General features: G+C 61.0%; 53 protein-coding genes and 1 pseudogene (2 of these 54 cut by a window edge). 16 read left to right on the plus strand and 38 right to left on the minus strand.

The window, feature by feature from the left end; all coding sequences use genetic code 11:
• The 15 genes and pseudogenes from paaZ to paaF form a co-directional block, all read right to left on the minus strand.
• A protein-coding gene (gene paaZ / locus ACNFBR_RS22845) for a phenylacetic acid degradation bifunctional protein PaaZ (RefSeq protein ID WP_416736909.1) crosses the window boundary here: on the minus strand, nt 1–661 show its 5' end (the start). It extends 1394 nt beyond the left edge of the window; 661 of the gene's 2055 nt are visible here — the first part of the coding sequence; the start codon lies at nt 659–661; its stop codon lies off the left edge, out of view.
• A 38-nt stretch (nt 662–699) separates the two neighbouring features.
• The gene (locus ACNFBR_RS22850) at nt 700–1932 is read right to left on the minus strand and encodes an OprD family porin (RefSeq protein WP_416736910.1); all 1233 of its coding nucleotides are present in this window, start codon (nt 1930–1932) and stop codon (nt 700–702) included.
• Between the two features lie 39 nt (nt 1933–1971).
• Nucleotides 1972–3540, minus strand: a pseudogene (locus tag ACNFBR_RS22855) (cation acetate symporter); the annotation flags it as partial.
• On the minus strand, nt 3531–3839 hold the full coding sequence (locus ACNFBR_RS22860) for a DUF485 domain-containing protein (RefSeq protein ID WP_416736911.1): 309 nt from the start codon (nt 3837–3839) through the stop codon (nt 3531–3533). The pseudogene ACNFBR_RS22855 and the gene ACNFBR_RS22860, both read right to left, overlap by 10 nt.
• Before the next feature lie 169 nt (nt 3840–4008).
• Nucleotides 4009–5085, minus strand: a complete 1077-nt coding sequence (gene paaE, locus ACNFBR_RS22865; RefSeq protein ID WP_416736912.1) for a 1,2-phenylacetyl-CoA epoxidase subunit PaaE — start codon at nt 5083–5085, stop codon at nt 4009–4011.
• Nucleotides 5086–5100: 15 nt separating this feature from the next.
• Complete coding sequence (gene paaD / locus ACNFBR_RS22870; protein ID WP_416736913.1) at nt 5101–5634, minus strand: 1,2-phenylacetyl-CoA epoxidase subunit PaaD; 534 nt, start codon at nt 5632–5634, stop codon at nt 5101–5103.
• On the minus strand, nt 5621–6379 hold the full coding sequence (gene paaC / locus ACNFBR_RS22875; protein ID WP_416736914.1) for a 1,2-phenylacetyl-CoA epoxidase subunit PaaC: 759 nt from the start codon (nt 6377–6379) through the stop codon (nt 5621–5623). The genes paaD and paaC overlap by 14 nt, the downstream gene beginning before the upstream one ends.
• Nucleotides 6380–6387: 8 nt before the next feature.
• Nucleotides 6388–6669 carry a 1,2-phenylacetyl-CoA epoxidase subunit PaaB gene (paaB, locus tag ACNFBR_RS22880; protein WP_004374528.1) on the minus strand — a complete coding sequence of 94 codons (282 nt, stop codon included), beginning with the start codon at nt 6667–6669 and terminating at the stop codon, nt 6388–6390.
• Between the two features lie 25 nt (nt 6670–6694).
• Nucleotides 6695–7684, minus strand: a complete 990-nt coding sequence (gene paaA / locus ACNFBR_RS22885) for a 1,2-phenylacetyl-CoA epoxidase subunit PaaA (RefSeq protein WP_416736915.1) — start codon at nt 7682–7684, stop codon at nt 6695–6697.
• Nucleotides 7685–7940: 256 nt separating this feature from the next.
• A complete protein-coding gene (paaK, locus tag ACNFBR_RS22890; protein WP_416736916.1) occupies nt 7941–9260 on the minus strand; it encodes a phenylacetate--CoA ligase PaaK in 1320 nt (439 codons plus the stop codon).
• Nucleotides 9261–9382: 122 nt separating this feature from the next.
• The gene (pcaF, locus tag ACNFBR_RS22895) at nt 9383–10603 is read right to left on the minus strand and encodes a 3-oxoadipyl-CoA thiolase (protein ID WP_416736917.1); all 1221 of its coding nucleotides are present in this window, start codon (nt 10601–10603) and stop codon (nt 9383–9385) included.
• A complete protein-coding gene (paaI, locus tag ACNFBR_RS22900; protein WP_416736918.1) occupies nt 10596–11036 on the minus strand; it encodes a hydroxyphenylacetyl-CoA thioesterase PaaI in 441 nt (146 codons plus the stop codon). Before paaI ends, pcaF begins: the two co-directional genes overlap by 8 nt.
• A complete protein-coding gene (paaH, locus tag ACNFBR_RS22905; RefSeq protein WP_416736919.1) occupies nt 11029–12546 on the minus strand; it encodes a 3-hydroxyacyl-CoA dehydrogenase PaaH in 1518 nt (505 codons plus the stop codon). The genes paaI and paaH overlap by 8 nt, the downstream gene beginning before the upstream one ends.
• Nucleotides 12547–12548: 2 nt before the next feature.
• On the minus strand, nt 12549–13340 hold the full coding sequence (gene paaG, locus ACNFBR_RS22910) for a 2-(1,2-epoxy-1,2-dihydrophenyl)acetyl-CoA isomerase PaaG (protein WP_416736920.1): 792 nt from the start codon (nt 13338–13340) through the stop codon (nt 12549–12551).
• Nucleotides 13341–13374: 34 nt separating this feature from the next.
• Nucleotides 13375–14148: a 2,3-dehydroadipyl-CoA hydratase PaaF gene (gene paaF, locus ACNFBR_RS22915; protein WP_416736921.1), complete on the minus strand. Its 774-nt coding sequence runs from the start codon at nt 14146–14148 to the stop codon at nt 13375–13377.
• 355 nt (nt 14149–14503) lie between these two features.
• Here paaF and paaY point away from each other — a divergent pair, with 355 nt between their 5' ends.
• Entirely contained in the window at nt 14504–15103 is a 600-nt protein-coding gene (paaY, locus tag ACNFBR_RS22920; RefSeq protein ID WP_416736922.1) for a phenylacetic acid degradation protein PaaY, read from the plus strand.
• A gap of 77 nt (nt 15104–15180) precedes the next feature.
• Nucleotides 15181–16104 (plus strand): phenylacetic acid degradation operon negative regulatory protein PaaX, encoded by a 924-nt coding sequence (paaX, locus tag ACNFBR_RS22925; protein WP_416736923.1) that lies wholly within the window; start codon nt 15181–15183, stop codon nt 16102–16104.
• Nucleotides 16105–16144: 40 nt separating this feature from the next.
• On the opposite strand, the gene rfaD is transcribed toward paaX, so the two are convergent.
• Entirely contained in the window at nt 16145–17176 is a 1032-nt protein-coding gene (rfaD, locus tag ACNFBR_RS22930; RefSeq protein ID WP_416736992.1) for an ADP-glyceromanno-heptose 6-epimerase, read from the minus strand.
• Nucleotides 17177–17305: 129 nt separating this feature from the next.
• Here rfaD and ACNFBR_RS22935 point away from each other — a divergent pair, with 129 nt between their 5' ends.
• Together ACNFBR_RS22935 and arfB are read left to right on the plus strand one after the other, a co-directional pair.
• Entirely contained in the window at nt 17306–18070 is a 765-nt protein-coding gene (locus ACNFBR_RS22935) for a hypothetical protein (protein ID WP_416736924.1), read from the plus strand.
• 48 nt (nt 18071–18118) lie between these two features.
• Nucleotides 18119–18532: an alternative ribosome rescue aminoacyl-tRNA hydrolase ArfB gene (gene arfB / locus ACNFBR_RS22940; RefSeq protein ID WP_416736925.1), complete on the plus strand. Its 414-nt coding sequence runs from the start codon at nt 18119–18121 to the stop codon at nt 18530–18532.
• Nucleotides 18533–18609: 77 nt separating this feature from the next.
• On the opposite strand, the gene ACNFBR_RS22945 is transcribed toward arfB, so the two are convergent.
• Nucleotides 18610–19029 (minus strand): hypothetical protein, encoded by a 420-nt coding sequence (locus tag ACNFBR_RS22945; protein WP_416736993.1) that lies wholly within the window; start codon nt 19027–19029, stop codon nt 18610–18612.
• 480 nt (nt 19030–19509) lie between these two features.
• Here ACNFBR_RS22945 and ACNFBR_RS22950 point away from each other — a divergent pair, with 480 nt between their 5' ends.
• Nucleotides 19510–19845, plus strand: coding sequence for a hypothetical protein (locus ACNFBR_RS22950; RefSeq protein ID WP_416736926.1), 336 nt, complete (start codon nt 19510–19512; stop codon nt 19843–19845).
• 320 nt (nt 19846–20165) lie between these two features.
• Here the strand turns inward: ACNFBR_RS22950 and ACNFBR_RS22955 are convergent, their stop codons facing one another.
• Nucleotides 20166–20615, minus strand: a complete 450-nt coding sequence (locus ACNFBR_RS22955) for a hypothetical protein (protein ID WP_416736927.1) — start codon at nt 20613–20615, stop codon at nt 20166–20168.
• Between the two features lie 483 nt (nt 20616–21098).
• Entirely contained in the window at nt 21099–22490 is a 1392-nt protein-coding gene (locus ACNFBR_RS22960) for an MFS transporter (RefSeq protein ID WP_416736928.1), read from the minus strand.
• A gap of 313 nt (nt 22491–22803) precedes the next feature.
• Between ACNFBR_RS22960 and ACNFBR_RS22965 the strand changes: the two genes are divergently transcribed.
• From ACNFBR_RS22965 to ACNFBR_RS22990, 6 genes are all read left to right on the plus strand, one after another.
• The gene (locus ACNFBR_RS22965) at nt 22804–24153 is read left to right on the plus strand and encodes an ImmA/IrrE family metallo-endopeptidase (RefSeq protein ID WP_416736929.1); all 1350 of its coding nucleotides are present in this window, start codon (nt 22804–22806) and stop codon (nt 24151–24153) included.
• Nucleotides 24154–24296: 143 nt separating this feature from the next.
• Nucleotides 24297–24926 carry a hypothetical protein gene (locus ACNFBR_RS22970; protein WP_416736930.1) on the plus strand — a complete coding sequence of 210 codons (630 nt, stop codon included), beginning with the start codon at nt 24297–24299 and terminating at the stop codon, nt 24924–24926.
• A 590-nt stretch (nt 24927–25516) separates the two neighbouring features.
• Nucleotides 25517–26350 (plus strand): ABC transporter substrate-binding protein, encoded by an 834-nt coding sequence (locus ACNFBR_RS22975; protein ID WP_416736931.1) that lies wholly within the window; start codon nt 25517–25519, stop codon nt 26348–26350.
• A 15-nt stretch (nt 26351–26365) separates the two neighbouring features.
• Entirely contained in the window at nt 26366–27865 is a 1500-nt protein-coding gene (locus ACNFBR_RS22980) for an amino acid ABC transporter permease/ATP-binding protein (protein WP_416736932.1), read from the plus strand.
• A complete protein-coding gene (locus ACNFBR_RS22985; RefSeq protein WP_416736933.1) occupies nt 27862–28533 on the plus strand; it encodes a GntR family transcriptional regulator in 672 nt (223 codons plus the stop codon). Before ACNFBR_RS22980 ends, ACNFBR_RS22985 begins: the two co-directional genes overlap by 4 nt.
• A 16-nt stretch (nt 28534–28549) precedes the next feature.
• Nucleotides 28550–29398, plus strand: a complete 849-nt coding sequence (locus tag ACNFBR_RS22990) for an urea carboxylase-associated family protein (protein ID WP_416736934.1) — start codon at nt 28550–28552, stop codon at nt 29396–29398.
• 191 nt (nt 29399–29589) lie between these two features.
• Here the strand turns inward: ACNFBR_RS22990 and ACNFBR_RS22995 are convergent, their stop codons facing one another.
• The 7 genes from ACNFBR_RS22995 to ACNFBR_RS23025 form a co-directional block, all read right to left on the minus strand.
• Nucleotides 29590–30843 (minus strand): Zn-dependent hydrolase, encoded by a 1254-nt coding sequence (locus ACNFBR_RS22995; protein WP_416736935.1) that lies wholly within the window; start codon nt 30841–30843, stop codon nt 29590–29592.
• Nucleotides 30840–31325, minus strand: coding sequence for an L-2-amino-thiazoline-4-carboxylic acid hydrolase (locus tag ACNFBR_RS23000; protein ID WP_416736936.1), 486 nt, complete (start codon nt 31323–31325; stop codon nt 30840–30842). The genes ACNFBR_RS22995 and ACNFBR_RS23000 overlap by 4 nt, the downstream gene beginning before the upstream one ends.
• Before the next feature lie 61 nt (nt 31326–31386).
• Complete coding sequence (locus ACNFBR_RS23005) at nt 31387–32517, minus strand: branched-chain amino acid ABC transporter substrate-binding protein (RefSeq protein WP_416736994.1); 1131 nt, start codon at nt 32515–32517, stop codon at nt 31387–31389.
• Nucleotides 32518–32600: 83 nt separating this feature from the next.
• Nucleotides 32601–33317, minus strand: a complete 717-nt coding sequence (locus tag ACNFBR_RS23010; protein ID WP_416736937.1) for an ABC transporter ATP-binding protein — start codon at nt 33315–33317, stop codon at nt 32601–32603.
• Nucleotides 33310–34083 carry an ABC transporter ATP-binding protein gene (locus ACNFBR_RS23015; RefSeq protein ID WP_416736938.1) on the minus strand — a complete coding sequence of 258 codons (774 nt, stop codon included), beginning with the start codon at nt 34081–34083 and terminating at the stop codon, nt 33310–33312. Before ACNFBR_RS23015 ends, ACNFBR_RS23010 begins: the two co-directional genes overlap by 8 nt.
• A complete protein-coding gene (locus ACNFBR_RS23020) occupies nt 34080–35180 on the minus strand; it encodes an ABC transporter permease subunit (protein WP_416736939.1) in 1101 nt (366 codons plus the stop codon). The genes ACNFBR_RS23015 and ACNFBR_RS23020 overlap by 4 nt, the downstream gene beginning before the upstream one ends.
• The gene (locus ACNFBR_RS23025; protein ID WP_416736940.1) at nt 35177–36127 is read right to left on the minus strand and encodes a branched-chain amino acid ABC transporter permease; all 951 of its coding nucleotides are present in this window, start codon (nt 36125–36127) and stop codon (nt 35177–35179) included. Before ACNFBR_RS23025 ends, ACNFBR_RS23020 begins: the two co-directional genes overlap by 4 nt.
• Before the next feature lie 169 nt (nt 36128–36296).
• Between ACNFBR_RS23025 and ACNFBR_RS23030 the strand changes: the two genes are divergently transcribed.
• Both ACNFBR_RS23030 and ACNFBR_RS23035 read left to right on the plus strand, forming a co-directional pair.
• On the plus strand, nt 36297–37187 hold the full coding sequence (locus tag ACNFBR_RS23030; RefSeq protein ID WP_416736941.1) for a LysR substrate-binding domain-containing protein: 891 nt from the start codon (nt 36297–36299) through the stop codon (nt 37185–37187).
• Between the two features lie 135 nt (nt 37188–37322).
• Nucleotides 37323–38456 carry an aminotransferase class V-fold PLP-dependent enzyme gene (locus tag ACNFBR_RS23035; RefSeq protein WP_416736942.1) on the plus strand — a complete coding sequence of 378 codons (1134 nt, stop codon included), beginning with the start codon at nt 37323–37325 and terminating at the stop codon, nt 38454–38456.
• Between the two features lie 268 nt (nt 38457–38724).
• On the opposite strand, the gene ACNFBR_RS23040 is transcribed toward ACNFBR_RS23035, so the two are convergent.
• From ACNFBR_RS23040 to ACNFBR_RS23095, 12 genes are all read right to left on the minus strand, one after another.
• The gene (locus ACNFBR_RS23040) at nt 38725–39234 is read right to left on the minus strand and encodes a GrpB family protein (RefSeq protein WP_416736943.1); all 510 of its coding nucleotides are present in this window, start codon (nt 39232–39234) and stop codon (nt 38725–38727) included.
• Between the two features lie 350 nt (nt 39235–39584).
• A complete protein-coding gene (locus tag ACNFBR_RS23045) occupies nt 39585–40934 on the minus strand; it encodes a DUF1329 domain-containing protein (RefSeq protein ID WP_416736944.1) in 1350 nt (449 codons plus the stop codon).
• Nucleotides 40934–42766, minus strand: coding sequence for a DUF1302 domain-containing protein (locus ACNFBR_RS23050; protein ID WP_416736945.1), 1833 nt, complete (start codon nt 42764–42766; stop codon nt 40934–40936). Before ACNFBR_RS23050 ends, ACNFBR_RS23045 begins: the two co-directional genes overlap by 1 nt.
• An 86-nt stretch (nt 42767–42852) precedes the next feature.
• Nucleotides 42853–44193, minus strand: coding sequence for an MFS transporter (locus ACNFBR_RS23055; protein WP_416736946.1), 1341 nt, complete (start codon nt 44191–44193; stop codon nt 42853–42855).
• A 55-nt stretch (nt 44194–44248) separates the two neighbouring features.
• Nucleotides 44249–44989, minus strand: coding sequence for a carboxymuconolactone decarboxylase family protein (locus ACNFBR_RS23060; protein ID WP_416736947.1), 741 nt, complete (start codon nt 44987–44989; stop codon nt 44249–44251).
• Nucleotides 44990–45012: 23 nt separating this feature from the next.
• Entirely contained in the window at nt 45013–45834 is an 822-nt protein-coding gene (locus ACNFBR_RS23065; protein ID WP_416736948.1) for an SDR family NAD(P)-dependent oxidoreductase, read from the minus strand.
• Nucleotides 45835–45904: 70 nt separating this feature from the next.
• Nucleotides 45905–46960 carry a 3-keto-5-aminohexanoate cleavage protein gene (locus ACNFBR_RS23070; protein WP_416736949.1) on the minus strand — a complete coding sequence of 352 codons (1056 nt, stop codon included), beginning with the start codon at nt 46958–46960 and terminating at the stop codon, nt 45905–45907.
• A gap of 117 nt (nt 46961–47077) precedes the next feature.
• The gene (locus ACNFBR_RS23075; RefSeq protein ID WP_416736950.1) at nt 47078–48109 is read right to left on the minus strand and encodes an AraC family transcriptional regulator ligand-binding domain-containing protein; all 1032 of its coding nucleotides are present in this window, start codon (nt 48107–48109) and stop codon (nt 47078–47080) included.
• A gap of 22 nt (nt 48110–48131) precedes the next feature.
• Nucleotides 48132–49904, minus strand: coding sequence for an acyl-CoA dehydrogenase C-terminal domain-containing protein (locus tag ACNFBR_RS23080; protein ID WP_416736951.1), 1773 nt, complete (start codon nt 49902–49904; stop codon nt 48132–48134).
• A 9-nt stretch (nt 49905–49913) separates the two neighbouring features.
• A complete protein-coding gene (locus ACNFBR_RS23085; protein WP_416736952.1) occupies nt 49914–51113 on the minus strand; it encodes a 3-oxoadipyl-CoA thiolase in 1200 nt (399 codons plus the stop codon).
• A 15-nt stretch (nt 51114–51128) separates the two neighbouring features.
• Nucleotides 51129–52652, minus strand: a complete 1524-nt coding sequence (locus tag ACNFBR_RS23090) for a 3-hydroxyacyl-CoA dehydrogenase (RefSeq protein WP_416736953.1) — start codon at nt 52650–52652, stop codon at nt 51129–51131.
• 2 nt (nt 52653–52654) lie between these two features.
• A complete protein-coding gene (locus tag ACNFBR_RS23095; RefSeq protein ID WP_416736954.1) occupies nt 52655–53425 on the minus strand; it encodes an enoyl-CoA hydratase in 771 nt (256 codons plus the stop codon).
• A gap of 244 nt (nt 53426–53669) precedes the next feature.
• Between ACNFBR_RS23095 and ACNFBR_RS23100 the strand changes: the two genes are divergently transcribed.
• The 3 genes in view from ACNFBR_RS23100 to ACNFBR_RS23110 are tightly spaced (at most 22 nt apart) and all read left to right on the plus strand, a layout consistent with a single transcriptional unit that may run on beyond the window.
• Complete coding sequence (locus ACNFBR_RS23100; RefSeq protein ID WP_416736955.1) at nt 53670–54476, plus strand: IclR family transcriptional regulator; 807 nt, start codon at nt 53670–53672, stop codon at nt 54474–54476.
• A 22-nt stretch (nt 54477–54498) separates the two neighbouring features.
• Complete coding sequence (locus tag ACNFBR_RS23105; protein WP_416736956.1) at nt 54499–55656, plus strand: acyl-CoA dehydrogenase family protein; 1158 nt, start codon at nt 54499–54501, stop codon at nt 55654–55656.
• A 1-nt stretch (nt 55657) separates the two neighbouring features.
• A protein-coding gene (locus ACNFBR_RS23110; protein WP_416736957.1) for a class I adenylate-forming enzyme family protein crosses the window boundary here: on the plus strand, nt 55658–56627 show its 5' portion. The gene runs 575 nt beyond the window's last position; the window shows 970 of its 1545 coding nt (coding positions 1–970); its start codon is at nt 55658–55660; the stop codon falls past the right edge of the window.

Raw genomic sequence — 56627 nt, forward strand, 5'->3', positions numbered from 1 at the left:
GCAGGTCGCCGGTGCTGCCGATCACCAGCTGCAGGCTGCCCTCGGGCAGCAGGCCGGAGGCGTTCATCAGGCGCACCACGGCCTCGGTCAGGTAGCTGGTGGAGGTCGCCGGTTTGACGATGCAGGGCATGCCGGCCAGGAAGGTCGGGGCGAATTTCTCCAACATGCCCCAGATGGGGAAGTTGAACGCGTTGATGTGCACCGCAACGCCTGCGCGCGGCACCAGGATATGGCTGCCGGCGAAATGGCCTTGCTTGCCCAACGGAATGGCTGGGCCCTCGTGCACCAGATTACCCGAGGGCAGCTCACGGCTGCCGATGCCGGCATAGGAAAACAGCGTGGCGTTGCCGCCTTCGATGTCGATCCAGCTGTCGGCACGGGTTGCGCCGCTGTGGTGGGACAGGGCGTAGAGCTGCTCTTTGCGTTCGGCGAGGTACAGGGCCAGGGCTTTGAGGCGTTGGGCGCGCTGTTGAAAATCCATGCTCATCAGCGAGGCCAGGCCCCGGGCTCGGGCATAGTCCACAGCTTCGGCGAAGTCCGGGCGCTCTTCATGGCTGTAGGCCAGCACGTGGCCGTCGAGGGCGCTGCGCAGGGCCTGGGCGCCATGCTGGCCGAGCCAGCGGCCGGCGATGAAACTTTGCAGAGTAGGGGCGGCAGACATGCTGTTCTCCATGCTGTTCAAATGTGAAGGGGGCGCTGTTACCACAGCGCCAGGGTGTAACCGATGATCAGGCGGTTCTCGTCCACGGCGTTGGTCACGCCATTGCCGGAACGGAAGGTGACGTTGCGCCAGCGCAGGCTGACGTCCTTGAACGGTCCGCTCTGGATGACATAGGTGATGTCGGTGTCGCGTTCACGCTCGCGGCCATTGCTGACGGTGGCAGTTTCCGCGTGGCGGCCGTCGGTGTAGCGGGTCATGAAGCTCAGGCCAGGGATACCCATGGCAACGAAGTCGTAGTCGTAGCGCACTTGCCACGAGTCCAGCCCGGCTCGGGTGAAGGTGTTGTAGGTGACCAGGTTGACGGTGAACGGGTCGCCGCCGTTGACGAACGGGAAGGCGCTGTCGCCGGACATCTGCTGCCAGGTGGCGGTGAATTTGTGCGCCCGCACGCCCAGGGTGAACATGGCGTTGAAGTTGCGGTTGTCGATGTTGCCGGCACGCTCGGCGCCGTCGTTGCGGCTATCGAAATAGCGCAGGTCGCTGCGCAGGCTTACACCTTCTGCCAGCGCACGGGTGTCGATCAGGCCGACAAACTGCTGACGGTAGATGTCCTGGAGCTTGGCGTAGTAGTAGCTGACGCTGGTTTGCGGGGTGATGGCGTAGCTGCCACCACCGAAGTCCAGATGGTCGCTGGTGGCGGCGCCGTAGCCGATGTCGTCACGCCCCGAGGAATCGCGCAGGTTGGCCTTGGTCAGGCGACCGGCGTTGAAGGTAAGGCCGTCGAGGTCCTGGCTGGTAAGCAGGCCGCCCTGGAAGGTGGACGCCAACAGGCGGGTGTCGTTGTACACCACCACCGGCAGGATCGGCTGCAAGGTGCCCAGGCGCAGGGTGCTCTTGGACACGCGTACCTTGCCGGTCAAGCCCAATTCGCTGTAGTCGTCGACCGGTTCGTGACTGTTCGGGCCAAACGGCAGCAGGCCTGTGTTGCGGCGGTCGCGACTTGAGTCGAGCTTGATACCCAGCTGGCCCATGGCATCGACGCCAACGCCAACGGGGCCCTCGGTGAAGCCTGATTCCAGCTTGGCGGTAAAGCCTTGGCCCCACTCTTCGGCTTTTGCCTGCGGGGCATTGCTTTGGCGGAAGTCGCGGTTGATGTAGTGGTTGCGCAGCTCCAGGCGCGCGTGGCTGTCGCCGATGAAGTCCGCCAGCGCCGGCATTGGCAAGGCGAGGGTAGCCAGCCAGGCGGCTGACATGAAGTGTGTGCGGTTCATTGTTGTTGTTTTACCCGACATGGTTGTTCGTCCTTGAAGTCAGTGCTTGCTGGCGCCGGCGGCGCCGATACCGGTCATGGAGCGGATGAACTGGCCCAGGTAGCGGCCACGCTCCTCAACGGCACGTTCGGAGCCGTCGGTCACCGAGAACCCCCAGGCACTGAGGAAGGCCAGGCCCATGGAGAACAGTGCCGGGTTGCTGTAGGGGAACAGCGCCGTCTCGTTATGCAGCACGTTGACCCACACTGCCGGGCCCAGCACTACCAACAGCACCGCCGAGATCAACCCGGCCATGCTGCCGCACACCGCACCGCGGGTGGTCAGGCCTTTCCAGAACATCGAAAGCAGCAACACCGGGAAATTGACCGAGGCAGCCACCGCCAGCACCAGGCCGGAAAGGAAGGCGATGTTCTGCGATTCGAACATCAGGCCCAGGATCACCGCCAGCAGGCCGATGACCAGTGTGGCAACACGCGACACGCGCATTTCCTCTTGTTCGGTCGCCTTGCCTTTGCGCATTACGCAGGCGTACAGGTCGTGGGATACCGCCGATGCCCCGGACAGCGCCAAGCCGGCGACCACCGCCAGGATCGTGGCGAAGGCCACGGCGGAAATGAAGCCGAGGAACAGGTTGCCACCCACGGCCTGGGCCAGGTGCACGGCGACCATGTTGCCGCCGCCGATGATGGCGCCGGTGGCATCGCGGTAGGACGGCTCGGTGCCGACCATGACGATGGCGCCAAAGCCGACGATGATCAGCAGCAGGTAGAAGTAGCCGATGAAACCGGTGGCGTAGAACACGCTCTTGCGTGCTTCCTTGGCATCACTGACGGTGAAGAAGCGCATCAGGATATGCGGCAGGCCGGCGGTGCCGAACATCATGCCCAGGCCCAGGGATATGGCGTCCACCGGGTTGGACAGCAAGCCGCCTGGGGCCATGATCGCCTGGCCTTTGGCATGCACGGCCACGGCGCTGGCAAACATTGCCTCGGTGCTGAAGCCAAAGTGCTTGAGTACCATGAAGGCCATGAAGCTGGTGCCCGACAGCAGCATGACCGCCTTGATGATCTGCACCCAGGTAGTGGCGAGCATGCCGCCGAAGGTGACGTAGGCGACCATCAACACCCCTACCAGCATCACGGCATACAGGTAGCTGATGCCGAACAGCAGCTCGATCAGCTTGCCGGCGCCGACCATCTGCGCCACCAGGTACATCAATGCCACCACCAGGGTGCCGAACGCCGAAGTCAGGCGCACCGGGGTTTGCGCCAGGCGGTAGCTGACCACGTCGGCGAAGGTGTACTTGCCCAGGTTGCGCAGGCGTTCTGCAATCAGGAACAGGATGATCGGCCAGCCGGCCAGTACACCCAGGGCGTACAGCAGCCCGTCATAGCCGTTCATGAACATCATCGCGGAGATACCCAGGAACGACGCGGCACTGATCATGTCGCCGGCGATGGCCAGGCCGTTCTGCATGCCGCTCAGCCCCCCGCCGGCGGTATAGAAGTCGCTGGCCGAACGGGTGCGCAGGGCCGCCCAGCGGGTGACCAACAGGGTGAAGCAGACGAACACCATGAACATCGAGATGGCGGTCCAGTTCATTGCGCGCACTCCTGCTTGACCTTGTCGTTGAGCGGATCGAGCACGTTGTTGGCGCGGTGCACATAGATACCGGTAAGGGCGAAGGACAGCAGCACCATCAACACGCCCACCAGCATGCCGACGGTGGTCACGCCGCCGCTCAGAGACTGGCCGAGGGTGCTGGGCGAGAACGCGACCAGCAGGACGAAGCCGTAGTAGATCACCAGCATGGTCAGGGTCAGGCTGCCATTGAGACGGCGCTTGCGCCGCACCAGGTGCTGGAAGTCGGGGTGGTTGGCGATGCTTTCTATGCGTTCGGGTGTCATGGCAAGCGATCTCTTGGTTTTGTAATTGTTTTGTTGAGGTCACGCGGGTGTTGCGGTGTTGCTGATGGCCTCTTCGCGGGCTTGCCCGCTCCCACAGGTAAGGCGTTGCTCTTCGCCTTTGTGCGATCCCTGTGGGAGCGGGCGCGCCCGCGAAACAGGCGACGCGGTGTCAGAGCTGGTCGAAATCGAGCACCACCTTGTCGCTCACCGGGTAGGTCTGGCACGACAGCACATACCCGGCCGCCACTTCGTAGTCTTCAAGGGCATGGTTGCTGTCCATTTCCACTTCGCCCTCGATCACCCGGCACTTGCAGGTGGAACACACGCCGGCCTTGCACGAGTAGGGCAGCTCGGCACCGATGGCGTTACCGGCGTCCAGCACGTTCTGGGTGTTGCGCGGCAGGTCGAAGGTCAGGGCGCGGCCGTCGCTGATCACGGTGATGTGGCTGAGTGCCGAGTCCACCTGACGCGCCGCTTCGCGGGCCTCGCGGCGGGTTTCGTTGCCAGCGGCGGCGAACAGCTCGAAATGAATGCGCGCCTTTTCCAGGCCATTGGCCTGCAGGCTGTCACGCACCGTCTCGGTCATCGCCTGCGGGCCACAGATGAATGCTGCGTCCAGGCCGGGCACGTCCAGCCAACGCGAGAACAGTTGGCCGCACTTGTCGGCGTCGATGCGGCCGTTGTACAGGTCGACATCCTGTTGTTCGCGGCTGAACACGAAAATCAGGTTCAGGCGGTCGAGATAGCGGTTTTTCAGGTCTTCGAGTTTGTCGCGAAACAGCGCACCTGAACTTGAGCGGTTGCCGTACAGCAAGGTGAAGCGGCTGTGCGGCTCGCTGGCCAAGGTAGTGGCGATGATCGACAGGATCGGGGTAATGCCGCTGCCGGCGGCGACCCCCAGGTAGTTACCCTGGCGAGCCGGGTCCAACGGCACATAGAAGCTGCCTGATGGCGGCATCACTTCCAACTGCTGGCCGGCCTTGAGCACTTCATTGGCAAACGCCGAAAAACGCCCGCCTGGCACACGTTTGACTGCCACACGCAGCTCGCCGTCCTGCACGGCGCTGCAGATGGAGTAGGAGCGGCGGACTTCTTCGTTGTCCAGCTGGGTACGCATGACCAGGTATTGGCCCTGGGTGAAGCGGAACTGGTCCTGCAGGTGATCGGGCACATCGAAGGCAATCGACACCGCATCACGGGTCTCGTTGCGCACTTGCTTGATGGTCAGGCTGTGAAACTGGCTCATGGCGTTCTCCACGGCTCAAATGCATTTGAAATAGTCGAACGGTTCCAGACACTCGCGGCAGCGGTACAGCGCCTTGCAGGCCGTGGAACCGAACTGGCTGAGCAATTCGGTATGGGCGCTGCCGCATTGCGGGCAGCACACCTGGGGCGTTTCGCCGAGCAGGCTGCGCTTGCTGGCGCTGCCTTGCGGCGGCGCGATGCCATAAGCGCGCAAGCGCTCGCGGCCCAGTTCGCTGATCCAGTCGGTGCTCCAGGCTGGGGTCAGCCGGCGCTCCAGGTCCGGTGCGGCGAAGCCTGCCTGCTCCAGCGCTTGGCGAATATCACCCTCGATCACTTCGGTGGCCGGGCAGCCGGAGTAGGTCGGGGTGACCACCAGGTGCAGGTGGCCAGCGCGCCAACCGAGGTCGCGCACGATCCCCAGGTCGACCACGCTGACCACCGGCACTTCCGGGTCCATGACCTGGCCAAGCACCGCCCAGGCTCGGGCCAGGTCGTCGCCTTGCTGCGCCCGCGCACCGCGGTCGCCGGCAATCAGCTCACCAGGTTGCATCGGGGTAGGCCCTTGGCAGGAACTGCATTTCGGCCAGCAGCAGGCCCAGGTGCTCGGTGTGCAGCCCTTTGCGGCCATTCAGGTAGAAATGGCTGGCAGCCTTGGGCAGCGGCAGCTCGACCGAAGCGAAGATCGCGCTGACCTGTTCGAGCCAGGCGGCACCGACAGCGGCGGGATTGGCGCCGATACCGGCTTCAGCCAGGCGCACTTCATCATCGCTGCCGGCCGTGAGTTCGACGCTGAAGCGCCACAGTGCCGGGATCGCGGCGAGCATGCGCTGGCGGCTCTCCTCGGTACCACCGCCCAGGCGTTGTACCCACTCGCTGGAGCGGCGCAGGTGGTAGGTGACCTCTTTCAGGGCCTTGGCGGCGATGCCGGCGATACGTGCGTCGCTGGACTCGACCAGCCCCTGCAGCACGGCGAGGTGCCAGGCGTCATACAGGAACTGCTTGGCCATGGTCACGGCAAAGTCACCGTTGGGTTGTTCGACCAGCAGCAGGTTGCGGTAGGCGCGCTCATCACGGCGAAAAGCCAGGGCATCGGCATCACGGCCGTCGTCGAGCAGATCGGCGGCATACTCCAGCCAGTTGCGCGCCTGCCCGACCAGGTCGAGGCCAACGTTCATCAGGGCCAGCTCTTCCTCGATGGCAGGGGCGCGGCCACACCATTCGCAGAGGCGCTGGCCCTGCACCAGGGCACTGTCGCCGAGCAGCAGCAGGTAGGGGATAAGGGCTTCTTTATGCATGGCCAACCTCACATGTGTCCGACTTCGTCGGGCAGCTCGTAAAAGCTGGCATGGCGATAGACCTTGTCGTCCGAGGGAGCGAACAGCGGGTCTTTCTCGTCGGGGGAGGAGGCGGTGATCAGCGCCGAAGGCACCACCCACAGGCTCACGCCTTCGCTGCGGCGGGTGTACAGCTCGCGGGCGTTTTCGATGGCCATGGCGGCATCGGCGGCGTGCACGCTGCCGACATGCTTGTGGTTAAGGCCGTGCTTGCTGCGCACGAACACTTCGTAGAGGGTCCAGACAGACATTTTCGATCTCCGCATCAATCGCCGCTCAAGCGGCGTTCTTGTTCTGTTGCTTGCGCGCGTAGGCCACGGCGGCCTCGCGTACCCAGGCGCCGTCTTCGATGGCCTTGCGCCGGGTAGCGACACGTTCCAGGTTGCAAGGGCCATTGCCCTTGATCACTTCGTAGAATTCGTCCCACTGGATTTCGCCGAAGTCGTAGTGGCCGCGTTCGGCGTTCCACTTCAATTCAGGGTCGGGGGCGCTGCAGCCGAGCAGTTCGAGCTGTGGCACGGTCTGGTCGATGAAGCGCTGACGCAGCTCGTCGTTGGTCTGGCGCTTGATTTTCCAGGCCATCGACTGGGCGCTGTTGGGCGAATGTTCGTCGCTGGGGCCGAACATCATCAGCGCTGGCCACCAGAGGCGGTTGATGGCGTCCTGGACCATGTCCTTCTGGGCCTGGGTGCCGTGGCGCATCATGGTCAGGAGCATTTCGTAGCCCTGGCGCTGGTGGAAGCTCTCTTCCTTGCAGATGCGGATCATGGCCCGGGAGTAGGGGCCGTAGGAGGTGCGCTGCAACACCACCTGGTTGACGATGGCGGCGCCATCGACCAGCCAGCCCACCGCGCCCATGTCGGCCCAGCTGAGGGTGGGGTAGTTGAAGATGCTCGAGTATTTGGCCTTGCCGCTGTGCAGTTTGGCCACTTCTTCGTCGCGGTCGGCACCCAGGGTTTCCATGGCGCTGTACAGGTACAGGCCATGGCCGGCTTCGTCCTGGATCTTGGCCATCAGCTGCAGCTTGCGCTTGAGGCTGGGGGCACGGGTGACCCAGTTGCCTTCGGGCAGCATGCCGACAATTTCCGAATGGGCGTGCTGGGAGATCTGCCGGATCAGGGTTTGGCGGTAGGCCTCGGGCATCCAGTTCTTGGCTTCGATCTTGATTTCGGCGTCGATCTTTTCCTGGAAGTTGCGTTCCTCGGGGGACATTTCTTCCAGCGACTTGACGCGCTTGACTCCGGTTTCCACTAGCTGTGCGTACATGGGTTCAGACTCCTGCTGAGGCATGAGTCATTTGTAAGCGATACAAAACGCAACGTCAAACAGTTTTATGTGTATCGAATAAGAATTCTGTATCACATTGCGGGCCCCTTCGCGGGCACGCCCGCTCCCACAGAGACCGGGCGGCCTTGGTTCCACCGCATTCCTGTGGGTGCGGGCGCAACGGCGAAGGGGTCGGCAGAAAAAAAGCAAAAAAAAGCCCCGGACAATGCCGGGGCCGAAAAGGCAGCCGAATGACTCAGCTGGCCAACCGTTTGTCGAACACGTGGCACGCCTTGCCCTCTGAGCGCTTGAGCGTGCCGCAGGGCTGCAGGCGCACCTGGGTGCTGATGCCGATGTAGGTCTTGATCTGCTTGCTCAACTCCCCGATGACCAGCTTGCGCTGGCCTTCGTCGAGATGCTGGCACTCCGCACGCAATTCCACGTGCACCTCGACACTGTCCAGGTTGCCATTGCGATACAGATGGATCTCATAAAGCTCTGAAAGTTGTTTTATTTTTAGTACCTGCTCCTCGATCTGCGTCGGGAACACGTTGACCCCACGAATGATCAGCATGTCGTCACTGCGGCCGGTGATCTTGCCGATCCTGCGCATGGGCCGGGCGGTACCGGGCAGCAGGCGGGTGAGGTCACGGGTGCGGTAGCGCACCATCGGCAGCGCTTCCTTGCTCAGCGAGGTAAACACCAGTTCGCCCAGCTGGCCGTCCGGCAACACTTCGCCGGTGACCGGGTCGATGATTTCGGGGTAGAAGTGGTCTTCCCAGATGGTTGGCCCGTCCTTGGTCTCGATGCACTCCATCGCCACACCAGGGCCCATGATCTCCGACAGTCCATAGATATCGAGGGCATCGATACCCAGGCGCTGCTCGATCGAGCGGCGCAGTTCATCGGTCCAGGGCTCGGCACCAAAAATGCCCAGGCGCAGTTTGAGGTCATGCGGGTCGATCCCCTGGCGCTCGATCTCGTCGGCCAGGTTGAGCATGTAGGACGGGGTGACCATGATGATGTCGGGCTGGAAGTCGCGAATCAGTTGCACCTGCTTCTCGGTCTGACCACCGGACATCGGGATCACGGTGCAGCCGAGGCGCTCAGCGCCGTAATGCGCGCCGAGCCCGCCGGTGAACAGGCCGTAGCCGTAGGAAACATGCACCTTGTCGCCTTTACGCCCGCCGGCTGCGCGAATCGAGCGTGCGACCACATTGGCCCAGGTATCAATGTCGTTCTGCGTGTAACCGACCACTGTCGGCTTGCCAGTGGTGCCGCTGGAAGCATGCAGGCGCACCACGTCTTCCTGAGGCACGGCGAACATGCCGTAGGGGTAGTTGTCGCGCAGGTCGTTCTTGCCCGTGAAGGGGAACTTCGCCAGGTCTTCAAGGCACTTGAGGTCATCGGGGTGAGCGCCGCATTCGGCGAAGCGCTGGCGGTACAGCGGCACATTGTCGTAGGCGTGCTTCAGGCTCCAGCGCAGACGCTCCAGCTGGTGCTGGCGCAGGGCGTCGACGCTGGCGGTTTCCATCGGGTCCAGCAGGGCACGATCGGCATCATGGTACATGTTCATGGCTTCACTCGAATTGTTCTTGTACGCCGCGCGCCAGCGGGTTGCAGGCCGCGCGGTGAGTGTCATGAAGGCAGCATATACGGCTGCGTTCAGTTCGGTAACAAGCGGATGGTCTGAACCGCTCAGAGGCGCTCGATGACCATGGCAATACCCTGGCCAACGCCGATGCACATGGTGCACAGGGCGTAGCGGCCAGCGCTTTCTTCCAGCTCGTGCAGCGCGGTGGTCACCAGCCGTGCACCGCTCATGCCCAACGGGTGGCCCAGGGCAATGGCGCCGCCGTTGCGGTTGACCCGTGGGTCGTCGTCGGCCAGGCCCAGTTCGCGCAACACCGCCAGGCCTTGTGCGGCGAAGGCCTCATTGAGCTCGATGACGTCCATGTCGGCCAGCGACAAGCCCGTGAGTTGCAGTACCTTGCGGGTTGCCGGCACCGGGCCGATGCCCATCAGTCGCGGTTCAACCCCGGCCACGGCCATGCCGACGATGCGGCCCCGGGCTTTCAGGCCATGCTGGCGCGCTGCGGTGCTGCTGGCCAGCAGCAGGGCACAGGCACCGTCATTGACCCCGGAGGCATTGCCGGCCGTAACGCTGCCGCCTTCACGGAACGGCGTCCCGAGTCGCGCCAGTTGCTCCAGCGTGGTGTCGCCGCGAGGATGCTCATCGTGCTCGACCACTTTGGCCGGGCCTTTGCGCTGCGGGATCTCGACCGGCACGATTTCCCGGGCCAGGCGGCCTCGGGCCTGTGCTGCGGCGGCCTTGTGCTGGCTGCGCAGGGCGAAAGCATCCTGATCGGCGCGGGAAATACCAAACTGTTCAGCCACGTTCTCGGCGGTTTCCGGCATCGAATCGGTGCCGTAGGCAGCCTTCATCAGTGGGTTGACGAAACGCCAGCCGATGGTGGTGTCGAACAGCTCGGCCGCGCGACCGAAGGCCTGCTCCGCCTTGCCCATTACAAACGGTGCACGGGACATCGACTCCACGCCACCCGCCAGCATCAGCCCGGCCTCACCACAGCGCAGGGCGCGGGCCGCATTGCCGATGGCATCCAGACCGGAACCGCACAGGCGGTTGATCGTGGTCCCCGGGACTTCGAGTGGTAGCCCGGCCAGCAGGCTGGCCATGTGTGCCACGTTACGGTTGTCCTCGCCGGCCTGGTTGGCACAGCCAAGGATCACGTCATCGACGGCTTTCCAGTCCAGTTCGGGGTGGCGTTGGATCAGAGCCTTGAGCGGGATGGCCGCCAGGTCATCGGCACGTACGCCGCTCAGGGCCCCGGCATAGCGGCCAATGGGCGTGCGCACGGCGTCGATGATCAAGGCATCGGCGAAGGTCGGTTCAGTCATCTTGCGTCTCCTGCGCCAGCACGGTGCCGCGCACTTTGTAGGATTTGCCATGGAACATCGCCACCAGCTCACCACGCTGGTTGTCGATGCGCACGTCGTAAAGGCCAGTGCGGCCTTTGCGGCTGACTTCGCTGGCGTGGGCGGTGAGCACGTCATCGCACAACGCCGGGGCGAGGTAGTCAATGCTGCAACCCAGTGCCACGGTGGCCTGGTCATAGCTGTTACAGGCGAAGGCAAACGCCGAATCGGCCAGGGCGAACAGGAAGCCGCCATGACAGGTGCCATGGCCCTGGATCATGTCGGCACGTACCGGCATGCGCAGGCTGGCGCGGCCGGGGCCGGCATCCAGCAGGCTGATGCCCAGGCCCTGGGTGGCCTGATCGCGGGCGTACATGGCCTCGGCACAGGCTTGTGCCAGTTCCACTTCAGTCATGCAGGTTGCCTCCTTTGGCTTCGCAGCGGCGTAACAGCAGGGAAGGGCGGTAGCGGCTCTCGCCATAGCTGCGCTGCAGGTTGTCGAGCACCCGCAGGGTATGGGCAATACCGATGTTCGCAGCCCAGGCCAGCGGGCCGCAGGGGTAATTGACGCCGGCGCGCATGGCCAGGTCGATGTCGGCAGCGCTGCCCACCCCCTGCAACACGGCATCGGCGGCTTCATTGGCGAGCATTGCCACGGTGCGCAGTACCACCAGGCCAGGCAGGTCGGCGATGCCGGTCACTTTCAGACCAGCGCGCTGCAGCAGTGCGACAGCCTGGTCGCGGGCGCTATCGCTGGTATCGGCCGACCAGCTAATGGCCAGACGTGTGGCGCTGCTGTAGTCCAGCGCAAGGTCGAGCAGCACCAGGTTGCGCAGGCCGTCTTCACGGGCGCGCTGGCTGGCCAGGCGACCGTCGGACAGGGCCAGGGTGGCATCGCCCACCTGGATCAAGCCACTGCCGGCGCGCTGAGTCACGGCAACACCGCTTTGGCGCAGGCGCTCGACCAACGGTTGCATCACGCCCAGGCAGCCCTCGACAACGCAGGCCTCTGCAGTGGCGAGGCTGTGCAGTTCAGCCGGCTGCGGGCGTTCGGCACCTTCGGCATAGTTATAGAAGCCCTGGCCGGTCTTGCGCCCAAGGCGACCGGCGTCCACCAGCTCTTTCTGCACAAGCGAAGGCTGGAAGCGGAAATCACCATAGAACGCATCGAAAACCGAGCAAGTGACAGCGTAATTGACGTCGTGGCCGATCAGGTCGGTGAGTTCGAACGCGCCCATGCGAAAGCCCCCGGCTTCACGCAGCAGCGCATCGAGGCTGGCGCAATCGGCGGCACCTTCTTGCAACAGCCGTAGGCTTTCGGCATAAAACGGCCGCGCCACGCGGTTGACGATAAACCCTGGTGTAGAGCGCGTGTGCACCGGCTGTTTGCCCCAGGCCTGGGCAGTTGCATAAATGCAGGCGGCAACTGTCGGGTCGGTTGCCAGGCCAGACACCACTTCGACCAGCGCCATCAACGGAGCAGGGTTGAAAAAGTGCATGCCAACCACGTACTGCGGGCGCTCAAGGCCGGCAGCGAGGCTGGTGATGGACAGCGACGACGTGTTGCTGGCGAGAATGCAGTCAGCGCCGCACAGGGATTCGAGCTGACTGAACAGCGCCTGTTTCACCTGCAGGTTTTCGACGATGGCTTCAATCACCAGGCCGGCATCAGCCAATGCTTCGAGTGTATCGACCGGGCACAGGCGGGCGCTGATCGCTTCGCGCTCAACGGCCTGCAGCTTGCCCTTTTCCACTTGCCGGGCCAGCTGCCGATCAATGCCCGCCACTGCCTGGGCGGCAGCCCCGGGGCGGTTGTCGTAAAGCTTCACGGGGTGGCCGGCCTGGGCCGCTACCTGAGCGATACCGGCGCCCATGGCACCGGCACCGATCACCGCCACCTGCACATTGCTTGCGAGTGCGCCCATGTTCAGCGCCCCTTGAAGGCTGGCGTGCGTTTGTTCATGAAGGCGCTCACGCCTTCGCGGTAGTCCTCGCTGCGCCCGGCCAGGCGCTGCAGGTCGCGCTCCAGTTCCAGCTGCTCATCGAACCCGTTGTCGAAACTGGCATTGAGGCTGCGCTTGATCAGGGCCAGGCCGTAGGTGGGCTGGGTGGCGAGCTGGCGGGCAAGGGCGAGGGCTTCGTCTCGCAGTGCGGCATCATCCACCACACGGTGGATCAGCCCCCATTGCTGGGCCTGCTCGGCGCCAAGGCGCTCACCCAGCATGGCCAGGGCCTTGGCCCGCGCCATGCCGACCAGGCGCGGCAGCAACCAGGTGCCGCCGGAATCCGGCACCAGGCCGATCTTGCAGAAGGCCTGGATGAAGCTTGCGGAGCGAGCGGCCAGTACCAGGTCGCAGGCCAGCGGGATATTGGCACCGGCACCGGCGGCCACGCCATTGACCGCGCAGACCACCGGCAGCGGCAGGTCGCGCAGGGTGCGCACCAGCGGGTTGTAGAACTTGTCGATCGACTCGCCCAGGTCTGGCATTTCGGCGCCTGGCGCGACGTTACGGTCGGACAGGTCCTGGCCTGCGCAGAAGCCGCGGCCTTCAGCCGTCAGCAGCAGCACGCGCGCTTCACTGCTCTGGCGCACCTGCTTGAGTGCTTCGCGCACTTCCTGGTGCATGGCAGTGTTGAAGCTGTTCAACTGCTCGGGGCGGTTCAATGAAAGGAGGGCAACGCCGTCCTCGATGGAAAACAGGATGTGCTGGAAAGTCATGACAGACATGCTCCGTCAGTCGAGGGAATGATGATCAACGGCCTTGGAAGCGGGCCTGGCGCTTTTCCTGGAAGGCACGGATGCCTTCGTCGCGGTCAGCGGTACCGGCCAACAAGGTGAACGCATGGCGCTCAAAGCGCAGGCCGCTGGCCAGGTCGGTATCACCGGCTTTCAGTAGCGCCTCCTTGGCCAGGCGCACGGCCAGCGGCGCCTTGGCAGCGATGCTGCGGGCAACCTGCATGGCGCGTTCCACGGTCAGTTCGGGCTGGGTGATTTCGCTGACCAGGCCGGCCTGCTGGGCGTGGCGGGCGGTGATCGCTTCACCGGTCAGTACCATTTGCATGGCCAATGGTTTGCCGACGGCACGCAACAGCCGCTGGGTGCCGCCGGCGCCGGGAATGATGCCGAGGTTGATCTCCGGCTGGCCGAAACGAGCATCTGTACCCGCGATAACGATGTCGGCGCACATCATCAGTTCGCAACCGCCACCCAGGGCGTAACCGTTGACTGCGGCGATCAGCGGTTTGGTGAATGCGGCGATGCTTTGCCAATGGGCAACGCGCGGGTCATTGAGGATACCGACCAGATCGCGTTCGGCCATTTCGCGGATGTCCGCGCCTGCAGCGAATGCCTTGGCGCTGCCGGTAATCACTACGGCGCGAATCTGTACATCGTCCCCGGCAACCTGGAGCGCCGCAGCCAGTTCTGCCAGTAGCTCGGTACACAGGGCATTCAAGGCCTCAGGCCGTTGCAGGGTAATGAGCTGAACGCCGTGTTCGGGCGCCTGCACATCGAGATATCGCGGCATGTCGGGTTCCTCTGGCTGCACGCTCGGCACGTCGTGGGGCCGGCATTTCTTGGAATTGTTTGCAGGGGCGTGAAAGGCGATCACGACCAGGTGCAGCCAGTATATGCATCATGCGATACACAAAATCAATATCGTAAAATGCTTAATGTATCTCTTATTGCCGTTTTGGTCGGCTTTATCAGAATAGCTTTTTGACTGAAGAATCGTTTCATCAGTCCAAACTCATACCTGATAAGCCGATTTACGCTGATGTTTATCCATCCATCAGAAGTGATACACGATTTGTGCGATTGACGAAGAAACTACTTGTGATACAAGATCGAATCGCTTTTCAAATCATTTCAGGAGCTTTGCCATGCCTTGCTATCGACTGGACGGCCTGACGCCCGTGGTTCATCCGACAGCCTACGTGCACCCCAGCGCGGTACTGATCGGTGACGTCATTGTTGGCCCCCGTTGCTACATTGGGCCACTGGCATCGCTTAGGGGCGATTTCGGCCGCATCGTGCTGGAGGAGGGCGCCAACTTGCAGGACACCTGCGTGATGCATGGCTTCCCGGGTGGTGACACCGTAGTGGAACGTAACGGGCACGTTGGCCATGGCGCCGTGCTGCACGGCTGTCGCGTGGGCGAGGATGCCTTGATCGGCATGAACGCCGTGGTGATGGATGGCGCTCACGTAGCGCCACGCTGCATCGTCGCGGCCACAGCCTTCGTCAAGGCCGGTTTCGAATGCGTGGCGCAAAGCCTGGTAATGGGCTCGCCGGCTCAGGTCAAACGGCCGTTGAGCAATGAGGAGCTGGCCTGGAAGCAGCGCGGCACCGCGCAGTACCAACAGCTTGCGCAGCGCTGCATGACCAGCATGGTCGAATGCCCTCCGCTGGCCGAGGCGGAACCTGGGCGCCCACGCATGGAAGACACCGGGGTCAGGCCTAAGGGCCAGGCAAGCGCATGACCCTGGCAGCGACACGCAATGGCCAGGCGGCACGCCGCACAGGTATAGTCGGTGCTTTATCCGCGCACAGTTCGCCCATGAGCAATCTTGCCCCACTGAACAATTTGATTACCCGCTTTCAGGAGCAGACGCCGATTCGCGCCAGCTCCCTGATCATCACGTTGTACGGCGATGCCATCGAGCCCCACGGCGGAACAGTCTGGCTAGGCAGCTTGATCAACCTGCTCGAGCCGATTGGCATCAATGAACGGTTGATCCGCACGTCGATCTTTCGCCTGACCAAAGAAGGTTGGCTTACCGCTGAAAAAGTTGGCCGGCGCAGTTACTACAGCCTGACGGGCACTGGCCGCCGACGTTTCGAAAAAGCCTTCAAGCGTGTCTATAGTCAGAGCCAACCAGCTTGGGACGGGGCCTGGACGCTGGTGCTGCTGTCGCAACTCGAGGCCGGAAAACGCAAGGCCTTGCGTGAAGAGCTGGAATGGCAAGGGTTTGGCGTCATGGCGCCGAACCTGCTGGGCTGCCCAAGGGCAGACCGTGCCGACCTGGCCGCCACGCTGCGCGACCTTGAGGCCAGCGACGACAGTATCGTCTTCGAAACCCACACCCAGGAGGTGCTCGCTTCGAAGGCCATGCGCGCCCAGGTGCGGGAAAGCTGGCGTATCGAAGAGCTGGGGGAGCAGTACAGCGAGTTCATCCAGCTGTTCAGGCCACTGTGGCAAGGTTTGAAAGAGCAGCAGCAGCTCGATGCGCAGGATTGCTTCTTGGCGCGCACACTGCTTATTCACGAGTACCGCCGCCTGCTGCTGCGCGACCCGCAACTGCCCGATGAGTTGTTGCCAGGGGATTGGGAGGGAAGGGCCGCGCGACAACTGTGCCGTAATCTTTATCGGCTAGTGTTTGCCAAGGCGGAAGAATGGTTGAACGCTGCGCTGGAGACAGCAGATGGACCGTTGCCGGATGTGAACGAGAGCTTCTACAAGCGTTTTGGTGGGTTGGCGTAAGGCAGGTAAAAGTACCTGCCTTACCCACGAACAGGCCTTATCAAGCTGCCGCCGCTTGCTTGAATGGAGCAGGCGGCGGGCTTTGGATACCCTGCAACCAGTCGCAGTAGCGGGCCACGCCTTGCTGGACGGTCAATGTAGGTGCCTTGTAACCGGCAGCGCGCAAGCGAGCCAGGTCGGCACAGGTGTAGCACTGGTATTTGCCACGCAAATGATCAGGAAATTCGCTGTACTCCAGTACACCCTCAAGCAAGGCCATCTCGAGAGATAACGAGGGTTGGCCTTGCTGCTCGCGCAGTCGATTGATCACGGCCAAAGCAACGTCGTTGAACGGCTGGGCGCGACCACTGCCCACATTGAAGAGGCCACTCAACTGAGGGCGATCAAGGAAGAACATGTTGACCTTGACCACATCCTCGACAGCGACGAAGTCACGCAGATGGCCACCGCTGGGATAGTCGCCATAGCTACCGAACAGGCTGACTTTACCATTGGCCTGAAACTGGTTGAAGCAATGCAGGGCCACTGACGCCATCGTACCTTTATGCTGCTCATGGGGGCCGTAGACGTTGAAATAACGTAAGCCGACGATCTGGCTGCGTGCTGCCGTCAATTGCCGGCGAACTTGCTGGTCGAACAGGAATTTTGAATAGCCATAGACGTTCAGCGGGCGCTCACATTCGCGTTGTTCGCGAAAATCGCGTCCTGCGCCGTATACTGCTGCCGATGATGCATATAAGAGCGGGACTTCTTGCTGCTGCGCAGACGCCAACAAGTCACGGCTGAATCGGTAGTTGTTATCCATCATGAAGCGACCGTCAGCTTCGACTGTGCTCGAACACGCACCCTGGTGCAGCACGGCGCGCACCTTGCCAAACTGGCCACGGTTGAACCGGTCGAGGAAATCGTCCTTGTCCAGGTAATCGGCAATTTCACTGTCGGCCAGGTTGCGAAACTTGTCGCCATCGGTCAGATCGTCGACGGCAATGATGTTGGTTTCGTTGCGTTGATTGAGCGCCTGAACGAGATTGCTGCCGATGAATCCTGCGGCGCCGGTTACGATGATCGTCATGCCAGATTCCCCGTGAGGGTGCGGAGCCCGCATTTTACTCAAGGCATTTTGAGGCAACCTTAACCTGGATCAACGAATCTGTCGGTATGGCATAATGCTGCCACCGACAAGGACGACTCAGGCCCTCCCATGATTCCCGTACTCAATCCCGCTAAAGTCGCTCTTTTCCAGCGTCTGAACATCACGCCTCCAACGCCCTGGACTGGCGCCTCACCGCACGACTGGGCGGAGTCGGTGCAACCTGGGTTGGGACGCTTGTACAGCCTGTCCAAGGCGCCAATGTCCCGATCAGCGTTGAGAGCGCTCTGGGCAGACCCCTCAGTTTCGGTCGAAAGCTGCTTTTTGAGCACGATGGCGTGGGGAGGTATGCAGCGGGGTAACGGACGGCGGATCTGGGCTGCCCGTGCAAACTGTCTAGCAGTGTGCGCCGATGTGCGGGCAGGGAAGCATACACCTGCGTCAGGATTTCAGGCGTTCTCCACGCTCAGGGACACGAAAAGCTTGCCAGGCATGGGGCCCGCCTATTTCACCAAGATTCTGTTTTTTGCTGCACCATCGCAAAACGCTTACATTTTGGATCAATGGACAGCGCGCAGCATGCATCTCTTGAGTGGCCAAGGTGCTTACCCAGCGGTACGTAAGGATTACACGTCAGCAGCGAAAGCTCAGAAACTCAAAGCCCCTCAAGCGCTTCGGGTGATCGTCGACGATAAAGTGACAGCGGTCGATTACGTTGATTACTGCAACAACGTAAATGGGCTCGCGGCAACCCTTGGATGGCCAGCCCACCAGGTCGAAGAGCGGCTGTTCAGCAGCGGAGGGAGGGCGCCTCACCCATGGCGCAATGAGGTGATGCTTGGCTGGGCTGGGCCAACCTGGAATTTTTACGCCTGAGCAATGGCTAAGGCTGTGATAATGGAGGGCAATCACAAGGGCCATGCCATGCTGACCATCTCCAACAACGTGCATCTGCCAGATGCCGACATCGAGCTGACATACATCCGCGCACAAGGCGCAGGTGGGCAGAATGTCAACAAGGTGTCCAGCGCCGTGCACCTGCGCTTCGACATTCCCGCCTCGTCGCTGCCCGAGTTTTACAAGGAGCGGCTCCTGGCGCTGCGTGACAGTCGCATCACCGCCGACGGCGTCTTGATCATCAAGGCCCAACAGTACCGTACCCAGGAGCAGAACCGTTCTGACGCACTGACGCGCCTTGCCGAGTTGATCATCACTGCCGGCAAGACCGAGAAGAAACGCCGTCCCACCAAGCCGACCCTAGGCTCGAAGACCCGCCGCCTCGAAGCAAAAGCCAGGCGCGGCGGTGTCAAGGCGGGGCGGGGTAGGGTGGAGTTCTAGGCGCACGGGCAACCAACAGTAATCGCCGTGACGCGCTACCAGTACAAAGCTCAGCGCTCGCGCGCCGACAGCGATAATCACAGGCAATAGAATTCGCTGACCTCTGCCACCACCTCGCGCTTGGCATCGTACAACCGTGCCTCCGGTGTCAGCGCCATCGAGCGAGCCTCCAGCAGATAACGTTCGCCCGCTTTGAAATGAGCGTACGGAATGGTCAGATAGCATTCGCGAACAGTGGTGCCACCCATCAAACTCATGCCACCGCCACCGCCCACTTCATAGTCGAACCGGACGAGCAACACATGGCTACCTGGGCTCACCTGGAAAAAGCGCCCGTCGCGCAAACGCTCATTATCCAGCCGTTCGGCCATCAATACCTTGTCATTGGGAAAGGGCACCGAGAGATCGACCCAGGCCATCTGTGTGTTGGCGGTTGGCATGGGCGCCTGACAACCTGCAACTGCCGTGATTGCGAGCAACAGCATCGACCTGAGCATGATCTGTGTCCCGAGTGAGAGTCGCTTCAGCATACCGCCAACTCGCACCGTTGGCGTCACTCATAGAGGCTCGTGCTGCCATTACCGGATGTGTAGGAGGGTATGATCGCGTGTTTCGCGGTGACATTCGCGAGCGCCGTATCAATAACTACACTAAATACTCATTTAGTGTAGTTATTCTTTTATTGCATATTGTAATGGCAGGGTAGCTCATCTGCCTGGCTAGGAATAGTCCAATTCCTGTGTGCCATTTCGCGCTAGAGCAACACTGACTTTCGTTTTTGACGACCTGGCTGACCCCACGTTCTGCATGTGTTTTCTATTGAGTGAGGCCGATGACCTTTCGGCCCAGATCTGCAAGGAACGTTGAGCTTTCGCTAGTGTGGCGTCGGCATCACCTGATCGCTTCTTTACCTGAGGCATAATGATGCTGGCTTCTGGCTATCCCCGGAAGCTCAACGACCATTCATGGAGAGAGTTATGGAGTTAACGCAGGTTAGAGATTTCAACCTGGTGGTAGGCAAAGTCTTTGCTCATTTGGCCAATAGATTCCCAAATGCTGCCGATATTGATGCTTCGTCAGTAGGCTTCGAGGTCGTCGGCGGCTGGACAACATTGCCAACTGGTATTTCGAAAACGGTTGATCCTAGTGCAGAGGAAATCTTTTTCGGCCAGTGCGTTCACTGGTTGATCGCTGAAGGCTACGTCCGGGTCGCTAAAAGCTGGGATGTCTCGTTCCGCGAAGCTGTCCTGACGCAGAAGGCACTGGTCCTGACAAAGCTTGAGCCTCACGTGCTCAGGCCTGACTCATACTGAGAACTCAGAAATAGCCAGAGCCTTGCCGCAGGGCTTTGGCTTCAAATCTGTCCACCCTTGGCCCCGGTAGCTCCATACGATATTACTCATAATGCATATTATGTTAAATTTATGTTGTGACTTCAATTCAGTGCCAGGCGATGGTCTCTCAGTCCTGTAAACCTCGAATGCTCCATTGGCCTCACGCGACCGGCAGCCTTTGACAGAAGACTGCCGGTCGCGACCGCCTTTAGCTCGCCTTTGCAACTTCAAGCAAAAGAAAAGCTGATGCTATTCAATTATCAATAGTTAAAGAATTGCCACAGCGACCTTGAACAATATTATTTATATTCCCTGAGCCATCTAGTCGCTGAGCCAGTAGCAATTTGCCCGCTCACTGCGGCGTAACTGGCATCCGTTCCTTGCTGGGTCTTGTTGTCGACAGAGCCTTTGTAGTGAAGAGAGGCTAGATTATAGGTTCGCGCGTAGATAACCGCTCCCTGGGCATTTTTGAACTGAACATCAACCTCAAATTTGCAGCCCCAACCGAGATCCAAACCCACATTGTTGTTGCGTCGCATCTGGGCCAAGTGCGTTGCAAATGCAAACCAGCTTCCGTCGTTATAGATAATTAGATTTGAGGGTGCATCCCAATGCCGATGATCGTCGACCCATGTCGAAAACTGGAAATCAAAATTTATCCACCTTGTATCAAGCGTGGCTATCTCCGGCTTGGATATATCAACCACCTGGGGGCGTTCAAAACTTACTTCTACCGGTTTACTTTCCATATCCTTCACTCTTAGTGATTGCATTGAAAATACTGGCGCACCGTAAGTAGCTTGGCGAAAAATGGCACCCTTGCACACTCAATACCACCAATTTCCAATGTAAAAATCCTGAATGTTATAAAATCCCACCCGTTCTCTACATTGGCGTATCTTCGCTCAGCTAGGAACGAGATTAGCCTATGCGAAGACATTTGCTTGACCTATTCAACACCAGAACTCCACTGATGAGTGCGCAAACCGTTGTCAGTGAGACGCAGGGATAGCGTCCAGGTTGGACAGGAGTGATATGGCACTGATTAGGGGTCATGTACTGGGGTAACGTAGAGATCGCGAGACACGAATCACCCTGCAGTCGATCTCTATCTATGTGCGTGCCGTGATGCGTATTAGCTTCAAGTCCACCGAAGACGTTCCGGTTGAGACCCATATTCGTAACAACGGCACGCCACCATGACTTGGACTACAGCACCAGTGCCCGCACACTCAATGCGCAGAAACGAGCTGTTTAGGCGCTTGTGCATCATCGCGCGAAACTCGGATGATCGTGACAGTGGCTATTGCCAAGATCAGGGGTAACGCCAGGCTGGCAAAGTAGCCCGAAGGCCCGACGCTCTCCAGCACTACACCACCGATCGCTGACCCGATGATGGCGCCGACTCGACCCACGCCGATCGCCCAGCCCGTGGCGGTAGCGCGCAGCGCCGTCGGGTAGGCTGTGACGATCAGATAGTTCAGCACCAATTGCTGCCCGCCTATGCCGAAACCCGCCAACCCGATCAACACAAAGACCAGCGGCCATTGCTGTCCGGCTAGTCCAAGGCCAAACGCAACCACGATCCCTGTGGCCAACATCACCAGCAGAATGCTGCGCGTATTCACTTTGGGCAGCAGAATAGACAATGGGATTGCACAGGCGATGAACACGGCATTGACAGTCACAGTGCCGTAAGGCGCTAAATCGGCATCCAGACCACCCGACTTCAGAACGGTAGGCAACCACGACAAGAGCATGAACCAGGCGATCCAGTTGAACAGGTAGGTCAACCACACCGCGACGGTATTTCGAGCAAGCCCGCCTGCGAACAGCGCGCTCACACTGGCCTTGCTTACGGTTTGTTCATGAATCGTCAGGCGTGCGTGTTCAGGTACCGGTTGCCTCGTGATGCGCTGCAGTGTCCGACGTGCCCGGTTGACATGAATGCCTTTGGCCACTTGCAACTGCATAGATTCGGGCAGCAGCACTGCCAGCACAATCAGCAGCGCGAGAGGCGCAATGCCTCCGATGACGTAGATACCTTGCCAACCTATATGCGGCATCAGTTTGGCAGCAAGTAGCCCGCCGAGTATCGCGCCACCTGGTAGCCCAAGCAGAACGCCCGTGGTAATCGCACCACGGTGACGTGCGGGCCCATACTCTGCCGCCAAGGCGAGCAGCAAGGGTGTAGCCCCACCCATCCCAAGCCCTGCAAGAAAGCGCAGCATCACAATATGAGTCACATTTTGAGCGAATGCCGTGGCCAGCGTAGCGCATGCAAACAGAAAAACGGCACCCAGGATCGCTGGCCGCCGCCCTACTCTGTCACCCAACAGTCCCAGAGTCATCGCACCGATTGCCATACCAATGACACCCGAAGTCATCACTGGAGCAAGTTCGCCTGGCGCCAAGTTGAAAGCCGTCATTAGCGCCGGGCCGGTGTAGGCAATTGCTTGGGTGTCGAAACCATCCAGCATGGCCACCAAATAACACAGGCTGAAGACCAGCACTTGATAGCTGGAAAGGGGTGCATGATCGAGTGTATCCGGGATCGAACAGGTCGTGCTCATCTTGTAGTTATCTCCGCACGCGACGAATAGCCAGGGCTCGACATGCTGCATGGGCGATATCGAGTAGTCGCGAAAATCCTAGGCTGGACCAAGGCGCGGCTGGAAATACCTTTTCCCTCTCGTACGATGCGTGCGAGGTATGGCGAAGGCTCAAGGAAAGACTACCGACGCGCCCATTTCGATAGCCAAACATCACATCGCCCACAGATTCCGGGGTCGGGGCATCGCATCGCCCGGCTGATCCGGCCAGCTGACCTGTGTCAGCCCCCTTCCCTCCCATCCCTCTCAAAGCAGCGCTTGGATGAGTCATGGCTTTTCGCTATTGTGCTTGAGCTAATGCGCTGGAGTAGGCCTGCAGAGCCAAATGACGTCCCTAGAAACCCCGAAACTCAGCACCTATCACAAAGGTGATCTCTTTGAGCAGAAGGTGTTCGAGTACCTGAGCCGTGAGCTTGAGGCCGGGAACCTCTTCTTCGCTCCTCAGTTCACCACCATTCAACGCAAACCTAAGTACTTCTCTCGAGAGCGAGAGGACTACATCGTGTTCGATATCTCCATCGAGGTGACGCTTCCAGGGTTTAATAACCCTTCTGTGATCATGCTGGTTGAGTGCAAGAACTACGGCAGCACCATACCGATCAATGACGTCGAGGAGTTCAGCTCCAAGATTGGACAGGTCACCGGCCATAACGCCAAAGGCATGTTTGTCGCCGCGAGCGCATTCCAGGCGAGTGCCCTGAATTTCGCCAGGAACAAAGGCATGGCGGTAGTTCGATACCTCGACGAGGGAAATTTCACCTGGGAACTCTCGCGCTCCCTGCTCATGGGTGCTGTGAGCGCATCTGAACGCAGGAGCACTGAAATCCTGAACGCGCTCATCGCCCCCTCGTTCCAGCCTGCAATCTACACCACCTACGCCGCCACTCCTCGGGGTTACACGAATTCATTGGCAGGTGTTTTCCAATGCCTTTTTTCTGAGTTTGGCAAGGAAGTCACAGGCTATCGGCAGCTAATTCAGCGTAAACCTGCGACTAGGCAAACGGTCGCGTTCCTCTCCTTACAGCAGATTGAGGAAAGGGCAACAGAGGTACTACAGCTCACTGGCTACACCAGTGGTCATGTTGATCTGGGGAAGATAATTGACCATGAGCGCACACGCAGCGGGCTGGAGGTGATTTTCAGCGGGCCATCGAGATCTGCCCTGGGTGGCATCTCATTCTCACCTACGGAGATCCAGATTTTCACAGACGACAAGGATGCGCCGCTCGCCCGGTTCACCTTGGCTCACGAGTTAGGCCATTACTACCTGGGTCACGGTGCTTATCTGAAACGGGAGCGGCTGCATGCGAGCGATATGGAACAGCACGATAGCGTCCGAATACCTAGAACCGACGTGGAGCGACTGGAGTGGCAGGCCAATGCATTCGCTTCGTTTCTCTTGATGCCAACCATGAGGCTACTCGAACGGCTCGCGTTACTCGCAGTGGTTTACAACATCCACAACCGAGGACACGGCCTCCTCTACCTCGACCACCAGCCTGTGAATTACCGAAGCTTCCGACTGGTTTCAGACAATCTGAGCCATCACTTCCACGTATCAAAAACAGCCATTCGTCTTCGCTTGAGCCGTTTGGGGCTATTGGTCGACGCCCGAACGTCAAACAGACCACCTCCCGGCCTACCGCAGATTGCTAGCCAAAGACAAGAGTGGTAGTCTCCGTGCCAAGGTGCTCGGTAGGTGCCGGCAGTCCACACCAGCGAAGCTTTAGCACTATCGTGACAGTTGAAACACCCAACCTGACTCTCATCAGGTTGCCTCGTAGTGGACGCCAGGCCAGCCCTTTGCAGAGCTGAAAAATGCAAATTACCTACAGCCACATCAAGCAAGTCAAACGCCTCGCCAAAGAGCTCAAGCAAACTAACCCCACGCTCAAGTTAAGTCAGCGCCAAGACATCGCAGCAGTCCAGGTACTGGGCGTCAGGAGTTACCACGAAGCCACTCGCCGGTATGACCAATGGCTGATGCTCCATGTGCACATCTCACCTGACCGTAATGGTGCGAGCAAATGCACATTCTGCGACTTCACCTTTGCAGCCGATCTCAAAGAAGATCGTGATGCTCACCGCGAAGTACACGAGAAGCTGCATGAAGCAGGTGAAGCTCTAGGCTATTTCCCGGGCAACTTCTTGCAGCGTGAAAAAATGAAGTCTGAGGGTAGGAAGCAGGCGCTCTCCAGTGAAAGCCTAGAGACCCGCATCGAAGGTGTCCTGCTGGCACTGCGTGGGTGGTTCGATCGCTCCCTCACCAATGCGATCCATGGCGAGTACTGGCGCAAGCACCCATCGTTCGAGCTCTACGTGTCCATGATCCTGGATACACTGAGCCATCTGTACGCAGAGCTCATACCGGTGTTGAAAGCCAGGTATGGATACCGCCCGGGCGAAATTAGCCCAAGTAAAAGCAACTGGTATCCGAAGTCCCGTTAAGCCTCTGAACTGGCCTCACCGTGATGGTGAGGCCTGTCCATCAGCGTAACTCAATGCATTCTGCGCCGCGCCTAACCTTCACATGTCTGCCAGCCAGTAGGTGGCTACATCCGAATATGACGACGGGACAAGATGATTTTTCAGCGCGCTATCGTTATGGCGCGAGCTTGGCATTGTCCACGTAAAGCTTGTATTTGCTTCATAGGCCACTCCTGCATGGTCATCCCCGGCGACCTCGATATTGATCGTGTGATCAAAGTCCAGCCATGGTGTGGCTCAAATCTGGCTCTCTGCTCTCGAAGCAACTGCCCCTCAATCAATGTCAGTCGGTTTTGGTCAGGGGGGATGAAAGCGGACGAAGGAAACACAACCACCCTGCCCTGACTGCCAATTACGTCAATTCGCCGTGTATGAATGCCCAATTTCATCAAAGCGGCGCACCAAAACCTGCACATAGTGGAAACCGGCGCCCCATTGTTGACCAACAGGCGCTATCCGTAGAGGCAATTTCACCTCGCGACATCGATTGGCACGGCATTTGATTAACACTCCAGCACAGATTGTTGAACAATCATCCCTGGAGCGACCCCATGTCCAAAGCAATCGCATTCCACATCGCCCTAGCCTTCTGTGCTGTGCAAGCACAGGCCGCTGAAAGCACTCTTCAGCCCAACCACCTCTCAATTGGCTCGGATCTAACCTACCCCCCCTATACCTACCTGGCCCAAGGCAAACCCGCAGGCTTTGATCCGGAGTTCATGACGCTTCTCAGCAAGCAGCTAAAACTGACCCCGCAGTTTCAAGACACGCGCTTTGCCAACCTGGTGATGGGTGTCAACGCTCGCCGCTTCGATGTAGTGGCATCGGCCCTTTATGTAACACCTGAGCGCGCCGCCCAAGTGGACTTCCTGCCATACCTGAAAAGTGGTGCGTCGCTGATGATCCGCACCGGCGACAGTTTCCACCCCCAGCGGCCGGAAGACCTTTGCGGGAAGCGCATCGGTTCCATCAAAGGGGGCTCGTGGATTCCCAAATTGATGGCCCTGTCCGAAAGCTACTGCCAAGCCAATGGCCTCCCTCCGATTGATTCACGTGAATTCCCAACTTCGCCGGAGGCTGCCCAGGCATTACTGGCCAAAGCCGTAGACGTTCAGTTCGAAGACGCAGCCGTAGCTTCGATTACGGCTGACAAGCTGAAGGGTCGCATCGCAATCAGCTCTCAAGCGTTGATCTACCCAGTGGTGATCGGCCTGGCCGTACGCAAGGGTAATGAGTCGCTGCTTGGTGAGCTGCAGCAAGGGTTGGCTGCCATGAAAGCCAGCGGTGAGTACCAGGCCTTGCTCAGTCGCTACAACCTTGCCGAACCAAGCCCGGCGGAAGTCGCCAAAGCCCTCGGACAACCCCCTCAAGCGGCTGCTCAGTGATCCGGAGTGACAAGTATGCAATTCGATTGGCATTACACCGCGAGCCTGCTGGTCAACAGTGACTTCTGGAAGGCAGTCGGCACGGTAGTCGAACTGAGTGTTGAAACCTGGCTGGCTGGCATTGCACTAGGCTTCCTCCTGGCGCTGGCTCGCCAGTCGCGCAATGGCGCCCTCAGCCGGGCCGCGGCAGCGTACATCTGGTTCTTCCGCAGCCTGCCGCTGTTGGTACTGCTGATATTCGTCTACAACCTGCCCCAGGTTTTCCCGAATACCAGCATTCTGCTTTCAAACCCCTACGCGGCTGGGCTGATCGCATTGGTACTGAGCGAAGCAGCCTACATTGCCGAGATTCATCGCGGCGGACTCATGGCGGTTGCCAAGGGCCAGCACGAAGCGAGCAAAGCGCTGGGCATTGGCTATACCGGCACCCAACGGCTGATCGTAATCCCCCAGGCGCTGAGGGTGGCGTTACCAACACTGGCCAACGAGTACATCACCATCGTGAAGCTGACCTCGCTGGTCTCGGTGATCTCGCTGTCGGAGATTCTTTTGGTGGGCCAGCAGCTCTACACACAGAACTTCCTGGTGATGGAGACAATGTTGGCGGTGGCCTTCTACTACGTGCTGATTGTCACGGTGTTCAGTTACCTGCTCAAGCGACTGGAGCGTCACTTGGACGTGAGCCAGCGCAAACCTCGCGTCGTACCGGACAGCAAGGCCAACCCGCCCGTATCACCACCACCGCAGCGACAAGGCGAGTACGCGTTGCAGGTGCTCGGTGCTCGTAAGCATTACGGCGAACTCGAAGTGCTGAAAGGCATCGACCTGGACATCCGCTTTGGTGAGGTAGTGTCGATCATCGGCCCTTCCGGCTCAGGCAAAACCACGCTGATCCGCACGATGAATGGCCTGGAAGCCCTGGATCGCGGTCACGTCGAGCTTTGCGGCGCCCCCTTCCTGCGCGGCCACCAAGAGCACGGTGGCAGCTTGTCCAACCGCCTGCATCTGGAAGGCATCGTCCAGGTCGGCATGGTATTCCAAGGGTTCAACTTGTTCCCCCACAAAACCGTGTTGGACAACGTGATGCTCGCGCCTTGCCACCACGGGCATGGCAGCAACGCAGAATTGGAGGCCTTGGGCCTCTCGCTATTGGCCAAGGTGGGCCTTCGCGACCACGCCGGCAAGTACCCACACCAGCTCTCCGGTGGACAGCAGCAACGTGTCGCTATTGCCCGAGCCTTGGCTATGCGGCCACGCGTGATGCTATTCGACGAACCCACCTCCGCACTCGATCCTGAGCTGGTGGGTGATGTCCTGAAAGTCATCGAAGACTTGGCCCGCGAAGGTATGACCATGGTCATCGTGACTCACGAAATGAAGTTCGCTTTCCAGGTATCCGACCGCGTCGTGTTCATGGAACGGGGCCAGATCGTGCAAGCCGGGGCGCCTCGCGACTTGCTGGATAACCGCAGCGAACGGATGGGCCGCTTCCTGAAGGATGTGCAACTGGCATGAACAGCAAACTCCCTGCAACACCGGCATTGTCCCTGGCCGACCAAGTAGCCTGCGAGCTACGCGAAGACATCATCGGCGGGCGCCTGCTGTCCGGCATGGCGCTGGTAGAAGCGGAGCTCACGAGCCGCTACAACGCTTCACGCAACACCGTACGCGAGGCCCTTCACCAGCTCGGTCACGAGGGACTGACCACTTACGTGCGCAATAAAGGTGTGATGGTTCGCCGCCTGGGCCTGGCCGAAGTGCGCGACCTGTTCCTGGTGCGTCGCACCCTTGAGGTACAAGCTATTTTGGGCAGCAAGCCGCTGCGCGAGTACCAATCTGATTCGATGCTCGACGCCATCGAGGCGGCAGAACTGGCCCGGGACCGCGAGGACTGGCAAGCGTTCGGCACGCACAGCCTGCGCTTTCACCAGCACATCGTCGGGCTGTTGCGCAGCCCTTTGCTGGACGCCTTCTTTACCAATATCGCTGCGCAAATGCGCCTCGTATTCGCAGTAGCGCCCAACGAAGAAAACTTCCAGCGACCGTGGCTCGAGCGCGATCGCGAAATCCACGACTTGCTCGCGGATGGCCGGCGTAATGATGCCGCCGAGGCCATGACCCGTTATCTGGACGACTCCGAGCACGAACTGCTCGATCTGTTCAGTCGTCCTTCCCGTTCCTGAAACCGGAGACTCCCCCATGTACAAGGACTACCCCGCCGCCTACCAGGTCAGCAAAGGTGCCGCCCTGCAGGTTGACAAACCCTTCTACGACCGCATCCGAGAAAGCAAGGATGGCCGCACACTGGTCGAATCCTTCGAAGTGCCGATCCGTACTGGACGTGCGTGGAAGGTTCCCGCCGGCCATGTGTTCCGCGTTACTACCCCGGTGGGTCCGCAGGTGGGCGATTTCAACATCTGGAACGCCAACGATCCGCGCGAACGCCTGTGGGCGGCCCGCACCCGCCAGCTGCAAGGCGCTCACGTGTCTACCTACGATCGGCTTTGGTCCAACCTGCCATTCCTGCGGCCGCTGGTGACCATCACTGACGACAGCCTGGCCAGTTATGGCATCGATGAACATGGCGGCCGCCTGCATGACCTGCTTGGCACCCGCTGCGACCCCTACGTCAACAAGATGCTCACCGGCGAAGACTTTCATCACCACTGCCATTCCAACCTCACCCGCGCCGTACTGCCTCACGGCTTGACTGAGTTCGACGTGCACGATGTGTTGAACATCTTCCAATGCACAGGCCTGAACCACGACGACATGTATTTCATGAAGGCCTGTCCCGCGCAGCAAGGTGACTACCTGGAATTCTTCGCCGAGATTGACGTGCTTTGCGCGCTCTCGACCTGCCCAGGGGGCGACCTCTCCCTGCCAATGTGGGGCCCCGACGCACAGGACCCCCTTACTGTATGTCGTCCACTGGGTGTAGAGATCTATCGACTGGAAAGCGAGCTGCTCGAGGGTTGGCATTCGCCGCAGCGAGCTAGCTACAACGGATTGCACGGCCTGGCCATTGGTAAAGCCGAATGGGAGTGACAGGTTCGCTCCATGAAATGAGCGCCTTCATCAGGTCAGCATGATCTAGAAATCGTCGATGCGAATGGAAAGCCTGGGTACCATGCCCAGGCCGTTCAGGCGAAAAAGCCAGCGGCACGGATGTCGCTGGCGGCTAGCTGTATCGCCATCCCGGCTAACCACAGCCCTGTCCGTTCACGAGTAAAACTGGCTCACCGGCACTCATCGCTCACTTCGTTTGCCTTTGCCAGCAATGCTCCAAGCAATACGTTGGCACCGGCTTCGCACCAATGAGGGTGGCTGTGCTCGGCCTCGTTATGGCTCAGACCGTCTACGCATGGGATAAAAATCATGGCTGTTGGTGCAACGCGATTGAGGTAGCAAGCATCATGCCCGGCACCCGAGATAATGCGCCTCTGTGAGTAGCCATGGATTGCTGCAGCCTGAGCAACCTTACTGATGCAATCCTCGTCGAAGGCGATCGGCGAGTACTGGAAAATCCGACGGACTTCCTGACCCAAGCCAATACCACTGGCAATGGCCTCCACGCCTTCACGGAGCTTGGTTTCCAAGTCTTCAAGCGCTGCTTCATCTGGGTGGCGAAACTCCACACTGAAGAGCGCTCGGCCTGGCACAACGTTGCGTGAATTGGGATAGAGATTCGCCCAGCCTACCGTGGCTCGCCCCTCCTCCCCTTGTTCAAGTCCGAGCTGATTGACGAGCTCCATGACCCTAGCCATTCCCAGCCCCGCATCGAGCCTGTGGCTCATCGGCGTGGTGCCTGCATGAGCACTACGACCGGTAAACTCCACTTCGAACCAGCGTTGGCCCTGAGCTCCGGTTACCACACCGATGTCAATCCCAGCCGCTTCCAGGATCGGGCCCTGCTCAATATGCAGCTCAAACGCCGCATGGATACGCAGCCCTCCAACTGGGTGCGGGCCGGCATAGCCGATCTCCTGCAAGGCTTGGCCAATGGAAATGCCCTGCGCATCCAGGCGAGAAAGCCCATACTCCAAGTCATAAACCCCAGCAAAAACGCCTGAAGCGATCATTGCCGGCGCGAAACGAGAACCCTCTTCGTTCGTCCAGTTCACAATCTCGATCGGGCGCCCGGTCTGGATGTCCAGGTCGTTAAGGGTTCGCAATACCTCGATTCCCGCGAGTACGCCGTAAATGCCGTCGAACTTTCCTCCCGCCGGCTGGGAATCTCCATGGGAACCCGTTATCACCGCCGGAAGGTCATCGCGCAGACCGGGGCGACGGGCAAAGATGTTGCCCATCGCATCCACGCGTACAGTGCACCCAGCCTCCCGGGCCCAACGTACGAACAGATCGCGGCCTTGTCGATCAAGCTCAGTCAGGGCAAGCCGGCTAACGCCGCCAGCCGGAGTCGCCCCAATCTGGGCCATTTCCATCAACGAGCCCCAGAGCCGATCCGCGTTGATCCTCGGCACTTGGCTCATGATTGTTTTTCCTTGAGCCGATAACGGAAGTCACAACGCGCCGCACCGCCCATGATGGTTGTCGTACGCTCAAGGCTGACGTTGGGATCGTAACCCACGATGAAGACTTCATCACGGTTGCAAGACAGCAGATGACCGATCTCGCCAAGGCCCATCTCCTGGTACATCTCGGCGTAGCGGCATCGGTGAACATCGTAGTCGTATCGCGTGGCGTCACTGGCGATGACCTCGACCTTCAGCGCGTCGTCCTTTTCCCACAGTTCCTGCAATGCCACGAACCCTTCAAGGCTTGGGCCCTCAGGTTCGCGAGCCGCAAACTGACGACCTGCAGCGATCGCGGCCCCCGAAACAGCCTCGCCGATGACGGCCTGCGCCTGCTCTTTGCCGTAGTCCCGCACCAGGATTTCGTAAATGGGTTTGATAATCTCGGCTTCGATACGCCGGCGGGCAAGTATGCCCAGCTCACCTTCGATTGCGCTCATGGTCTTGTCCTCTAATCACGGTCTAGCGGGCTCTGCTGGCAGAAGCCCGCCAAGGTTTCAGTCAGGGCTTGCCGCCAGCAACGCTGACGGGCTGCCACTTGTTTTCCTTCACCTGGTAGACGGTGAAGGTTGGGTTTTTCAAGTTGCCTTCGGTATCGAAACTAATGGTGCCTGTTACCCCTTGAAACGCACTCGCGCGAAGAACGGGCAGGTAACGCTCCGGATCTGTGGAGTCAGCTTTCTCCAAAGCTGCAATCAGTACACCGACGCCGTCGTAGGCGAATGGCGCGTGCAGTTCGATGGGCGCTTTGAAGCGATCCTGATACGCCTTGGCAAAGGCCCTGCCACCTGGCATCTGGTCGATCGCAAGACCTGGCTCAAGCGCGGTGACACCCTCGCCTTCTTTTTGTGCAAGGGTAAGGAAGGTTTGGCTGACAAAACCGCCCGCGCCCATCAGGGTCGCTTTGATGCCCAGTTGCTTCATACGTCGCGCCAACGGGGCAGCTTGCGCATCGACGCCACCAAAAAAGATCAGGTCGGGGTTCTTGGCCCGAATGCTGGTCAGCACAGCACTGAAGTCTGCGGTCTTGTCGTCAACATACTCACGGGCGATGACCTTGCTGCCATCCGCCTCGACAGACTTGATGAATTGGTCGGCAAGCCCCTGACCAAACGCCGTACGGTCGTCGATGACGGCGATCCTATGTGCCTTGAGCGTTTGAAGCGCATAGTGCCCAGCAACCTGGCCGCCATCATCGTCATGCCCCATGATTCGGAAGCTGGTGTCAAAGCCCTGCTGCGCGTAGGCGTGCCCGGTGGCCACCGGTGCGACCTGGGCAATCCCCGCTTCGTTGTAGACCCGAGCGGCTGGAATGCTGGTACCGGTATTCCAATGGCCGACGACGCCTGCGTCGACTAGGCGCTGCGCAACGCTGACTGCAGTCCTGGGGTCGGACTGGTCGTCCTCTGCGATCAACTTGTAGGTAATGGCTTCGCCGGCAATTTTGGGATGGCGTGCATTGGCTGCATCAATGGCCAATTGCGCACCATTTTCCAGATCCTTGCCGATACGGGCGGATGGGCCGGTGAGCGGAGCTGCAAGACCGATCAGCACTTGCTGGTCGGCATAGGCATTTGTGCTGCCGATTGCGACAAGCAGCACACTTGCCAGGGTGGTACGTTTGAAGGGCATGAACATGTAAATGGATCCTTGTAATAGGCGGCAAGACTCGCCTTGGCGGTAGACACACGCCGGTGGCCCGGTAGCGCTGGAGTTCAATCACCCAAGTACGCAGCGCGTACCTTTGGGTCATCGAGAAGGTCGTGTGATTGCCCACTGAGCGTTATCAAACCGCTGTCGAGCACGTAGGCGCGCTCGGTCACCTGTAATGCCAAGCGAGCGTTCTGCTCCACCAGCAGCAGCGTGATACCGCGTTTGCACACCTGGGCAATGGCTTCGAAAATACGATCGACCATGATCGGTGCCAGCCCCATCGAGGGCTCGTCCAGTATCAACAGGCGTGGCTTGGAAAGTAGCGCTCTGCCAAGGGCAAGCATTTGCTGCTCACCACCAGACAGCAGTCCAGCGGGCTGCTTGAAGCGACGTTTCAAATGAGGGAACCAGTCCACAATCTCTTCGACCTGCTGAGCCACTGCCGTGTGATCACTGCGCAGGTAGGCCCCCGCGAGCAGGTTCTCTTCGACACTCATGCGGGCGAATACCCCTCGGCCCTCGGGCACCATCACCAGGCCTTGAGCGATTCGCTGATGTGCCGGTACGCCGTGAAGGGATCGCCCGGCAAACAGGATCTCGCCCTCACTCGCCGCGATCAGTCCCGTCAGGGCGCGCAATGTCGATGTCTTTCCGGCACCATTGGCGCCAATCAGCGTCACGTGCTCGCCAGCGTTCACATACAAGTCAAGCGATTTGACTGCACGGATAGCGCCGTACTGTACGCCGAGATTACGGATGTCCAACAACGGTTCATTCATGAGCGCCCGCTCCAAGATAGGCCTCTATCACAGCCCGATCCTGTCGAATCTGCTGCGGGCTGCCACGGGCGATCACGCGGCCGTGGTCGAGTACGGTGAGTCGGTCGCAAAGCCCCATCACAAGCTTGACGTCATGTTCGATGAGCAGCAGCGAGCGCCCATCGGCACGAATGCGATCGAGCAATGCTCGCAGTTGCTGTTTCTCGACGGCGTTCATGCCGGCTGCCGGCTCGTCCAGCGCCAGTACCCGGGGTTCGGTGGCGAGGGCTCTGGCGATCTCCAGTCGCCGTTGATGGCCGTAGGACAACGTGTCGGCGCGTCGATCCGCGAGCTCGCCGATACCGACGTAGCGCAAAAGCTCAAGAGCGGTCTGGCGAGTGTGCTGCTCTTCTTCGCGAGCACGTCGATGGCGGCTCAAGGCAGCCCAAACGCCATTAGAGGTACGTACATGACGACCGACCATGACGTTCTCCAGCGCTGTCATGCTTGCGAACAGGCGGATGTTCTGGAAGGTGCGAGCAATGCCGACCTGCGCGACTCGATGCACCGCATCAGGCTTGTAAGGCTGACCATCGAGGCTGAAGGTGCCGGCGTCAGCTTGATAAAGGCCGGTCATGACATTGAAGAGTGTGGTTTTGCCTGCGCCATTCGGCCCGATAAGACCGTGCACCTCGCCAGGTTCGAGATATAGGCTCACGTCATCCAGGGCATGCACACCACCGAAGCGCTTGACCACGCCTTCAACCTTCAACAGTTGGCCAGTCATCGCTGGATCTCCTTCTGGGCAGGCCATAAGCCGGCCGGGCGATAGAGCATCACCAGAATCAACGCCAAGCCATAGAACAACTGACGAACGATCTCGGGATCGACCAGCACCTGGCCAAACAGCCAATGCTGCAAGCTTCCCATGCTGGCCCGCAAAACCTCTGGTAACGCTGCAAGCAACAGGCAGCCCAGAACGACACCCGGGATATGCCCCATTCCCCCCAGAACCACCATGGCAAGTACCGCGACAGACTCGTTGAGGGTGAACGATTCAGGTGACACGAACCCTTGGAACGAAGCGAACATCGCACCTGCGATCCCGCCGAAACTGGCGCCTATGGCGAAGGCGAGCAGCTTCAACTTGCGCGTGTCCAAGCCCATGGCCTCGGCTGCGTCTTCATCATCCCGGATCGCCATCCATGCTCGACCGATGCGGGAATGCTGCAGGCGCAGGCAAGCCAGGAGAATCAGTACAGCCAGGGCAGCGAAAAGGTAGTAATAGAGGTAAACCGAGGTCACCTTGAGGCCGAATACCTCGTGAGTACGCGCCAGGTTGAGCCCGAACAGGTGAACCGGGTCGACCGAGGCGATGCCTTTGGAGCCATTTGTAATGTTCACCGGGCGATCAAGGTTTCGCAGGATGATGCGAATGATCTCGCCAAAGCCAAGCGTGACGATTGCCAGATAGTCGCCGCGCAGTCGCAATGTCGGAGCACCCAGCAGCATCCCAAGTCCGGCGGCCAGCAAGGCAGCCAGCGGCACCACTACCCATATCGAAGCATGAAGCCCCGCAGGTAGTAACGCAGCCAAGGCTGGGAACTGCGTAAGCAGATGCGGCGACGCGAGCAAAGCGGCGAGATAGGCACCCAGTGCGTAAAAGGCAATGAAGCCCAGGTCCAGCAACCCGGCATAACCGACGACGATGTTCAGCCCCAGCGCAAGCATCAGGTACAAAAGCGCGAAATCGAGCATACGCACCCACGCATTACCGCCTGCATGACCGACCACCCAGGGCGCTACAAGCACGGCAATGGCGAACAACGCGACACCGAAGCGGGCCCGGATGACAGGTTGAGTAAACGTGATCGCCAGGCTCATGCGCGCACCGCCAGCCGCTCACCGAGCAGGCCCGAAGGACGAAGCACCAGGACGGCAATCAACACGAGGAACGCGAAGACGTCCTGGTAATTGCTGCCAAAGACGCCATTAGTCCATTCCCCCAGGTAACCAGTACCCAAAGCCTCGATCAGGCCTAGAAGCAGCCCACCCAACATGGCCCCTTGAAGGTTGCCAATTCCACCCAGTACCGCTGCAGTGAACGCTTTGAGCCCAGGCAAGAATCCCATGTAGAAATGAGCGCTGCCGTAGTTGCTGGCCATCATCACGCCGGCCAAGGCTGCCAGCGCACCACCGATGGCGAACGTCATGGCTACCACCGCATTAGGGTTGATGCCCATAAGGCTTGCAACCTGAGGGTTCTCGGAAACGGCCCGCATCGCCCTTCCCAATCGCGTCCGGTTAACCAGCAGCAGCAAACCGATCATGACCAGGAAAGCGACGGCGATGGTGGCCAGTGCGGTGGCGTTGGTAATTGCAGGGGCGTGAGTGGCATCGCCAGCAGTCAGCTCGATGGGTGTCATCGGCAAGAGCTGGGGGAAGACTTGTGGATTGCGAGTCCATACCAACATCGCCAGCGTCTGCAGAAGCAATGAAACGCCGATGCCGCTGATTAGCGGTGCTAGACGTGGCGCGTTTCGCAGCCGCCGGTAAGCGATGCGTTCGATGAATAACGCGAGCAGTCCGCTACCGGCCATTGCAATGACGATTGCCCCCAGCAGAACCCCTTCGAGGGGCAGTGTGGGAAATGCTGCTTGCAAACCATGAATAGCCGACAGGCCGATCAGTGTACCGACCATCAGGACGTCGCCATGGGCGAAATTGATGATGCGCAGGATGCCGTAGACCATGGTGTATCCCAGGGCTATCAGCGCATACAGGCTGCCCGACAGCATGCCGTTGAGCAGTTGTTGAATGAAGAGTTCCATGAAGCTGGCAGACCTGGACAGATGAGAAATGGCAGGCCGCGAACCTTATGAAATTATTCTAATTTAATCAAATATCTTAATTTCATATCCTTATAAGTCGACAGAAAACGCTTGTTTTCGGCCATAAATTGCGTTTTCCTAGCATAAACACTAAAAATGAACTCAACACATGAATTTATTAGAACAATTGGCCAGCGATCCTCCTCTTCGGGCTGTTCGAACTTTCGAAGCATTTGCCAGGCACGGAGGAGTGACCGCAGCCGCGCGCGAACTGAATGTGTCCGCTTCTGCGGTCAGCCATCAGTTGCATCTGTTGGAAGCGTTTCTAGGTCAGGCGTTGACGGTGCGCCAAGGGCGCAATTTGATCCTCACCGAACACGGGCGGGAGTATTACCGAGCCATCCGCTCTGCATTTGCCGTACTGCGCAGTGCCACGGATCATGTCCGAGAGCAGAACGCCATGCGCCAGGTGACGATTAGCCTGATCCCCACCTTTGGCCTGAACCTGTTCATTCCTCAGCTGAATGACTTCCTGAATGACAACCCCGGCGTCGATGTAAACGTCACTTATGCCAACCACCGTAGCTACCCCAGCGATGCAGCTGACATTTCCATTCGCTTCGGGACAGGTCACTGGTCGGGCTACCACAGCGAGCCGCTCATTCCCGGAGCCGTGACGGCCTGGGCAACCCCTTCGCTGATCAAGCGCTACGGGCCTCTTGATAACCCGCAAGCACTTGCCCGCGTTCCCCTGCTGCATGATGAGGAGCGAAGTACGTGGTCACAGTGGCTTCAAGCGAACGAGGTGCGGCACCCGGCTGCGCTGCAAGGTCTATTGTTCGAAGATGGACAGCTGACCATGGCGGCAGCATTGCAGGGGTTAGGGTGTGCTTTGCTGCGAGAACCACTGATTGCCGATGCAAGAGATAGCGGGGAGCTCGTAAAACTCTTTGATTACGCGTTGGACGATGGGCGTGCCTACTATTTATGCCGTCGCACCGATGGTGAGCTATCACGCGAGGGCCTGAATCTCTACAACTGGATCAGGATGAGGTTCTGACTGCAGCGCGACGTCATGGCTAATAACCTGGACGAGGCCGCAGAAAATCAGCCGAAAGCGATAGCGCTACGAACCGCCAAGGCCATTCAACAGGACAGGCCATAGCAATAGCATCTCTGCCAAAGGAGTCACCGCATGTCAAAGCTCTATCCCAGTATTGATCCTGAAGGGCTGATCGAGTACTCGGTGGTCTACACCGACCGCTCGCTCAACCACATGTCGCAGGCATTTCAAGGCGTGATGAGGAACATTTCCACGACCCTGAAACAGGTCTATAACGCCCAGGCTGTTGCGGTAGTACCGGGCAGCGGTACGTTCGGCATGGAATCGGTAGCGCGACAGTTTGCCACCGGCCAGCAATGCCTGGTGATCCGCAACGGCTGGTTCAGCTATCGCTGGAGCCAGATACTTGAGATGGGCAACATCCCGGCGGCGACCACGGTGCTGAAAGCCCGACCGGTCGATACGGGCCGCCAGGCAGCCTACGCGCCCGCGCCTCTGGACGAAGTGCTGGCGGCCATCGAGGCGCACAAACCACAGATTGTCTTCGCCCCCCACGTCGAAACCTCGTCAGGGATCCTCCTGCCCGACGAGTACCTGCGAGCCGTCGGGGACGCCGTGCATGCGGTGGGCGGGCTGTTCGTACTGGACTGCATTGCCTCAGGCGCGCTATGGGTTGATATGCAAAAGTGCGCAGTCGACCTGCTGATCAGCGCACCGCAAAAAGGCTGGAGCGCCTCCCCTTGCTGCGCCCTGGTGATGCTCAGTGCTTTAGCCCTCGAGCGCATTGAGCAGACCCAAAGCAGCAGCTTTGCCTGCGACCTGAAAAAGTGGCTTCAGATCATGCAGGCCTACGAACAGGGCGGACATGCTTACCATGCGACCATGCCCAGTGATGCCCTCGCTCGCTTCAACGACGTGATGAACGAGATGCGAGCCTACGGTTTCGACAAGCTCCGCGACGAACAACAGGCGCTGGGCACTCGCGTGCGCGCCATGTTGACCGGCAGAGGCATCAAGAGCGTGGCCGCAGCCAAGTTCCAGGCCCCAGGCGTAGTGGTGAGCTACACCGAAGATGGCGAGATCAAGAACGGTAGGAAGTTTGCCGAGCACGGGCTGCAGATAGCCGCCGGAGTGCCGTTGCAATGTGACGAACCGGCTGATTTCCAAACCTTCCGCATCGGTTTGTTCGGGCTGGAAAAACTGCACAATATCGAGCGCACGGTCAGCATCCTTGAACAGGCGCTGGACGAAGTGATGGTGAACTAAACCCTTCCTCTGGCTACGGCTGGCCGCTTTGGGTCGAAAGCGGTCAGTCGTGAGCGACCGCTTTCGACCCAAAGCAGACGCTGAAAAAACTGATGTCATAGTGCTATGCGCACTCTGTGGGAGCGGGCGTGCCCGCGAACACCGGCGCAGCCGGTGCCAGTCTACGCGTTTGATTCTTCGCGGGCGCGCCCGCTCCCACAAAGGTTGCTGTTCGGCTCACTGGCAGCTTTGGGTCGAATGCGGCGTTCTCTCGCGGCCCAACGATCATTCAAGGATGGATACCGGCGTTGATGAGCGCGGCAATAATGAATGGTCCCTTTTTCTCCAGATATTCAGCCATTCCACCAGTATTGCTCGACTCTAACTGAAGCTTCAGCGCTTCATACTGCTGGCGGATCGAGGCATCGCGCCTGAGCAAATCTCTGAACCCGATCATCTGAGTGATCGCAATGTGGTCGCGGGCACAAACGTGGAGCTTGTGCGTGCGAATCCCATCCACATTGCGTCGGTAGAAATAATGCCCTTCCGATAGGTCACTTCCTCGAACATACCCCAAATCCTTCAACACCTGGTCTCGCGCCGAGACATTGCAATGATCGCGGACCTCGATGAGTACATCGATCTCGGGCTTCGCCGCGAGACCTGGAACAGAGGTGCTTCCAACGTGGTGTATGGCAATCAGCTCATCGCCAAAGGCCGAAGCGATGAGTGACTTGTCTGCCAGAAATCGGAGGGGCCATGCGGGGTTGTAGGGAGTGATCTTGCTTGTCAGTGCCATGTCCGTTCCTTGATGGCAAATACTTGAAGTGGCGAATTATCTCCGGTCTTGCAGGTTGACGGGACGATCAGCACTGAAAAATCACGTCGGAATTCATCCAGGCGTTGTCGCACCTTTCCCATTAACGCTCAACCGAAATATCAGCGGCTCGCAGCCAATCTCCGCTTTGGGTCGATTGCGGCTACTCGGGTCCGGCAGCTCTCGATCCATAGCGGACATTGTGCAGAGAGGGTACTTCGAGGGACCCGCACAGCTTTAGCGTGTCCGGCGACTCTAGAGTTCAAGAAAAAAAACCGCTGCCGAAGCAGCGGAAAAAGGTCACGCCGATGTACGGGAGGCTGCTTGATGAGTTACTTACCGTAGCGCCGCAATGCACCCGGGCTGTAGAAGTCCTTGCTGGCGGTCAGGTTGAACACCATCTTCTTCTGGTATTCGTTGGTCATGAAGTTAGTGGTGTAGCGGCCGGATATCAGATCGTAGGTCGCATCCATTGCCGGGAAAGGGGCATCTACGTCCGGCAATTGCATCGGGTAGTTCTCGTAGATGCGCCATAGCTCGCCACGGCTGTCATACATCTCTGAGGACGCGATCTGCCAGGTGTCCTCGTCGATATAGAAGCGCCGTTTCCCATAGACATGCCGGGTGCCGGGTTTGAGAGTCGCCTCCACCACCCAAACGCGATGCTTCTCATAGCGCACGTATTGCGGGTCTATGGAGCCTGCCTTGAGGATGTCGGCGTATTTCAGCGATTTGCTAGCCAGTTTGTAACTGTTGTAGGGAATAAGGCGTTCCTGCTTGCCCAACAGCTTCCAGTCGTAGCGGTCCGGAGCGCCGTTGAAGCCACCCACACCATCGCTGGTCAGCTGACCATAGCTGTAGCGGGCACTGGAGTCATAGGCCACTGTCGGTGCACGGCGAACACGGCGCTGGCCGGGGATGTACTGCCACGCATCGCGCACAGCGGCCACCTGATTGATCGGGTCGTGCACCAACGTGATCTCGCCAGCCACCCGCGATGGGCTCAAGGCGCGAATCAGGCTGTAGTACAGGACGTTATCATCGGGCTGCAGGTCGCTCAAAGCGTTGCGCCAGTGTACCGACTGGGCGTAGGTGATCAGGTTCGAAGTGCCGTTGGCCTCGACGGTAGCCGAGGCCATCTCGCGTTCCAGCGAATTACCGACATAACGCGCCAGATGGTTCCAGATGATTTCCAGCGGCTCGGTCGGCATAGGGAATGGCACGCCCGAACTGTAGCCATTCAGCCCGTAGCCCTGATCAGCCAGCGTGACGGTGCCGACATTGGTTCTGGTCGCCTGGTTGACGGTCTCTGGCATCCGCGCAGTACGCTGAGTTGGGTAGACGTTCATCCGGTACTCGGGGTAGCGCTTGAGCATCGCCGCCTGCCCCGGCGTAAGCAGCGCTTGATACTGCGCGGCATTGGTGGAGGTAATGACCACGATCGGCTGCTGCGTGGCGAACGGATCGGGGTAGTCGCCATTGGCCGATGCCGCCACGCTGCCTGGCTTCAATCCACCGTCCCAGGCAGGAATGCTGCCATCGGAATTGGCGGCGCGTTCACCGCCCATGGGGTTGAGCGGGCCGTCCAGCTTGCCGGCATCGGTTTGCTTGGCAAAGGATGGCGCCTGCACGGCGACCAGGAGCAGCATCACCAGAGGCAGTTTTTTCAGGGTGTTTTGCATCAGAAGCTCACCTTTAGGTTGACCGACGCGAAGTCACGATCGTCGAGGGTGGTGAAGTCGTTCGAGCCGAAGAAGTCGTTGTAGGCAAACTCCAACGAGTAGTCGTTGCGGTACTCGAACAGCAGGGATAGGCCGACGGCCTTCTGTCCTTCCTGGAAGTTGGGGCCATAACCGTTCACGTCATGGCGGAAATTGATGCTCGGGGTGATCACCGTCGACGGCAGCAGCCCTTCGTAGCTCAGTGCACCACGCAGGCGGTAGCCCCAGGACCAGTCGGTGAAGAAGCCGCGGTTTGCATTGCAGTTCTTTTCGTTGAGCGCCAGGACCTGCCCGCTGGTGAGGTTGGCAGTACCTGGCGTGATGCACGCTGTTGCTGGCTGAGCCGGGTCGAAGCCGGCGGTAGTGAGTTCGCTGCGGCCATAGGCGCCGCTGCGACCGAAACGCTCGTCGCCAAGGTCGCCAATGTGATTGACGGCCCCCTCCGCCGCCCAGGCGAAACGCTGCGCACCGAGCAGGTTGGGAATGGTGTCGGTGACGCCGAGGGAAAACTGGTACACCGGTATGCGTTTGTACCCTTCGACCGGCGCGCCGAAAGCCGGCGCCACCCCTGGCGCGGTGAAAGGTGTGTTGGGGCTGCGCAGCAGGAACTGCACCAGGTCGTTGCCGTTGAAGCCCAGCGGCTGGTTGGGCCGGTAACTCAGTTCGCCGAATACCGCGGCGCCGGCGACCACGCCATTCAGGCTCACGCCATACAGGCGGATGTCTTCGGGGTAGACCGAGTTGTAGCTGGCGGTCTTGAAGTTTGCCAGGCCCGCCTGGCCTACAGCACTGCCGTTGAACGACGAGAAACGGCTGTGGTAGTTGGCGTAGTACAGGCCCAGCTCGGCATCGTTCAGGCCTTCGAGCAGCTTGCGCAGGGCGAAGCCGTACTGGCCAGTGTCGCTGGCCCACTCGGTCTGCCCGCGGGGGATATACGTGCCGCTGCGCAGGGCATTGGCAGTGGTGCGGTCGCCGCTGACGGCGGCGATGATCGGCCCGCACCCCTCGGGGGCAAAGTCAGCGGATTGGAAGAACGTGCCACAACCGTCCAGCACCGAGGCGCGGAAGTTGAACTGGTAGAAGCCCTCCAGACTCAAGGTGTCGCTCAGGCCAAAGTTGAACGACAGCATTTCCACCGGCAACTGCCCTTCCTTCAGTTCCACCCCCGGGCGGTTGAAGGCCGACACGTCCAACGGGTTGATGGCGTTGATGCCGTTCTGGAAGAACAGCGCCTCGCCCCAGGTCAACACCTGCTTGCCAAGCTTCACGTTAAGCGGCTTGCCGCCCAGCTGAAACGCCTTCCACAGGTATGCATCAAGGGTTTCGAAGCCCTGGAAGCGCGCCATATCCGGCCAACCGCTGTCGTCGAATGGCTTGAAATCGCCATCGCGGGTTTCCAGCGCATGGTCGTACCAGTACTTGAAGCGCACGAAAGCGCCCTGACCGCCGTCATTGAGGTCGAACTCGGTCAGCCCCTTGAATACCTGGGAGATCGTATCGTGCTTGCTGAAGTTGAGCCGGCCGTCGTCACCGTTGGTGTCGATACCGCTGCCTGGCTTGCCGATGCTGCGTGCATCCGGGGCGTAGACCAGGTCGGGGTCAGCATTGCGCAGGGCCCAGTTCGAGCCCAGGCTCAGGGTGGTGTTGGTGGTCAATGACCAATCCTCACCCACCTCGAAGGTCGCAGCAAAGACCAGCGGGCTGGAAAATGTCGCCAGCGTGACGCCAGCGGCCAACAGGCTGGGCGCGAAGTGCCCGGACCGGATGAGGGAAATGGCTGTACTGCTCGACATGCAAGTCACCTTCTTCTTGTTTTTAGGGTGAAGCGCTCCCTGCCGAGGCCATCAGGCCCCAGCCGAGAGATGCGTTGTGTGGCGTGTCAGTCGGCTGTGCCGCGCTCGCGCAGCAGTCTTGCGGGGATGCCCAGCAACAGGACCAAGGCGCCGAGAACCAGCAGCCCGGCAATCACGTCAAAGGCCACGAACAGGCTGCCGGTATGGGTCTTGACCGCCCCCACCAGCACCGGTGCGATCATCGCGGCGATGCCGCCCAGGGTGCTGATCAAGGCGATTCCGCCCGCCGCCATCGGGCCGCTCAGGTAGGCCGGCGGAATGGTCCAGAACAACGGCACCGCCGACAGGCAGGCGGCGGCGCCCAGGCTCATGAACAGCAGCGACAGCACCAGGTTGCCCTGGAACAGCCCCAGCAGCAGGAAGCACGCAGCGCCGGTGAACAGGGTCAGAGCCAGGTGCCAGCGGCGTTCCAGGTGGCGGTCCGAACTGCGCCCCAGCAGGTACATGGCGACCAGGGCGATGCAGTACGGCAGGCTACTGACCAGACCGATGCGCCCGAGGTCGCTCAGGCCCAGGCTCTGGATCAGGCTGGGCATCCAGTAGGCCACGGTGTTGGTGCCCGAATAGATGCAAAAGAACACCAGGCCCGCCATCAGCACCCGCGGGTCGCGCAGCAGGTGGCGAAACGAGGCATGCGATCCGCCGGCACCGACTTGCTCACTGGCCAGCTGGGCCTGGACGATGGCTTTCTCGCGCGCACTGAGCCAGTTGACCCCTTGCGGCTTGTCGTCCAGCCAGAACCAGGCGAAAAGACCGAGCAGCACCGCTGGGACGCCTTCGATCACGAACAGCGCCTGCCAGTCGCGCAGCCCGGCCCAGCCGTGGAAATGAGTCATGATCCAGCCCGCCAGCGGCCCGCTAACAATCCCGGCAAAAATCCCCGCCATGATGAACACCGAGGTGATCCGCCCCCGGCGCGAAGCCGGGAACCAGTAGGTCAGGTACAAAATCACCCCAGGGAAGAACCCGGCTTCGGCAACCCCCAGCAGGAAGCGCGCGATGTACAGCCCGGTGGCGGAACCGACCAGGCTGGTGCCGATGGTCACCAGCCCCCACAGCACCATGATGCGCATGATGGTCAGGCGTGCGCCGACCCGCTGCATATACAAATTGCTAGGCACCTCGAACAGCAGGTAGCCGACGAAGAATGCCGCGGCGCCAAACCCATAGGCAGCGTCGGACAGCGCAAGATCTTCGGCCATGCGCAGCTTGGCGAAGGAGATGTTGATGCGGTCGATCGAGTTGATCATGTAGGCAAGGAACAGGAACGGCAGCAGGCGCCAGGTGATCTTGCGATAGGTACGCTGCACTTCATCGGTGCCGGCATCGGTCAGCAATGGCCGGCCGGGTTCATACACGCTGTTCATGGTCTCTCCTCTAGCGACGGGCGCACTGGGCAAGTTCTTGTTGTTATCGATACGCTTAGCGCCCGGCGGCCTGGGCTTCAAGTGCCTCGTCGAGCATCGGCACACCCAGCTCGCAGGCCTCGATGCCTTGCAGGCTGACGATTTTCAGCACCTCCAGCACCTGCTCGCGGGTCGCCCCCAGGGCCAGTGCCGCCTCGATGTGCCGGCGGGTGCCGTGGCCATACAGGTGAGTGATCGCGGCATCGCCGGCGATGCACAGAAACTCGATCCACAGCGGTGGCAGGATGCCGTCCTTCCACAGGCCAAAACCCATGCCGAGGAATCTCTCGAGGTAGGCCGGATCCCACTGGTACAGCGTTTCCCACAGAGGGTTGAACATGCCGTTGGCGCGCACCGCGTCGCAAACCGGCGTCGGCCCCGGGGTGACCGGCAGGTCCTCGATGCCGGCTTCGGCCAGCGCTTCGGCCAGCAGCGGCACACCCAGCGCGCAGGCATGAATGCCCACCACGCTGGCCAACTTGAACACTTCCAGGATCTCTGCCCGGGTGGCGCCCAGGCGCAGCGCGTCACGCACATGGCGGCGCACGCCCGGCGCGTACAAGTGGGTAGCGGTGACGTCGATGTTCAGGCGAATCAGGGCCACCAGCTTGGGGTCGAGGACGGCATTGACCTGGCTCTGCTGGACCAGGTCCATGAAGCGCTCGGTCCAGGGCGCGTCCCACTCGGCCAGACGGTCCAGGTTTTCATCGATCAGCCCGGCCGCACGCACGGCGTTGAAATTCGGGGTATCGCTCATAGTCGTTCTCGCATCGATTGGGTTCAGATCACGCCGCCGCCATTGGGGCTCAGCACCTGGCCGACCAGGTAGTGCTCGCCTGCCAGGTACAGCACGGTGCCGGCATACTCCTCGACGGTGCCGAAGCGCCCGAGCGGAACGCCCTGCCACAGGCGGTTGCGCGCCTCCTCGCCGATAGCGTCCAGATAGGCATTGAAGGCCGGGGTGGCGACGCCGCCCGGGGCCATGGCATTGACGAAGATGTTGGCGCCCGCCACCTCGTAGGCCACCGACTTGGTGAAGGCGATCACCGCCCCCTTGGTCGCGCAGTAATGCGGGCTGTGGGCGCTCTTGCTGGACAACCCGGCAATCGAGGCGATGTTGACGATCCGGCCTTCGCGCTGGGGCTCCATCAGCCGCAGGGCGGCGCGGGTGCAATAGAACATGCCGTGCACGTTCACACCCCAGTAGCGGTGCCATTCCTCATCGCTGATCTGGCGGGTGAAGCCCAGCGAGCGGCGCGGCTCGGGGCTGGACATGTAGCGGTACAGCTCATTGCGCCGCTGGGTGTCGACCTCGCGATTGGGGGTGAGCGCCGCGTTGTTCACCAGCACATGCAGGGTGCCGAACTGCGCGACGATCTGTTCGAACATTCCATCGACTTCACGACTGGACGACACATCGCAGCGCACGGCCAGGCACTCGGCACCCGCAGCCCGCACCGCTTGCGCAGCCTCTTCGAGCGAACGCTCGCTGACATCGCAGATCACCACCTTGGCCTGTGCCTGGGCAAACGCCACTGCACACGCCTTGCCCAATCCAGGCCCCACGCCGGTGACCAGGACAACCTTGTTTTCCAGGCTCATGCTTCACACCTTTTGAGCATTTTCGGATTAGGTGACCGACGCAAGCCCCGATCACCCGATAGCCATCGCCTCAGAACTGGCCCGGCACGGTGAACCCGCGCTGGCCCGGCTTACGGTTCGGCGCCATGCCCAGCTGGGCGAGGGTTTCGTCGGCGCTGGAATAGGCCTGGCCGATCTTGTAGATCTCTCGGGCCTCCTTGCCGGTGGCGATGTCCCGGCTCAGCTCGCGGGCCAGGCGCACGGTCTGCTCGATCTGCTGCACTGAGGACATCCGCTCGCCCTTGCGGCCCCACAAGGTATCTTCGATGCCCACCCGCACATGCAGGCCCATGGCAATGGCCATGGCGTTCATCGGCAGCACCGCGCGCATGGCGCTTTCCATCGACAGTACTGCACCCGGCGGCGTGCGCTTGACGAACTCGACCATGTCGGACGGGTCCAGGCCCGCCGCACCGCCGCCGATGGCTACGTAGTTGAGAATCAGTGGGCCGGTGTACAGGCCTTTACGGATCAGGCGCTCGACGGTTTCCAACTGGTGCACGTGGCCGAGCATGAAGTGCGGCTGGATGCCGGCGGCCTGCAGGCGCTTGAGGTGCTCGATGAAGAACGACGGGCGCGCGTCGGAGACCATCTCCTGGTAGGCATTGAAGTAGCCCGGCTGCTCAAGGATGGTGCCGGCGGTGTCATCGGCGGTCAGCAGCTCGCAGATGTTCATCTGGCTGGTGTTGATGGCGATGGTCACCTGGTCAGGCTTGGGCGACAGCTCGGCCAGCATGTGGCGGGTGTCGTAGTCCAACCAGTTGGCGGCCTGGCCTTCGCTTTCCGGGGCGAAGGAAATCGAACCACCCACCTGCAGGACCATGTCCGGCACGGCCTGGCGCAGCAGGCCGAGCATTTCGTTGAACTTGCTCAGGCGCTTGGAGCCCTTGCCGTCCTCTTCGCGAACATGCACGTGCAACACGGTGGCACCGGCGTTGTAGCAGTCGATCGCTTTCTGGATCTGGTCGTCCATGCTCACTGGAATGTCGTCCGAGCAGGCCGGGGTCCATTGCGGGCCATAGGGGGCGACTTGAATCACCAGTTTTTCCTGGTTTTCCGGGAACAAACTGTCATCGAGGAAATGCATCGTTACTTCTCCGTTCTATTTATCGTTATGTGAACGAATGAGCGCACAGCAGCTCGCATAGGGAAGAAGTTACTGGCTTCGCGGTGACGATTTTTATCAGTTCGTCACAGGGTTTTATCATTTCGGCACATTGTCACCGACCTTGCGCCACTCGCGGGGCGAGCAGTCGAACCAGCGCCTGAAGGCACGGCTGAAACTGCCCTGGCTCTCGTAGCCCAGCCGGCTGGCGATTTCTGCCATCGGTAAGTGTGGGTCGATCAGCAGCCGCGCGGCCATGTCCTTGCGGGTCTGTTCGAGCAGCACTTCGAAGCTGGTGTGGTGCTCGCTTAGGTAGCGGTACAAGGTAAAGCGATGCACCGCAAAGAATTCCGCCACCCGCTCCACCGAGCATTCACCCTGCAACAGCAACGCCTCGATGACCTGGCGGACGCGGCTTGGCAGGTCAGGGCCTTCGCGTGCCTGCAACTCGTTGAGGTGGCTGCGTAGGAAGTCGTCCAACTGCTCGTCGTGGCCACCTCGGGGGGTGTCCAGCAGCGACTGGGGAAACAGCACTTCGTGCTGCGACTGGCCGAACCACACCGGGCAGCGGAAGAATTGCTCATACAACATGGCAGAAGCAGGCTTGCGGTAGGCGATGCGCACCAGTGCCGGGCGCCAGGCCTTGCCGACGACCAGTTGCATGATGGTGACAATGGCGGCCAGGTATGCCGTCAGCAGCTGTTCGCCGCCCGGCACATTACCGTAGATCGACAGACGCAGCCCTGCATAGCCGCGTTCTTCAACCAGGTTCAGGTGCAGGCCGCGGTACCACAGCCCGCAATAGTGGATCAGGCTTTCCAGGGCCACGCGCACCGTCGGTGCGTTGAGCACCAGAAAGCGCAGCGGGCCGGCATTCTGCAGGTTGGCACGTTGGCCGAGCAGCAAGCCAAGATGGTCGCACGCGGAAACGGCTGCTGCCGCTTCCAGGATCCGGCCATGGGTCAGCACCGGCAGCGGGTTGAGGTGCTGTTTGAAGGATTCGGGGTATATACCGTATGCGGCCAGCAACGGCCAAGGGTCGACGCCGTGGTCCTGGAGTACCGCTGGCAATGAAACCAGCGCCCCCATGGGGATGGATTTGTCGGCAATCCGTGGGTTCGCTCGTTTCATCGCCGGACCTCCTCGACGGCTGTCAGTACTGGTCGGGCGCCAATGCCCTGAGGGTGTCGGCGCCCAGGCCGATGCGCTGCAGGTGGACAGCCGTGTCGGGCAGTATACGCTCGAAGTAGAACCGCGCGGTGGTGCGCTTGGCCTGGTAGAAGCGGGCTTCGCTCGTGCCCCGCGCCAGCTGCCGGCCAGCTATCAGGGTCATGTTCGCCCATTGCAGGCCAAGGGCAACCAGGGCCGTGAGGTGCAGGAAGTCGACTGCTCCCGCCGCCGTTGCCGAGGCATCCGCAGTAGCGAGGTAATCGACGGCCGCCACCAGGTCGGCCAGGGCCAGGCGCAAGGCCTGTACCTCGGCGACCTCGGCGGCATGAGCGTCACAGAAGTCGCCTACCCGTGCGAGGAAGCGCTTGATCGCCCGCCCGTCATCTAGCTTGAGCTTGCGCGCCGCCAGGTCCATGGCCTGGACGCCGTTGGTGCCCTCATAAAGCGGCGTGATGCGCGCATCGCGCAGGAACTGCTCCATGCCCCATTCGCGAATGTAGCCGTGACCGCCGAAGCACTGTATCGCCAGGCTGGTGCATTCCACCGCCTGGTCAGTGCAATAGGCCTTGATCATCGGCGTGAGCAGCCCAAGCAGATCAGAGGCCGCTTCGCGCACCCCCGCATCCGGGTGCTGGTGAGACAGGTCGACCTGCAACCCGGCCCAGTATGTCAGTGCCCTGCCCCCTTCGACGAAGGCGCGCTGGATGAGCAGCATGCGCTGCACATCCGGGTGCATGATGATCTGGTCGGCGGGCTGCTCCGGTGTCGCTGCGCCACCTGCCGCCCGCCCTTGCAGACGCTCGCGGGCGTAGTGCACAGCGTTCTGGTAGGCCACCGAAGCCAGGCTCAGGCCCTGTACCCCGACTGCTAGCCGCGCACTGTTCATCATCACGAACATGACCCGCAGGCCCTGGTGGGGTTGACCGACCAGGTAACCGGTGGCGCCGTCGTAGTTCATCACGCAGGTGGGGTTGCCATGGATGCCCATCTTTTCTTCGAGCGATCCGCAGCGCACGGCATTACGCGGGCCGAGGGAACCATCGGCGTTGACCAGGAACTTGGGCACGATGAACAGGCTGATGCCCTTCACGCCTGGTGGTGCATCCGGCAGGCGGGCGAGCACCAGGTGGATGATGTTCTCGGCCAGGTCGTGCTCGCCGGCGGAAATGAAAATTTTGGTGCCGTTGATGCTGAAGCTGCCATCGGCCAAGGGCTCCGCGCGGCTGCGCAGCAAGCCCAGGTCGGTGCCGCAGTGCGGCTCGGTCAGGTTCATGGTACCGGTCCAGCGGCCCTCGATCATTGGCGGCAGGTACAGCGCCTTCTGTTGCACCGTGCCTCCACTGGCGATGGCGTTCGCCGCACCGTGGGTGAGCCCTGCGAACATCGAGAAAGCCAGGTTGGCGCTGGTCATGATCTCGCGCACGGCGATACCCAGCACATGGGGCAACCCCTGCCCACCGTATTCAGGGGACGCGGTCAGGCCCGTCCAGCCCGCTTCGGTATACAGCCGATAGGCATCGCGAAAACCTGGCGCGGTAGTCACCGCGCCATCGACCAGTGTGCAGCCATGCTCATCACCGACGGCATTGAGCGGAGCCAAGACGCCACTGGCCAGTTTGCCGGCCTCTTCGAGGATGGCGTTCGTGACGTCGAGCGGCGCATCGGCGAAACCCGGCAGGTCGGCATAGCCTTCGACCTGCAACAGTTCGTCAAGCACGAAACGCATGTCCCGCAGGGGAGCTTCATAAGTCGTCATGGTCAATCCTCAAAGTCGCTCGATGACAACAGCCAGGCCTTGGCCGACGCCGATGCACAGGCTGACCACCGCATAGCGGCCACCGCGCCGTTCCAGTTCGCGCAGTGCCGTCAACGCCAGCCGCGCACCGGACGCGCCCAGCGGGTGGCCGAGGGCGATGGCGCCGCCATTGGGGTTGACCCGCGGGTCATCGGCCGCAAGGTCAAGCAGCTTCAGGCAGCCCAACACCTGGGCGGCGAAGGCTTCGTTGATCTCGATCAGGTCCATGTCCGCCAGGCTCAGGCCGGCACGGGCCAAGGCCTTTGGAATGGCATGGGCCGGGCCAATGCCCATGACCCGTGGCGCCACACCGCTGGCGGCACCTGCCAGGATCCGAGCCCGTGGACGTACCCCGTGGCGCTCGCCCAGGGCAAGGCTGCCGATCAGCAGCGCGGCGGCACCGTCGTTGATGCCCGAAGCATTGCCAGCAGTCACCACGCCATCGCTGAACAGCGGCTTGAGCCGGGCCAGGTCCTGGGCCGTGGCCTGCGGACGCGGGTGCTCGTCCTGCGCCACGCCGAGGGTGCACTTGCGCCCGGCCGGCGCTTGCACTTCGAGCAGCTCGCCTTCGAAGAAGCCGTCGGCCAGGGCGGCGGCGTAGCGCTGCTGCGAGGCCAGCGCGAACGCATCGGCATCCTCACGGCTGATGCCATGGTCGTGCGCCACGTTGTCGGCGGTTTCCGGCATGCTGTGCTCGCCGTAGCGGGCACTGACCTGTGGGTTGGGGAAGCGCGCGCCGATAGTGCTGTCGAACAGCTTCGCCTCGCGGCTAAAAGCGGACTCGCTCTTGCCCAGGACGAAAGGGGCGCGGCTCATGCTTTCCACGCCACCGGCCAGGTACAGTTCGCCTTCGCCACAGGTGACGGCGCGGGCGGCATCAAGTACCGCTGCCAGGCCGCTGGCGCAGAGGCGGTTGACGGTCTGGCCAGGGACGCTTTCCGGCAGGCCGGCCGCCAGCAGGGCATTGCGTGCGACGTTGCGGCTGTCCTCACCTGCCTGGTTGGTGCAGCCGAGGATAACGTCCTCGATCTGCTCGGCGGCGAAGGGCGAACGTGCCACCAGAGCGCTCATCAACTGAGCCGCCAGGTCGTCGGGGCGCACCCCGGCGAGGCTGCCGCCGTGGCGGCCGAACGGCGTGCGCAGGCCATCATAGATATAGGCTTCGAGCATTTGACGTGTTCCTTTTCAGTGATCGTTTTCAGCGGTCAGCAGCGAAAGCCCCAGGTGCGCGCGGCGCATCAGCCAGGGGCTAGGGCGGTAGCGTGGATCGCGGTAATAGGCGTGAAGCTGGTCAAGAATCTGCAGCACCTGCCCTGCGCCCAGGGCATCCCCCCAGGCCAGCGGGCCCATGGGGTAGCCAAGGCCCAGGCAGATGGCGCTATCGATGTCTGCGGCACTGGCCACACCCTGCTGGGCCATGTCGCAGGCGATGTTGACCACCTGCGCCAGCACCCGCTGCGAGACGAATCCGGCGCTGTCGCGGATGATGCTGACCGGCGTGCCGTCTCTGGCCATCAAGGCATGGGCGGCGGCGCGCCAGCTTGCGCCAGTAACTGGGGTGGTCATCAGCACGCGGCGGCGCTCAAGCGGCAGCAGCGTGTCGAGGGCCACACAGCGCTCCGGGTCGAGGCCTTCGGCGACGGCTGCATGGGTGGCATCCTGGCCCAGCGGCAGCAGCAGGCACAGGGCTTCGGTGCTGGGCCCTGCAGCCAGTTCGACGTCGGCACCCAGGCGTTCCAGCAGCGCCAGCACGGCATCTCGCGCCTCGGGGCGTGCCGCACTGACCCATATCGGCGGCAGCGCCACCAGCGGCGCCAGGGCTTCTGCCGGTACCTGCTGAACGCCGTCCTGGTAGCAGTAGAAGCCCTGCCCGACCTTGCGCCCGAGCAACCCTGCGGCCAACCGCTGTCGGGTGATGTGGGTCGGCCGGTAGCGTGGCTCCTGGTAGTACTGCTGGTAGATCGACTCGGTCACCGGGTGCGAGACATCCAGGCCGGTCAGGTCGAAGAGCTCGCACGGCCCCATGCGGAACCCCGCCTGCTCACGCAGGATGCGGTCCAGGGTCAGCGGGTCGGTCACCGATTCGACCAGCACGCGCATGGCTTCGGTACCGTAGCCGCGACCACCATGGTTGACGATGAACCCTGGCGTGTCCTGGGCCAGCACCGCGCGGTGCCCCATGCGTCGACCCAGCGCCAGCAGGGTCTGACCGACCCAGGCCTCGCTTTGCAGGCCGTCGATGACCTCGACGATCTTCATAAGCGGCACCGGGTTGAAGAAGTGCATGCCGCCAACGCGCCCCGGCACCCGGCACTTCGCTGCGATTTCGGTGACCGACAGCGACGAGGTGTTGGTGGCGAGCAGACAGTCGTCGGCGACCACGGCCTCGAGGTCGGCGAATAGCGTGCGCTTGGCCTCCAGTTGCTCGACGATCGCCTCCACCACCAGCTGGGCATCGGCCAGGTCCGTCAGCGCCGTGGCCACTTTGAGGTGCCGGTCGGCCTCCGCAACCTGCTGCGCGCTCAGCCGCCCCTTGGCTGCGAGATTGTTCAACGTCGCAAGGATGGCTTGCCGCGCGGCCTGGGCGGCGCCGTCACGGCTGTCGAACAGCTGTACCGTGACCCCGGCCTGGGCCGCCAGCTGGGCAATTCCCGCGCCCATGACGCCCGCACCGACCACTGCCATGAGGGTGATTTCACGTGGGTTCATGCTCAGTACCCCGAATAGGTTGGCTGGCGTTTTTCCAGGAAGGCGCGCATGCCCTCTTTCTGGTCGGCCGAATCGAACAGCAACTGGAAGGCCTTGCGCTCGAGCATCAATGCGGTGCCCAGCGACGCATCCTGGCCTGCCAGCACCACTTCCTTGATCTGCCGGACCGCCAGCGGCGGCAACCCGGCGATCTGCTCGGCCAGCTCCAGCGCTCGGAACTGCACCTGGTCGTCCTCCACCACCTCACTCGCCAGGCCCATGCGCAAGGCCTGCTCGGCGCTCACCGACATGCCGGTCAAAAGCATGCGCATGGCCTGGAACTTGCCAACTGCACGGGTCAACCGCTGGGTACCTCCGGCCCCCGGCATCACCCCCACGCGCACTTCTGGCTGGGCGAACACGGCATTGCGCCCGGCGATGATCAGGTCGGCGTGCATGGCCAGTTCGCAACCGCCGCCCATGGCATAGCCGTTCACGGCGGCGATGACCGGTTGCGGACAATCGGCGATGGCTGCCCAGAGCAAGTGCGTCTGGCGTAGCAGCATTTCCACGGCGCCGCGTTCGGCCATGTCGCGGATGTCGGCGCCTGCGGCGAACACTTGGGTGCCTCCGCTGAGGACGATGCAGCGGACACTCGGGTCGGCGCCCAGCTTGCGAAAATGCGCTGCCAGCTGTTCACGCACAGCCTGGTTCAGCGCGTTGCGCGCCTCCCGCCGGTTCAGGTAAATCCGCGCCACTCCAGGCAAGGGGCGATCGATCCACGTCTCTTCCATACCTACCTCTTATTATTATGTTCCGCATTGCGGAACTGTGTTTTGCATTAAAATTTAGCCTACGCAAGTGCTCCCTCAATTTGCAATTGGTAAATAACCGATATCGTCAGTGCATGGTTTTATTGCTAGCCACACAAGTTCCGCTATGCGAAACTTCATTTCGATTTATTGACTATCGCTTTCAGCTTGTGCCAGAGTCCGGCCGGCGATCGCGAGCCCACCGCCCGACGCATGAGGAACGACCATGACCAAGCGCAACGTTTTCGATACCGAACTCGACCAGCAAGGCCTCGACCAGGACCGCCAGTTCGTCACCGCACTGGCCCGAGGGCTTGAGCTGTTGCGTTGCTTCCGCCCCGGCGAACGGCTGCTGGGCAACCAGGAACTGGTCTTGCGCAGCGGCCTGCCCAAGGCCACCGTGTCGCGCCTGACCTACACCCTGGTACGCCTGGGTTATCTGCAGTACGTCGAGAGCCTGGGCAAGTACGCCCTGGACACCGGCGTGCTCGCCCTTGGCTATGCGCACCTGAGCGGGCTGGACATCCGCCGTCAGGCCCGCCCGCTGATGGCCGAATTCGCCGAGCAGACCCAGAGCTCGGTGTCCCTCGGTGCCCGTGATCGCCTGAGCATGGTCTACCTGGAAAACTGCCAGGGCAGCGGCCCGCTGACCCTGCGCCTGGACGTCGGCGCTCGGGTGCCGTTGGCTACCACCGCCATGGGCCGCGCGTACCTGGCCGCCCTGCCCCAAGACGAGCGTGAGGTGCTGCTCGACCAGTTGCGTACGCGCAACCCGGAGAACTGGCCGGCCCTCGGCGAACAACTGGAAAGAGCCTTTCGTCAGTACCAGGAGCTGGGCTTCTGCCTGTCCTGCGGCGATTGGCAGAAAGACATCAACGCTGTCGCCGTCCCACTTGTAAAACCCGATGGTTCCGGGGTTGTCGCGTTCAGTTGCGGGGGCCCGGCATTCGCCTTGCGCCAGCACATGCTGGAGGACGATCTGGGGCCACGCCTATCGCACCTGGTGCGCAATGTAGAAGCCAGTCTGGGCTGACAATTCCAATAAGAGGTCTTGCATGATCAACGATCCGGAAACTCTCAATCTTCTGCTCGACAACCTGTCGCGCTTCGTCCGCGAACGGCTGGTGCCCGCCGAGGGCGACGTGGCGGAGCACGACTGCATCCCCCCCGACATCGTCGAGGAAATGCGGGCGCTGGGACTGTTCGGCCTGTGTATCCCACAGGCATACGACGGCCTTGGCCTGAGCATGGAAGAGGAAGCCCTGGTCGCCTTCGAACTGGGCAAGACTTCGCCGGCTTTCCGCTCGCTGATCGGCACCAACAATGGCATCGGCTCCCAGGGTTTGATCCTCGACGGCAATGAAGAGCAGAAGCAGCGCTACCTGCCGGCCATGGCCAGCGGCGAGTTGATCGGCGCTTTCGCCCTCACTGAGCCTGGTTCCGGCTCCGATGCCGCCTCGCTGCGCACCCGTGCGCAGCGCGAGGGTGACAGCTACGTGCTCAACGGCACCAAGCGTTTCATTACCAACGCCCCACAGGCTGGCATCTTCACCGTCATGGCCCGCACCAGTAGCGAAATGAAGGGGGCCAGCGGAATTTCCGCTTTCATCGTCCCCGCCGGCACTCCTGGCCTGTCGCTGGGCAAGATCGACCAGAAAATGGGCCAGAAAGGCGCCCATACCTGCGACGTGATCTTCGAGAATTGCCGAATTCCCGCCGCCAACCTGATTGGCGGCGTCGAGGGGGTTGGCTTCAAGACTGCGATGAAAGTGCTCGACAAGGGCCGCTTGCACATCGCCGCCATCTGCGTCGGTGCGGCCGAACGGATGCTCGCCGACGCCCTGAGCTATGCCATGGAGCGCCAACAGTTTGGCCAACCGTTGGCCGAGTTCCAGCTGATCCAGGCGATGCTCGCCGACAGCCAGGCCGAGATTTATGCCGCGCGCAGCATGGTGATCGACGCCGCTCGCAAGCGCGACCTCAAGCAGGATGTGTCCATGGAGGCCTCCTGCTGCAAGATGTTCGCCTCGGAAATGTGCGGGAGGGTGGCCGATCGCGCGGTACAGATCTTCGGTGGCGCCGGCTACGTCAGCGAATATGGCATCGAGCGCTTTTACCGCGACGTACGCCTGTTCCGCATCTACGAAGGCACAACGCAGATCCAGCAGTTGGTGATCGCCCGCAACCTCATCCGTCGTGCGGGGCTGAACTGATATGTTGACCCGTGAACACGTACTGGCGGGCCTGCCAGACTATCTGGACCAATTGCTCGACCGCCACCCGCCCTTGCACGCCTATGCTCCGGCACTCTATGAGCGTGGCACGACATTGAGCTATGGCGATCTGCGCCAAGCGGTGGCCACCCTGGCTGAAGCCTTCGAGGGCGATGGCGTTCGCGCAGGCGACCGGGTCATGCTGGTGGCCGAAAACTGCGGCCTGCTGGTCGCTTCACTGCTGGCCCTGAGCCGGCTGCGCGCCTGGTCGGTCGTGGTGAATGCGCGCCTTTCGCCAGGCGAGCTGGAAAACATCCGCCTGCATTGCGGTGCTCGTCGCGTGCTGTACACGAGTGCAGTCTCGCGCGATGCGGCCTCACATGCTGCCCAGGCCGGTGCTGAGCTGCGCACGGCCACGGCACTGGGCGACTACCACCTCGGCCCGCTCAACGAGGCCTGCGAACCCGAAGCGGTGCACAACGACCCAGCCTGCCAGGTGGCGGTGATGATCTACACCACCGGCACCACCGGCGCCCCCAAGGGCGTGATGCTGACCCACCGCAACCTCCTGTACATCGCCCACTCCGCCAGCCTGCTGCGCCAGTTGAATGCCGACGACCGGGTCTATGCAGTGCTGCCGATTTCCCACGTCTACGGCCTATCGGCAGTGTGCCTGGCCAGCTTGTTCGCGGGCGCCGCGCTGCAGCTTGAAGCACGCTTCGACCCCCTTCAACTGGCACGGGCCCTGCGCGAGGACGGCATTACCCTCATGCAGGGGGTTCCCGCCATGTACGCCAAACTGCTGGAGTTGGCCGACAGCGGCGTGCTGCAGCTGCAGGCGCCCAACCTGCGTTTTATGTATGCAGGTGGCTCCCCCTTGGACCTGCCGCTCAAGCAGGCGGTCGAGCGGTACTTCGGCCTCCCCCTGCACAACGGCTATGGTCTGACCGAGAGCTCGCCGACGGTCAGCC

The organism is Pseudomonas sp. NY11955 (genome assembly GCF_048068035.1).
GTDB lineage: Bacteria > Pseudomonadota > Gammaproteobacteria > Pseudomonadales > Pseudomonadaceae > Aquipseudomonas.

Bases quoted from the DNA above. Each gene is read 5' to 3' on its own strand.
- ACNFBR_RS22950 (WP_416736926.1), top strand. From the start codon at position 19,510: ATGGAGTTAACGCAGGTTAGAGATTTCAACCTGGTGGTAGGCAAAGTC.
- ACNFBR_RS23070 (WP_416736949.1), bottom strand. From the start codon at position 46,960: ATGCATTTCCTCGATGACAGTTTGTTCCCGGAAAACCAGGAAAAACTG.
- ACNFBR_RS23090 (WP_416736953.1), bottom strand. From the start codon at position 52,652: ATGAACCCACGTGAAATCACCCTCATGGCAGTGGTCGGTGCGGGCGTC.
- ACNFBR_RS22990 (WP_416736934.1), top strand. From the start codon at position 28,550: ATGTACAAGGACTACCCCGCCGCCTACCAGGTCAGCAAAGGTGCCGCC.
- ACNFBR_RS23105 (WP_416736956.1), top strand. From the start codon at position 54,499: ATGATCAACGATCCGGAAACTCTCAATCTTCTGCTCGACAACCTGTCG.
- ACNFBR_RS23010 (WP_416736937.1), bottom strand. From the start codon at position 33,317: ATGAATGAACCGTTGTTGGACATCCGTAATCTCGGCGTACAGTACGGC.
- paaB (WP_004374528.1), bottom strand. From the start codon at position 6,669: ATGTCTGTCTGGACCCTCTACGAAGTGTTCGTGCGCAGCAAGCACGGC.
- ACNFBR_RS23035 (WP_416736942.1), top strand. From the start codon at position 37,323: ATGTCAAAGCTCTATCCCAGTATTGATCCTGAAGGGCTGATCGAGTAC.
- ACNFBR_RS23050 (WP_416736945.1), bottom strand. From the start codon at position 42,766: ATGTCGAGCAGTACAGCCATTTCCCTCATCCGGTCCGGGCACTTCGCG.
- ACNFBR_RS23005 (WP_416736994.1), bottom strand. From the start codon at position 32,517: ATGCCCTTCAAACGTACCACCCTGGCAAGTGTGCTGCTTGTCGCAATC.
- ACNFBR_RS22980 (WP_416736932.1), top strand. From the start codon at position 26,366: ATGCAATTCGATTGGCATTACACCGCGAGCCTGCTGGTCAACAGTGAC.
- ACNFBR_RS22850 (WP_416736910.1), bottom strand. From the start codon at position 1,932: ATGAACCGCACACACTTCATGTCAGCCGCCTGGCTGGCTACCCTCGCC.
- ACNFBR_RS23075 (WP_416736950.1), bottom strand. From the start codon at position 48,109: ATGAAACGAGCGAACCCACGGATTGCCGACAAATCCATCCCCATGGGG.
- paaK (WP_416736916.1), bottom strand. From the start codon at position 9,260: ATGAACATGTACCATGATGCCGATCGTGCCCTGCTGGACCCGATGGAA.
- ACNFBR_RS22975 (WP_416736931.1), top strand. From the start codon at position 25,517: ATGTCCAAAGCAATCGCATTCCACATCGCCCTAGCCTTCTGTGCTGTG.
- paaY (WP_416736922.1), top strand. From the start codon at position 14,504: ATGCCTTGCTATCGACTGGACGGCCTGACGCCCGTGGTTCATCCGACA.
- ACNFBR_RS23020 (WP_416736939.1), bottom strand. From the start codon at position 35,180: ATGAGCCTGGCGATCACGTTTACTCAACCTGTCATCCGGGCCCGCTTC.
- pcaF (WP_416736917.1), bottom strand. From the start codon at position 10,603: ATGACTGAACCGACCTTCGCCGATGCCTTGATCATCGACGCCGTGCGC.
- ACNFBR_RS22935 (WP_416736924.1), top strand. From the start codon at position 17,306: ATGATTCCCGTACTCAATCCCGCTAAAGTCGCTCTTTTCCAGCGTCTG.
- ACNFBR_RS22960 (WP_416736928.1), bottom strand. From the start codon at position 22,490: ATGCAGCATGTCGAGCCCTGGCTATTCGTCGCGTGCGGAGATAACTAC.
- ACNFBR_RS23045 (WP_416736944.1), bottom strand. From the start codon at position 40,934: ATGCAAAACACCCTGAAAAAACTGCCTCTGGTGATGCTGCTCCTGGTC.
- ACNFBR_RS23085 (WP_416736952.1), bottom strand. From the start codon at position 51,113: ATGCTCGAAGCCTATATCTATGATGGCCTGCGCACGCCGTTCGGCCGC.
- ACNFBR_RS23100 (WP_416736955.1), top strand. From the start codon at position 53,670: ATGACCAAGCGCAACGTTTTCGATACCGAACTCGACCAGCAAGGCCTC.
- paaX (WP_416736923.1), top strand. From the start codon at position 15,181: ATGAGCAATCTTGCCCCACTGAACAATTTGATTACCCGCTTTCAGGAG.
- ACNFBR_RS23080 (WP_416736951.1), bottom strand. From the start codon at position 49,904: ATGACGACTTATGAAGCTCCCCTGCGGGACATGCGTTTCGTGCTTGAC.
- ACNFBR_RS22985 (WP_416736933.1), top strand. From the start codon at position 27,862: ATGAACAGCAAACTCCCTGCAACACCGGCATTGTCCCTGGCCGACCAA.
- arfB (WP_416736925.1), top strand. From the start codon at position 18,119: ATGCTGACCATCTCCAACAACGTGCATCTGCCAGATGCCGACATCGAG.
- ACNFBR_RS23030 (WP_416736941.1), top strand. From the start codon at position 36,297: ATGAATTTATTAGAACAATTGGCCAGCGATCCTCCTCTTCGGGCTGTT.
- paaC (WP_416736914.1), bottom strand. From the start codon at position 6,379: ATGCATAAAGAAGCCCTTATCCCCTACCTGCTGCTGCTCGGCGACAGT.
- ACNFBR_RS22965 (WP_416736929.1), top strand. From the start codon at position 22,804: ATGACGTCCCTAGAAACCCCGAAACTCAGCACCTATCACAAAGGTGAT.
- ACNFBR_RS23055 (WP_416736946.1), bottom strand. From the start codon at position 44,193: ATGAACAGCGTGTATGAACCCGGCCGGCCATTGCTGACCGATGCCGGC.
- ACNFBR_RS23015 (WP_416736938.1), bottom strand. From the start codon at position 34,083: ATGACTGGCCAACTGTTGAAGGTTGAAGGCGTGGTCAAGCGCTTCGGT.
- paaD (WP_416736913.1), bottom strand. From the start codon at position 5,634: ATGCAACCTGGTGAGCTGATTGCCGGCGACCGCGGTGCGCGGGCGCAG.
- paaG (WP_416736920.1), bottom strand. From the start codon at position 13,340: ATGACTTTCCAGCACATCCTGTTTTCCATCGAGGACGGCGTTGCCCTC.
- ACNFBR_RS23065 (WP_416736948.1), bottom strand. From the start codon at position 45,834: ATGAGCCTGGAAAACAAGGTTGTCCTGGTCACCGGCGTGGGGCCTGGA.
- ACNFBR_RS22955 (WP_416736927.1), bottom strand. From the start codon at position 20,615: ATGGAAAGTAAACCGGTAGAAGTAAGTTTTGAACGCCCCCAGGTGGTT.
- ACNFBR_RS23025 (WP_416736940.1), bottom strand. From the start codon at position 36,127: ATGGAACTCTTCATTCAACAACTGCTCAACGGCATGCTGTCGGGCAGC.
- rfaD (WP_416736992.1), bottom strand. From the start codon at position 17,176: ATGACGATCATCGTAACCGGCGCCGCAGGATTCATCGGCAGCAATCTC.
- ACNFBR_RS22970 (WP_416736930.1), top strand. From the start codon at position 24,297: ATGCAAATTACCTACAGCCACATCAAGCAAGTCAAACGCCTCGCCAAA.
- ACNFBR_RS22860 (WP_416736911.1), bottom strand. From the start codon at position 3,839: ATGACACCCGAACGCATAGAAAGCATCGCCAACCACCCCGACTTCCAG.
- ACNFBR_RS23095 (WP_416736954.1), bottom strand. From the start codon at position 53,425: ATGGAAGAGACGTGGATCGATCGCCCCTTGCCTGGAGTGGCGCGGATT.
- paaE (WP_416736912.1), bottom strand. From the start codon at position 5,085: ATGAGCCAGTTTCACAGCCTGACCATCAAGCAAGTGCGCAACGAGACC.
- ACNFBR_RS22945 (WP_416736993.1), bottom strand. From the start codon at position 19,029: ATGCTCAGGTCGATGCTGTTGCTCGCAATCACGGCAGTTGCAGGTTGT.
- paaF (WP_416736921.1), bottom strand. From the start codon at position 14,148: ATGCCGCGATATCTCGATGTGCAGGCGCCCGAACACGGCGTTCAGCTC.
- ACNFBR_RS23000 (WP_416736936.1), bottom strand. From the start codon at position 31,325: ATGAGCGCAATCGAAGGTGAGCTGGGCATACTTGCCCGCCGGCGTATC.
- ACNFBR_RS23040 (WP_416736943.1), bottom strand. From the start codon at position 39,234: ATGGCACTGACAAGCAAGATCACTCCCTACAACCCCGCATGGCCCCTC.
- paaA (WP_416736915.1), bottom strand. From the start codon at position 7,684: ATGTACGCACAGCTAGTGGAAACCGGAGTCAAGCGCGTCAAGTCGCTG.
- ACNFBR_RS23060 (WP_416736947.1), bottom strand. From the start codon at position 44,989: ATGAGCGATACCCCGAATTTCAACGCCGTGCGTGCGGCCGGGCTGATC.
- paaH (WP_416736919.1), bottom strand. From the start codon at position 12,546: ATGGGCGCACTCGCAAGCAATGTGCAGGTGGCGGTGATCGGTGCCGGT.
- paaI (WP_416736918.1), bottom strand. From the start codon at position 11,036: ATGACTGAAGTGGAACTGGCACAAGCCTGTGCCGAGGCCATGTACGCC.
- ACNFBR_RS22995 (WP_416736935.1), bottom strand. From the start codon at position 30,843: ATGAGCCAAGTGCCGAGGATCAACGCGGATCGGCTCTGGGGCTCGTTG.